Source organism: Nostoc sp. DSM 114161 (assembly GCF_052692665.1).
Genome location: NZ_CP195141.1, coordinates 1850489 through 1908159 on the forward strand (window position 1 = coordinate 1850489; position 57671 = coordinate 1908159).

The 57671-nt window shown below is 41.5% G+C and carries 46 protein-coding genes, 1 tRNA gene and 1 pseudogene (2 of these 48 running past the window's edge); 29 read left to right on the plus strand and 19 right to left on the minus strand.

The genetic code is table 11. The features are described 5' to 3' along the window. The 15 genes and pseudogenes from hpsA to NSTC745_RS07910 all read left to right on the plus strand — a co-directional run. Nucleotides 1–2056: the end of a hormogonium polysaccharide biosynthesis protein HpsA gene (hpsA, locus tag NSTC745_RS07840; protein WP_445636649.1), read on the plus strand. It extends 2897 nt beyond the left edge of the window; only the last 2056 of its 4953 coding nucleotides appear in the window; its start codon lies off the left edge, out of view; it ends in the stop codon at nucleotides 2054–2056. A 186-nt stretch (nucleotides 2057–2242) separates the two neighbouring features. Beyond that, nucleotides 2243–2950, plus strand: a complete 708-nt coding sequence (gene hpsB, locus NSTC745_RS07845; RefSeq protein WP_445636650.1) for a hormogonium polysaccharide secretion pseudopilin HpsB — start codon at nucleotides 2243–2245, stop codon at nucleotides 2948–2950. A gap of 60 nt (nucleotides 2951–3010) precedes the next feature. Further along, nucleotides 3011–3973, plus strand: coding sequence for a hormogonium polysaccharide secretion pseudopilin HpsC (gene hpsC, locus NSTC745_RS07850; protein ID WP_445636651.1), 963 nt, complete (start codon nucleotides 3011–3013; stop codon nucleotides 3971–3973). Nucleotides 3974–4011: 38 nt separating this feature from the next. Then, complete coding sequence (locus tag NSTC745_RS07855) at nucleotides 4012–4725, plus strand: pilus assembly FimT family protein (RefSeq protein WP_445636652.1); 714 nt, start codon at nucleotides 4012–4014, stop codon at nucleotides 4723–4725. 311 nt (nucleotides 4726–5036) lie between these two features. Further along, nucleotides 5037–6011 carry a hormogonium polysaccharide biosynthesis glycosyltransferase HpsE gene (hpsE, locus tag NSTC745_RS07860; RefSeq protein WP_445636653.1) on the plus strand — a complete coding sequence of 325 codons (975 nt, stop codon included), beginning with the start codon at nucleotides 5037–5039 and terminating at the stop codon, nucleotides 6009–6011. Nucleotides 6012–6016: 5 nt separating this feature from the next. Beyond that, nucleotides 6017–7009 (plus strand): hormogonium polysaccharide biosynthesis glycosyltransferase HpsE, encoded by a 993-nt coding sequence (gene hpsE, locus NSTC745_RS07865; RefSeq protein ID WP_445636654.1) that lies wholly within the window; start codon nucleotides 6017–6019, stop codon nucleotides 7007–7009. A 1-nt stretch (nucleotide 7010) separates the two neighbouring features. Beyond that, nucleotides 7011–8066, plus strand: coding sequence for a glycosyltransferase (locus tag NSTC745_RS07870; RefSeq protein WP_445636655.1), 1056 nt, complete (start codon nucleotides 7011–7013; stop codon nucleotides 8064–8066). Further along, nucleotides 8032–8688: a pilus assembly FimT family protein gene (locus tag NSTC745_RS07875; protein ID WP_445636656.1), complete on the plus strand. Its 657-nt coding sequence runs from the start codon at nucleotides 8032–8034 to the stop codon at nucleotides 8686–8688. Before NSTC745_RS07870 ends, NSTC745_RS07875 begins: the two co-directional genes overlap by 35 nt. A gap of 42 nt (nucleotides 8689–8730) precedes the next feature. Further along, nucleotides 8731–9381, plus strand: a pseudogene (locus NSTC745_RS07880) (TIGR04282 family arsenosugar biosynthesis glycosyltransferase). A gap of 367 nt (nucleotides 9382–9748) precedes the next feature. Next, entirely contained in the window at nucleotides 9749–10591 is an 843-nt protein-coding gene (hpsJ-B, locus tag NSTC745_RS07885; RefSeq protein WP_445636657.1) for a hormogonium polysaccharide biosynthesis protein HpsJ, read from the plus strand. 97 nt (nucleotides 10592–10688) lie between these two features. Next, entirely contained in the window at nucleotides 10689–11597 is a 909-nt protein-coding gene (locus NSTC745_RS07890; RefSeq protein WP_445636658.1) for a glycosyltransferase family 2 protein, read from the plus strand. Nucleotides 11598–12011: 414 nt separating this feature from the next. Continuing rightward, entirely contained in the window at nucleotides 12012–12725 is a 714-nt protein-coding gene (locus tag NSTC745_RS07895) for a DUF502 domain-containing protein (RefSeq protein WP_445636659.1), read from the plus strand. Nucleotides 12726–12847: 122 nt separating this feature from the next. Continuing rightward, nucleotides 12848–13489, plus strand: a complete 642-nt coding sequence (nusB, locus tag NSTC745_RS07900; RefSeq protein WP_096535152.1) for a transcription antitermination factor NusB — start codon at nucleotides 12848–12850, stop codon at nucleotides 13487–13489. 171 nt (nucleotides 13490–13660) lie between these two features. Beyond that, complete coding sequence (gene ftsY / locus NSTC745_RS07905) at nucleotides 13661–15286, plus strand: signal recognition particle-docking protein FtsY (protein WP_445636660.1); 1626 nt, start codon at nucleotides 13661–13663, stop codon at nucleotides 15284–15286. 716 nt (nucleotides 15287–16002) lie between these two features. Continuing rightward, nucleotides 16003–17394 (plus strand): PP2C family protein-serine/threonine phosphatase, encoded by a 1392-nt coding sequence (locus NSTC745_RS07910; RefSeq protein ID WP_445636661.1) that lies wholly within the window; start codon nucleotides 16003–16005, stop codon nucleotides 17392–17394. Between the two features lie 221 nt (nucleotides 17395–17615). On the opposite strand, the gene plsY is transcribed toward NSTC745_RS07910, so the two are convergent. The 4 genes from plsY to NSTC745_RS07930 all read right to left on the minus strand — a co-directional run bounded on the left by plsY (nucleotide 17616) and on the right by NSTC745_RS07930 (nucleotide 21271). Beyond that, a complete protein-coding gene (plsY, locus tag NSTC745_RS07915; RefSeq protein ID WP_445636662.1) occupies nucleotides 17616–18296 on the minus strand; it encodes a glycerol-3-phosphate 1-O-acyltransferase PlsY in 681 nt (226 codons plus the stop codon). A gap of 91 nt (nucleotides 18297–18387) precedes the next feature. Continuing rightward, nucleotides 18388–19656: a DUF3086 domain-containing protein gene (locus NSTC745_RS07920; protein ID WP_445636663.1), complete on the minus strand. Its 1269-nt coding sequence runs from the start codon at nucleotides 19654–19656 to the stop codon at nucleotides 18388–18390. Between the two features lie 190 nt (nucleotides 19657–19846). Then, nucleotides 19847–20263 (minus strand): DUF3119 family protein, encoded by a 417-nt coding sequence (locus tag NSTC745_RS07925; protein ID WP_445638555.1) that lies wholly within the window; start codon nucleotides 20261–20263, stop codon nucleotides 19847–19849. A gap of 210 nt (nucleotides 20264–20473) precedes the next feature. After that, nucleotides 20474–21271 (minus strand): MlaE family lipid ABC transporter permease subunit, encoded by a 798-nt coding sequence (locus tag NSTC745_RS07930; protein ID WP_445636664.1) that lies wholly within the window; start codon nucleotides 21269–21271, stop codon nucleotides 20474–20476. A 460-nt stretch (nucleotides 21272–21731) separates the two neighbouring features. Here NSTC745_RS07930 and NSTC745_RS07935 point away from each other — a divergent pair, with 460 nt between their 5' ends. The 4 genes from NSTC745_RS07935 to NSTC745_RS07950 all read left to right on the plus strand — a co-directional run bounded on the left by NSTC745_RS07935 (nucleotide 21732) and on the right by NSTC745_RS07950 (nucleotide 24599). Continuing rightward, nucleotides 21732–22028, plus strand: coding sequence for a hypothetical protein (locus NSTC745_RS07935; protein ID WP_445636665.1), 297 nt, complete (start codon nucleotides 21732–21734; stop codon nucleotides 22026–22028). A 533-nt stretch (nucleotides 22029–22561) separates the two neighbouring features. Continuing rightward, nucleotides 22562–23383, plus strand: a complete 822-nt coding sequence (sppA, locus tag NSTC745_RS07940) for a signal peptide peptidase SppA (protein WP_445636666.1) — start codon at nucleotides 22562–22564, stop codon at nucleotides 23381–23383. Between the two features lie 114 nt (nucleotides 23384–23497). Further along, nucleotides 23498–23899 carry a chorismate mutase gene (gene aroH / locus NSTC745_RS07945; RefSeq protein ID WP_445636667.1) on the plus strand — a complete coding sequence of 134 codons (402 nt, stop codon included), beginning with the start codon at nucleotides 23498–23500 and terminating at the stop codon, nucleotides 23897–23899. A 178-nt stretch (nucleotides 23900–24077) separates the two neighbouring features. Further along, nucleotides 24078–24599, plus strand: a complete 522-nt coding sequence (locus NSTC745_RS07950; RefSeq protein ID WP_445636668.1) for an opioid growth factor receptor-related protein — start codon at nucleotides 24078–24080, stop codon at nucleotides 24597–24599. Between the two features lie 495 nt (nucleotides 24600–25094). Here the strand turns inward: NSTC745_RS07950 and NSTC745_RS07955 are convergent, their stop codons facing one another. From NSTC745_RS07955 to crtR, 3 genes are all read right to left on the minus strand, one after another. After that, nucleotides 25095–25247 (minus strand): hypothetical protein, encoded by a 153-nt coding sequence (locus tag NSTC745_RS07955; protein WP_445636669.1) that lies wholly within the window; start codon nucleotides 25245–25247, stop codon nucleotides 25095–25097. 67 nt (nucleotides 25248–25314) lie between these two features. Then, on the minus strand, nucleotides 25315–25527 hold the full coding sequence (locus tag NSTC745_RS07960; protein WP_445636670.1) for a papain fold toxin domain-containing protein: 213 nt from the start codon (nucleotides 25525–25527) through the stop codon (nucleotides 25315–25317). Nucleotides 25528–25667: 140 nt separating this feature from the next. Then, nucleotides 25668–26558 (minus strand): beta-carotene hydroxylase, encoded by an 891-nt coding sequence (gene crtR / locus NSTC745_RS07965; RefSeq protein ID WP_445636671.1) that lies wholly within the window; start codon nucleotides 26556–26558, stop codon nucleotides 25668–25670. Nucleotides 26559–26981: 423 nt separating this feature from the next. Here crtR and pyk point away from each other — a divergent pair, with 423 nt between their 5' ends. Continuing rightward, nucleotides 26982–28748, plus strand: coding sequence for a pyruvate kinase (gene pyk, locus NSTC745_RS07970; RefSeq protein WP_445636672.1), 1767 nt, complete (start codon nucleotides 26982–26984; stop codon nucleotides 28746–28748). Nucleotides 28749–28907: 159 nt separating this feature from the next. Here pyk and NSTC745_RS07975 read toward each other — a convergent pair whose 3' ends face one another. From NSTC745_RS07975 to NSTC745_RS07990, 4 genes are all read right to left on the minus strand, one after another. Further along, on the minus strand, nucleotides 28908–30689 hold the full coding sequence (locus tag NSTC745_RS07975) for a M61 family metallopeptidase (protein ID WP_445636673.1): 1782 nt from the start codon (nucleotides 30687–30689) through the stop codon (nucleotides 28908–28910). A gap of 382 nt (nucleotides 30690–31071) precedes the next feature. Then, a tRNA-Gly gene (locus NSTC745_RS07980) sits at nucleotides 31072–31142 on the minus strand. A gap of 50 nt (nucleotides 31143–31192) precedes the next feature. After that, nucleotides 31193–32302 (minus strand): hypothetical protein, encoded by a 1110-nt coding sequence (locus NSTC745_RS07985; protein ID WP_445636674.1) that lies wholly within the window; start codon nucleotides 32300–32302, stop codon nucleotides 31193–31195. Nucleotides 32303–32401: 99 nt separating this feature from the next. Further along, nucleotides 32402–35965: a response regulator gene (locus NSTC745_RS07990; protein WP_445636675.1), complete on the minus strand. Its 3564-nt coding sequence runs from the start codon at nucleotides 35963–35965 to the stop codon at nucleotides 32402–32404. A gap of 1219 nt (nucleotides 35966–37184) precedes the next feature. Here NSTC745_RS07990 and NSTC745_RS07995 point away from each other — a divergent pair. Together NSTC745_RS07995 and NSTC745_RS08000 are read left to right on the plus strand one after the other, a co-directional pair. Beyond that, a complete protein-coding gene (locus tag NSTC745_RS07995; protein WP_445636676.1) occupies nucleotides 37185–37817 on the plus strand; it encodes a GNAT family N-acetyltransferase in 633 nt (210 codons plus the stop codon). A gap of 794 nt (nucleotides 37818–38611) precedes the next feature. Beyond that, nucleotides 38612–39166 carry a hypothetical protein gene (locus NSTC745_RS08000; protein WP_096535135.1) on the plus strand — a complete coding sequence of 185 codons (555 nt, stop codon included), beginning with the start codon at nucleotides 38612–38614 and terminating at the stop codon, nucleotides 39164–39166. A gap of 4 nt (nucleotides 39167–39170) precedes the next feature. Here NSTC745_RS08000 and NSTC745_RS08005 read toward each other — a convergent pair whose 3' ends face one another. The 4 genes from NSTC745_RS08005 to NSTC745_RS08020 form a co-directional block, all read right to left on the minus strand. Next, nucleotides 39171–40316, minus strand: coding sequence for a histidinol-phosphate transaminase (locus NSTC745_RS08005; RefSeq protein WP_445636677.1), 1146 nt, complete (start codon nucleotides 40314–40316; stop codon nucleotides 39171–39173). A 292-nt stretch (nucleotides 40317–40608) separates the two neighbouring features. Continuing rightward, entirely contained in the window at nucleotides 40609–41250 is a 642-nt protein-coding gene (locus NSTC745_RS08010) for a YqiA/YcfP family alpha/beta fold hydrolase (RefSeq protein WP_445636678.1), read from the minus strand. 82 nt (nucleotides 41251–41332) lie between these two features. Continuing rightward, nucleotides 41333–42709 (minus strand): glutathione-disulfide reductase, encoded by a 1377-nt coding sequence (gene gor / locus NSTC745_RS08015; RefSeq protein WP_445636679.1) that lies wholly within the window; start codon nucleotides 42707–42709, stop codon nucleotides 41333–41335. Nucleotides 42710–43001: 292 nt separating this feature from the next. Further along, nucleotides 43002–44411, minus strand: coding sequence for a FecR domain-containing protein (locus tag NSTC745_RS08020; protein WP_445636680.1), 1410 nt, complete (start codon nucleotides 44409–44411; stop codon nucleotides 43002–43004). Nucleotides 44412–45377: 966 nt separating this feature from the next. On the opposite strand from NSTC745_RS08020, the gene NSTC745_RS08025 reads away from it, so the two are divergent. Beyond that, nucleotides 45378–46823 carry a hypothetical protein gene (locus NSTC745_RS08025; protein WP_445636681.1) on the plus strand — a complete coding sequence of 482 codons (1446 nt, stop codon included), beginning with the start codon at nucleotides 45378–45380 and terminating at the stop codon, nucleotides 46821–46823. A 63-nt stretch (nucleotides 46824–46886) separates the two neighbouring features. On the opposite strand, the gene NSTC745_RS08030 is transcribed toward NSTC745_RS08025, so the two are convergent. After that, on the minus strand, nucleotides 46887–47708 hold the full coding sequence (locus NSTC745_RS08030) for a sulfurtransferase (protein ID WP_445636682.1): 822 nt from the start codon (nucleotides 47706–47708) through the stop codon (nucleotides 46887–46889). 53 nt (nucleotides 47709–47761) lie between these two features. Here NSTC745_RS08030 and NSTC745_RS08035 point away from each other — a divergent pair, with 53 nt between their 5' ends. The 4 genes from NSTC745_RS08035 to NSTC745_RS08050 all read left to right on the plus strand — a co-directional run bounded on the left by NSTC745_RS08035 (nucleotide 47762) and on the right by NSTC745_RS08050 (nucleotide 52812). Next, nucleotides 47762–48823, plus strand: coding sequence for a tRNA (5-methylaminomethyl-2-thiouridine)(34)-methyltransferase MnmD (locus NSTC745_RS08035; RefSeq protein ID WP_445636683.1), 1062 nt, complete (start codon nucleotides 47762–47764; stop codon nucleotides 48821–48823). Between the two features lie 573 nt (nucleotides 48824–49396). Further along, a complete protein-coding gene (locus tag NSTC745_RS08040; protein ID WP_445636684.1) occupies nucleotides 49397–50626 on the plus strand; it encodes an HD domain-containing phosphohydrolase in 1230 nt (409 codons plus the stop codon). 373 nt (nucleotides 50627–50999) lie between these two features. Then, nucleotides 51000–52349 carry a bifunctional UDP-N-acetylglucosamine diphosphorylase/glucosamine-1-phosphate N-acetyltransferase GlmU gene (gene glmU / locus NSTC745_RS08045; RefSeq protein ID WP_445636685.1) on the plus strand — a complete coding sequence of 450 codons (1350 nt, stop codon included), beginning with the start codon at nucleotides 51000–51002 and terminating at the stop codon, nucleotides 52347–52349. A gap of 40 nt (nucleotides 52350–52389) precedes the next feature. Beyond that, entirely contained in the window at nucleotides 52390–52812 is a 423-nt protein-coding gene (locus NSTC745_RS08050; protein ID WP_445636686.1) for a DUF29 family protein, read from the plus strand. Here the strand turns inward: NSTC745_RS08050 and NSTC745_RS08055 are convergent. From NSTC745_RS08055 to NSTC745_RS08065, 3 genes are all read right to left on the minus strand, one after another. Beyond that, nucleotides 52803–53756: an isoaspartyl peptidase/L-asparaginase gene (locus NSTC745_RS08055; protein WP_445636687.1), complete on the minus strand. Its 954-nt coding sequence runs from the start codon at nucleotides 53754–53756 to the stop codon at nucleotides 52803–52805. The two genes, NSTC745_RS08050 and NSTC745_RS08055, sit on opposite strands and share 10 nt — an antisense overlap. Before the next feature lie 237 nt (nucleotides 53757–53993). Then, nucleotides 53994–54167, minus strand: coding sequence for a DUF2256 domain-containing protein (locus tag NSTC745_RS08060; protein WP_096535123.1), 174 nt, complete (start codon nucleotides 54165–54167; stop codon nucleotides 53994–53996). Between the two features lie 370 nt (nucleotides 54168–54537). Continuing rightward, on the minus strand, nucleotides 54538–54696 hold the full coding sequence (locus tag NSTC745_RS08065) for a hypothetical protein (RefSeq protein WP_445636688.1): 159 nt from the start codon (nucleotides 54694–54696) through the stop codon (nucleotides 54538–54540). 598 nt (nucleotides 54697–55294) lie between these two features. Between NSTC745_RS08065 and NSTC745_RS08070 the strand changes: the two genes are divergently transcribed. Continuing rightward, on the plus strand, nucleotides 55295–57316 hold the full coding sequence (locus NSTC745_RS08070) for an ATP-binding protein (RefSeq protein ID WP_445636689.1): 2022 nt from the start codon (nucleotides 55295–55297) through the stop codon (nucleotides 57314–57316). Nucleotides 57317–57329: 13 nt separating this feature from the next. Next, nucleotides 57330–57671 carry the beginning of a PAS domain S-box protein gene (locus NSTC745_RS08075; protein WP_445636690.1) on the plus strand. Its footprint extends 3408 nt past the window's final position, so 342 of the gene's 3750 nt are visible here — the first part of the coding sequence; it begins with the start codon at nucleotides 57330–57332; its stop codon lies off the right edge, out of view.

Below are 57671 nucleotides of genomic sequence, written 5' to 3' on the forward strand. Positions count from 1 at the left end.
TGAAAGCGTCAGTGCTAGTGACTACAAGCTAGATCCAGAACGGCGACCCAACGCCATTATGTTAATTAATGGCAGTAACTTGAGTCGTATGAATAATTACAGAGCAGAGGAAAAAGGCTTAATTTTAGCAACTGAGCTACCAGTGTATGTCAAAGGCAATTTTAATCTGCACAGTAAGCAAGAATTCAAAACTCCCGATCTTCTAGTTACACCCACCGACGACGCGAGTAACATAGCTTACGATAATAAATTTTACAGTCGTGCTGCAGGAAATCGCGATTCTGACTTTGCTTGTCGGCCTAATGACCCTAGACTACCTAATTGCACAACAGGCGAAACTTGGCGACCAGCATCAGTGATTGCCGATGCTGTTACCTTATTGTCTGGTAGCTTTCGCGAAGGCTTCCGCAATGAGGGTGATTACGACTTACGAAATAATCAGGGAAGTGACCCTAACGTTGTACTTAAAAGATTAAAAGCTGGTTTCTGGAATAACAACTTCGTCACTTCATCTAAATTCTTCCCTGACTCTGGTGGTGATGCCTACTACAGGGGGACTCCCACTGGTACTGACTCAATAAACAATAACAGTTCTTACTTTAACAACTTTGTCACACCCATTCAGCGCCGAGGTACTTTCCCTGAGTATGTGATGGAAATGTGCTTCAAAGTAGTAGTTTCTGAATGTGGAGTAACTGATTGGTATATTGGTTTGGATAATGATGATGACCAAACGAATGATACAGATGTAACTAATGGTTTGACGCTAGCGTATATCCAAAAAAAATCTAGTGACACTGACGTACTAAATGCTCCAAGAAGTAGACTATTAGCTGGTACTACTGCTCAACCGGCAAGAGCTGGTTTTGAAAAATTTGCCCGCCGAGTTGCCTACAAACGAAATAATCTTGGCCAGCTGGTTGATACCTCTAATGCTCCCATAAACTTTGCCTCTGCTACTCCCATCGTACTTGGTATAAAAACAGATGCAGTATCAGGAACTAAAGTAGTAAACCATTTTCGTAACGGAGAGCTACCAGAAGTAGCAAATAATGCCCTATGGTTTACAGCCACAAACAATACTAACTATAGCTCACCACCAGGGTTCGGACTCGATACTATGAAATACAACTACACTAATGGTGGTAGTGAGACTTATCGTCTTTTCTTTAGATATCCCCGAATACCACTCGCATCACCTAACGCATATTCTGAGAAAGATTTTCCTGGAGACACGACACCATTCACCACGACACCATTCACAAGAAATGAGTATTTTCAACCACTACTAGAACCTGTATTGCAATCACAGGTAACAACCGCAGCACCTCAACACGATCAAAGTTATGCCAGTTTAGCTAGTTCATCTAGCGTAGTTAAAAATACTAGATGGCTACTTAGGGCAAGTGAAACAACTTTTAATCTAGCAGTTGCAGCTGGTGATACTCCTGTTCGTGTGGGTTCGAGTACTTACGAAATTAATGGAGGCTTGCATAACTTTGTGCGCTTCTTAGAAAACTGGAATGGAGTTAATGCCAATATTAGCGGTTCGTTCATCCAATTTAAACGCAGTATCTATGCTACCGCACCATTCCAAGTTCTTATCAGACCAGGATCGGCAACTGTCGCTGCAACCCCTTCTGACATTTCTGATTCAACTTCTGTCAATGCTGCCAATATTAACAGTATCTTTATGAGAGCTCTGAATGTTGATAGGCCAGGTTACACATCAGATGTTACTTATGTAGGTACTGCTCCTGCTGGGGAAGCACCTTATTATATGGCTCCTAACCGTAACTGGGGTTTTGATGTAGCCTTACTAGCGCAAAATCCAGACTTGTTTGCCCAGCGCTTTGTAGTTCCAGCGGCAGATCCTCCAAATGAATACTACAGAGAAGTAGGTCGAGATGACCTCTGGGTGCAAACTCTGTTATGTGCTGTCCAAACTCAAACAACGGATGGTTTTGATACTCCTGACACTACCTACTTTGGCAGTGGTTTAAGATTTGCGCTACCTGCTAGCGAACGTCCGGGCGACCGTCAGTGCAAGCTATAAGCATCCTCAAGTGTCTGAATGGCTCTTTTTGCAGCACTTCTGAGGTGAATAGAGCGCATTAAAAGCCCTTAGCCTCCTGCCCTTTCCCTACCTTTCCCTAACCTTTGCATAAAAGGGGAGGGGTCAGCAGTGCATTACACTCGATCGCCAATTGCTCCAAGACATAGCCCAATTGAGGAACTGACTATGAACCCACACCAACTACAAGAATCATCTAGCCAGTCTGGTTTTACGATCGTTGAATCCCTGGTGGCAATCCTCGTGGTTAGCATTTTGCTGGTAGCGATCGCACCTGTCCTAGTAATTTCAACTGCAACTCGCGTCCAAGCTAGACGGGTGGAACTAGCAACAGAAGCAGCCCAAGCCTTCATTGATGCTATTAAGTCTAAAACAATTTCCGAAGCTCAAGTATCAACTACTACTTCCCTCACTGCTGCAACCACAGCTGCACCTCGAACAGTATCAGATGCAGCTACCAGTGGTGACTATTTACTCAGTAGTACTGCTGTTCCCACAGCGATAACTAGTTTGTATTGCTTTCACAAGGATGGCAAAATCACTCTCCCAAGTGACTGTACAACGTACAAAACAACCAGCCCAGTTCAGTTTTACATTCAAGCTTTTGGTAATAATGTTGGAACTATCAGTACAACTACTGCTCAAATTGATAACGGTCAAAGCTATCGTTTGGGAGTTCGGGTATATCGTTCAGATGCCTTCATCGATTCTGGTAGCTTGAAAAAAAGTAGTGATAGCGGTGGAAAAAAAGCAGCAACATTCAGTGGGGGACTAGGCGATCGCAAAGCACCACTAATAGAAATTACAACTGAAATTGTCAGAGGTCAACCTTCCTATAACGCTTTGTGCGAGCGTCTTGGTGGTTGTCAAGATTAACCCAGCAAATATAAATAATTTCATGACTCAGTATCACTCACTAAGGAGAAACGTAGCAAGATGAATATACTGAGGTGGCTGTTAAATACTCAGCTCAAACTCTCTCAGAAGCAGAACAAAAATAGTGGCTTCACCCTCATCGAATTACTGGTAGCTATGCTCATTGCGTTCCTAGTAATTACCCCGTTACTAGGTTTTATGATTGGCGTTTTAAACACCGATCGTCAGGAACAAGCTAAAGCTAACTCTGAGCAAGAAATCAAAGCAGCGCTTGATTATATCGCTCGCGATCTCCAACAAGCACTGTATATATACGATGATACAGGAATCGCAGCTATTAATTCCCAAATTCCCACAGTAACAAATGGGGTTCCAATTTTAGTCTTTTGGAAACGAGAATTGACTAAAGATGCTCTTGAGACTAAAAATGGCGGCACAGTTCTATTTCGAGACGATTCTTTTGTGTATTCATTGGTAGCTTACTATTTAATTAAAGACACTAATTCTAATTGGTCTCAAGCTGCTCGCATTGCCAGATGGCAAATTAAAGATGGTGTTCTAAATAGTACTGGTAGGACTGATTGTCCTGGATTTACTACTGAAAAATATAGCTTATGTCCAGATAAAGGTTTTAAACAATTTGACTTGTCAGACAAAGGCAAAACATTACAAGAAAAAATGAATAGTTGGACAAATAGTTTGGGAACTGGAGTAACTTATAATCAAAGTCCCGTAGTTCTTGTTGATTTTATAGATCAAACAACAACAGGAGCACCAGCGGCAGTTTGCTCTACCGGCTTTAGACAAATTCCAGCAAGCATTACCATAACAGGTTTCTACACCTGTGTAAATTCAGTTGGCACAGATAACAGAAGTACTGTTGAAGTTTATTTAAGGGGTAACGCACAAGCTCGTCTAATAGAAAATGATGAAACGAAAATACGTTACACCCAGAGCAAAGCTAGTTATTTTCCAAGTGCGAACATTAAGGTACAAGGACGCAGTTTTATATTTAACAAATAGCTTGTATCTTTGACAAAGATTAATAAAAGCAGGATAGTATGCGGAATATTACTACTTTGAAATTATTAGATTACTTTCAGTTACATAGCTCTACAACAAAACTAAAGCAGCAATATTTAGCAAACAAAGACAATCAACAAGATGCTGGTTTTACCCTAATAGAATTAATTGTAGTAGTGCTGTTGGCAGGAATTTTAGCCGCGATCGCAGCTCCTGGTTGGCTTGCCTTTGTCAACCGACAGCAACTTAATAAAGCTAATGACGCTGTTTCAGCTGCCCTACAGGAAGCACAACGAGAAGCCCTAAAGAAAAAACTTAGCTATAGCGTGAGCTTTCAGAAAAACAGTACAACCCAAAATGTAGAGGTTGCTATTTATCCTACAAAAAAGGCTGATGGTAGTAACTTGGCTTTTGCTGAAATCAGCACATGGAAATCTTTAGGGGCAGATGTGGGAGTTAGCTCTGATAAATTTTTGCTAGGTACAAATCTCAGTAATGAAAATACTGCTGGTTCATCTGTATCTTACACTTTAGGTACATCAGCAAAAATGACCTTCGACTACATGGGGACTCTATCAGATGCAAACTTTGGAACAGTTACACCCCCTGCAACAGAGCCACCTGGGATTAAAATAGTAGTAGCTGTACCAAATCCTCAAAATCCTTCATCAGCTGGTAATTTAAAGCGATGTATCATTGTGAAAACTCTTTTAGGCTCAATGGTCACAAAAAAAGACTCCGACTGTAATTAAGTAATTTTCATAGTCTGGATTTATAAAAATACGAAATAATACTGAACATAAAACTGCACATTGATAGCAAAATTGAAGCATCAGGTGTAGTTTTTTTATTAGATAAATTTGATTTCTTTTTTAGTGATCACAAATTAAGGATTCGCTGAACAAATAATTAGCTAAACATAAATAATTTAAAGTTTGTAGTGGAAGCTTTAGTCTTGATAATCCTGAACCAACAATAAACCGCTCACTACAGACTAGGATTTTATGTAATGTTTAATTATACCTACCTACCTATCAAAATCTCAAAATAGAACTTTCACAAAATGACTGATTGTTTAGATTTTACTGTAGCTATCCCAACTTACAACGGTGAAAGTCGTTTGCCTGAACTACTAGAGCGACTAAAAAATCAACTTCACACGGAAAATTTATCTTGGGAAATTATAGTTGTAGATAATAACAGCACTGATAACACAGCTAAAATTGTTCAAGCCTATCAAGAAAGTTGGCAATATCCTTACCCTTTGAAGTATTGCTTTGAAGCAAAGCAAGGTGCGGCTTATGCACGAAAAAAAGCTGTGGCAGAAGCTAAAGGTAGATTGATAGGTTTTCTAGATGATGATAATTACCCAATATCAAACTGGGTAGCAGCAGCTTATAATTTTGCGAAAAAATATCCAAAAGCAGGAGCTTATGGTAGCCAAATTCATCCTGATTGGGAAGTAGAACCACCAGAAAATTTCCAGCGAATTGCTCCATTTTTAGCAATTACGGAACGAGGAAATATACCGCTGCTGTATGAAGCAAAAAATAGATTACTACCTCCTTCTGCTGGACTGGTTGTCCGTAAACAAGCTTGGTTAGAAAGTGTGCCAGATAAGTGTATTTTAACTGGCAGAGTTAAAGGTAATATGCTTACCAGTGAAGATTTAGAAATGTTGTCTCACATTCAAAAAGCAGGATGGGAAATTTGGTATAACCCAGAAATGGAAATTTCTCACAAAATACCAAGCTCTAGATTACAAAAAGACTATTTAATTCCATTCTTCCGAGGTATTGGACTTAGCCGTTATGTAACTAGAATGGTAAATATACAACCTTGGTATAGACCGATCGCTTTTTTAGCTTACACGCTCAACGATCTGCGTAAAATCACTTTACATTTACTTAAATATCGAACTAAGTTAAAACAGGATTTGGTGGCTGCTTGCGAAATGCAACTTTTTTTAAGTAGCTTAATGAGTCCGTTTTATCTTTGGAAAAATGGTTATTTGAAAAATAAATTATCAGAATATTAGGTATTATGACTGAATTAGTAGTTGAGAAATTAGATGTTACTGTAGCTATTCCTACATATAACGGGGCAACCCGTTTACCTAGTATTTTAGATAAGCTGTTAACTCAGACAGGAGTAGAAAACCTCAAATGGGAGCTTCTTATCATTGATAATAATAGTTCTGATAATACATCTGAGGTAATCCAAAATTACCAAAAACTATATAATGGAAACTGTCATTTAAGATATTCCTTTGAAAAAGAACAAGGAGCTGCTTTTGCACGATTGCGAGCAGTACGTGAAGCTAGAGGCGAGCTAATTGCATTTTTAGATGATGATAATTTACCTGCGCCTGATTGGTTAGCAGAAGGATATGCTTTTGGGTTGCAATATCCTCAAGCAGGTGTTTGGAGTGGACAAATTCATGGTAATTTTGAAGTAAAGCCGCCAGAAAATTTTGAAAAAATTCAAGCTTTTCTAGCTATTAGAGAACATGGTTCAAATCCACATTTATTTGATGCAGATAATTTAAGGCTTCCTCCTGGTGCAGCACTTATTGTCCGCAAACAAGCCTGGTGTGAAAATGTACCACAACGACCTATTTTGAGTGGAAAAGTACCTGGTCTTTTGGTGCAAGGTGAAGACTATGAACCATTACTTTTTATACATAATGCAGGGTGGGAAATTTGGTATAATCCTACCATGCATACTTACCATCAAATACCAAAGTGGAGATTTGAAAGAGATTACTTACTAAATCTGGCACGCGGCTGTGGCTTGTGTATTTTCCAACTCCGGTTGATAAATACTAAAAATTGGCAAAAACCAATAGTGTTTGTGAAAACTGTTTTAGGAAATTTACGACGAGTCTTACAGTACCTCGTTCAATATAAAGGACAATTAAAAAATAATGTAATTGCACTTTTTGAGATTCAGTTTTACTTGGCTAGTATGATAAGCCCTTTTTATTATTTTAAATGTAATTTAGGGAAACTATTCAAAAACAAAGCAGCCATATAAAATGATTAATGCTAGCAAAAAATTACCAAAAATTTCTGTAATTATACCTGCTTATAATAGCGAAAAAACTATTATACATACAATTAATTCTGTTTTAAATCAAACTTTTACTGATTTTGAATTAATAGTAATTAATGATGGTTCGCAAGATTCTACTCTAGATATTGTTACAGAAATTAAAGACCCACGAATTAAAGTATTTTCTTATGCAAATGCAGGTGGAAACGTCAGTCGTAACAGAGGGCTAAATCTTGCAGGTGGAGAATTTGTAAGTTTCCTTGATGCTGACGATCTTTGGACACCTAATAAACTTGAATTTCAATTAAAAGCTCTCGAAGAAAACTTGACTGCTAAAGTTGCTTACAGTTGGACTGATTATATTAATGCGAATGGTGAATTTATCCTTTCAGGTAAGCGCATTAATGTAAATGGAGATGTTTATGAAAGTTTATTGGTAAGTAACTTTTTGGAGAATGGCTCTAATCCCTTAATTTGTAGAACAGCTTTAATGACATTAGGTGGCTTTGATGAATCTCTAGCTGCGGCTCAGGATTGGGATATGTGGCTGCGATTAGCATCTAAATTTGAATTCGTATGTGTACCATCTGTGCAAATATTATACCGAATTAGCGCTAATTCAGTTTCTTCCAATCTTGTCAGGCAAGAAAAAGCTTGCTTACAGTTGCTTGAGAAAGCATATCAAGAAAGACCCTCAGCACTTAATCAAACTTGGAATACAAGTATTACAAATTTATATAAATATCTTACCTGCAAAGCTTTACAAAAACCATTGAATCGGCAAAAAGGTTTAATTGCGGCTAAATTTTTATGGAGGTATTTTATTAATGATTCTTTAAGATTTCAGAATATAAATTTTAGCTCAAAATTATTATTAAAAATTGTCATAATTCTGATGCTGCCCGCCTTAATTAACAGTATTACTAATCAGCGTCAATTAAAAAGTCAAAAAACTGAAATATTGTTAAACAACTGGGTGGTTGAAAAAAAACAAGAAAGTAACAATGAATACCCAGGTGCATTTACCATCTCTAGTTAATGCAAAAAATGTTTTTAATAATCGCTCTAGTGGGGGTTTTACTGTACTTGAAACTTTAGTAATTGTTCTATTAATTGGTTTATTAGCCGCGCTGGGAATACCAAACTGGATGACTTTTGTAGCTACGCGCCAGCTTAACAGCGCTCAAAACCAACTTTACTATGCGATACGCCAGGCTCAAAGAGAAGCCATTAAGCAAAAATTGTCTTGGCAAGCTAGTTTGCGTATACAAGATGGTGCTGTGCAATGGAGTGTTCATCAAGCACAAACAGACCAATTCATTAGTGATGCTGTTAAAAACAATAGCAATCTATGGCACAATCTTGAGTCAAGCGTTCGTATTGATGAAGAGGAAAATAATAAAGGAAAAAAAGAGACAACTTTACGAAAAGAGACTTCACAGCAAGTGTGGCGAGTTGTATTTAACTACCAAGGTTGTCCTGTCTATGAAGTTGGAGATGAGTGTATTAACACATCATTAAGAACACTTGGACAAATAACCTTATATAGCCAAAATGCTGGAAAAGCTAGGCGTTGCGTGTATGTCTCTACGATTTTAGGGGCTATAAAAACAGGAAAAGATCATCCTAGAGCCAACGACAACGATAAGTATTGCTATTAAAATATTCTTAGTTTATCTAAATAAGGCTAAATAAGGTATTGCGTGCTGAACTTTCCAGCAAGCCCAAAACAAAAACAACGCTTAATTATTTTCACTCGCTATCCTGAACCAGGGAAGACGAAAACCCGACTGATACCTGTTTTAGGATCTGTTGGTACTGCTAATCTTCAACGCCAAATGACTGAACATACAATATTGCAGGTTAAACAATTGCAAAAAGACATTGACATATCTGTAGAAATGTGGTTTTCAGTGGCGATTTACAACTTATGCAAAAATGGCTGGCGTTGGATTTAGTTTACCAGCCTCAAGGCGGAGGGAATCTAGGGTTCGCGGATGGCACGATCGCTCCTCCAGGCTTTTCAATTTTGTCGAGAAAAAGCAATTCATTATCATCGGTACAGATTGTCCTGGATTTAATGCCCAAATTCTAGCGATCGCCTTTGATAAGCTACGCACCTTTGACCTCGTACTCGGCCCACCAATTGATGGTGGATATTACTTAATTGGTTTGCGGCAACTTATTCCAGAATTATTCGCTAATATCGAGTGGGGAAGTGCTCAAGTATTCTAGAGAACTGTGGAGATTGTTCAGAAACTTAATTTATTTATGTGGATTTGGTTTGTTTAGCCGACGTTGACCGACCAAAGGATCTGTCAATTTGGGAACAGGACTTTGTAGGAGAAGGATGAGGTAGGAAGAAGACACGGCGACGCGGTAAAGAAGTTAAAGTTTTAGGTATTACTTCGTTGAAATTGCCATACCTGCCTAAATTAGTAGTTCCGTTTCGTTGAGTGTCTAGATTACCGACTTATTGTAGAAGTCGAGAACCTGAATTTTCAGCCCTGCATAAGCTTCGTATCTTCAAACACTAGGAATTTCCTGAAGACACGGGACATAACAAATGTTACTGTGGCCTAGTTGAAAACCAAGAGACCAGAGAGTTCCCAATTATTGAATCTAGTTTGTGTTTCTATAGAACAGTTACGGTCATGGGCACAATATTCGAGTAACTTGAAATATGAAAATCATTCGTATTTACTGCAAGTTTGAAAAACTATGGTTAACCGTTTTACTTCCGTGAGTACTGCCCTCACTGTTAAGGTAGTTGGAATAATCTGCATTTTGTCATTTTTTGTTGACTTTTTGATTCTCCTGTTGCCCTTTCAACCAACCGATCGCGGATGGCAAATAAATTTGGCAACAGCGCTAGTGGATCGGGGAATTGTTCCTTTGGTAGGCTTGGGGCTTTTGTTCGCTGGCCATTGGATTGATAGCGCTGATGCAGGAAGCGATCGGCCTCAAGGTGTTGATTTAAGATTTCCAGCTCTAATTCTCTCAAGTATTTTAGGCTTAATGTTCTTACTGATTTTTCCTCTGCATCTGAATAATGTGAATCAAGCCAAAACTCAAACAGTTAACCGAATCATCCAAGAAGCAGATCAGGCAGAAAATCAACTCAACAATCGCTTATCACAATTGCAAGCACAACTAAATACCGAACAAGGAAAAGCTCAGCTAGAACAGCTGCGGAGTCAAACCAAAGCTCAGTTTACCGAACTACTCAGCGATGAGCAAAGATACAAGCAAGCACTTGAAAGCGCCCAAGTTCCTCCAGCTATAAAGGATTTACTAAAAAAGGCTAAAACAGATCCCCAAGCACTTGACAAAGCCATCCAACAACAAACAGATATTCAGACCCTGAGAACTCAACAATTGAGCCAAATTCGCCAACGCAGGGATGAAACTGAGAAACAAGCAAAAGATAGTGCATGGAAATCTGGATTGCGGATTGGTATTAGCAGTTTGCTGTTGTCTATTGGTTACATTATCATCGGCTGGACAGGCCTAAGAAGCAGGGGTGCTTTACAAGGTGGTAAACCCAAAGCTACTGCACGCTAATTTTTTCGGGGGTGGGGAGTGGGGAGTAGGGCAAGAATAACTAATGACTGCCAACTCCTAACTCCTAACTTTTAACTTTTAACTATAAAACCTGGGAATGTTCTCAATTTACATACTGACATATAACGAAGAACTAGATATTGCTGCTTGTATCGAATCGGCGATGCTATCTGATGACATCATTGTTGTAGACTCATGCAGTAGCGATCGCACTCTAGAAATCGCTAATCGCTATCCCATCCGCATTGTTCAACACGCCTTTGAAAGCCACGGACGCCAACGCACCTGGATGTTAGAGTCTATTCCCCCAAAGCATGAATGGGTTTACATTCTGGAAGCTGATGAACGGATGACACCGGAACTGTTTGCTGAATGTGAAAAGGCAAGTCAGAGTCCAGACTACATCGGTTACTATGTCGCTGAACGCGTCATGTTCATGAATCGTTGGATTCGCTACAGCACGCAGTATCCCCGTTACCAAATGCGCCTGTTTCGTCACGGTAAGGTTTGGTTTACTGACTATGGCCACACTGAACGAGAAGTTTGTGACGGTGCAACTGGCTTTTTAAAAGAAACATACCCCCACTACACTTGTAGTAAAGGCTTAAGTCGCTGGATTGAAAAACATAACCGTTATTCCACTGATGAAGCTCAAGAAACTTTATATCAATTAGAACAAGGAAAGATAAACTGGCAAGATTTATTTTTTGGCAAGTCAGAAGTCGAAAGACGCCGGGCGCTGAAAGATTTGTCTTTGCGTCTACCTGCTAGACCTTTGTTACGCTTTATATATATGTATTTTTTCTTGGGCGGTTGCTTAGACGGAAGCGCCGGTCTAGCTTGGTGTACATTGCAAGCATTTTATGAATACTTGATTTTGCTCAAAGTTTGGGAAATGAAGTATTTACCAAAACCTGACTTAAATGCAACAGCAACTCTGGTTCAGGAAAGTACACAACACGTGCAGTGCGCGACTTCAGAAACCACAGGCGCTGATGCAGCGTAAAGCCTGAAACTGCTGCGTTGGGCAAAACCCTTGCCATAGGCATCGCATTTATCAGAATTGGCAACTGAATAGCCATTTGTAGGGGCGCACAGCTAGCTGTGCGCCCCTACGCGTGCTTTATTTATAATAAGTTAATATTTTTAACAGAGCTTTTTCAGAAAAGCTACTCCCGTGAATCTGCCAGCAGATCGCAAGGCAAAATAATTCTTCAGCTTACCTCATCGTGCTTTCACAATCATGAGCAACTTTTCATTCAACGCGGTAAATTAGTAATAACTTGAGAGACTTGTAACAATCATTTACAAGTTTTACAAAGAAAAGTAACATCTTCTCAGAATAGCCAGTCGCTATTCGGTGAGTTGATATCTGTGTGTATGCTTGTAGGAAAATAGCTTAAAACAGGAGAATCGGCGCTTGGTAATCGATCGCCTAAAGCAGGACTTAAAAAATGACCTGATTGCTGGTTTGTTGGTAGTAATTCCCCTAGCAACTACCATCTGGCTAACAATTACCATTGCTACTTGGGTAATCAACTTTCTCACGCAAATTCCCAAACAACTCAATCCCTTTGACGGGTTACACCCAATCCTAGTAAATATATTGAACTTGTTAGTTGGACTAGCCGTACCATTGCTGAGTATTCTCGTGATTGGATTGATGGCTAGGAATATTGCTGGGCGTTGGTTGTTAGATTTTGGCGAGCGTTTATTACAGGCAATTCCTCTAGCGGGACAGGTATATAAAACACTCAAGCAACTTTTAGAAACAATACTAAAAGATTCCAATGGCAAGTTTCGGCGTGTAGTTTTAGTAGAGTATCCCCGCCGAGGAATTTGGGCGATCGCTTTTGTAACTGGTGCAATCAGCGGTGATATCCAAGCTCAAATGTCTCGTCCGATGCTGAGTGTTTTTATTCCCACCACCCCAAATCCGACTACTGGATGGTATGCAGCGGTTCCTGAGGATGAGGTGGTGAACCTCTCCATGTCCATTGAAGATGCTTTTAAAATAGTTGTGTCAGGTGGAATTGTTGCTCCGAATACGCCGTTGATTTTACCCAAAGAGTCCACACTGGAAATGAAACACGACCAAATCAGACAGCAAGTTATTCACGTAGAAGAAACTTAAACTCTATCTGGCAAAGTCACAAGCAAATGCGTAATTTTGTTGTTTGACTGTGCCAAAATTGATAGACTTATAAGCTTGTCACGCCTGGTTAATCAATCAAAGCACAATCACCCCTCACTTTTATGCAACCTCGTAAACCCCAGCAAATTGCTCGTGAATTGGCACTTTTAAGCCTTAGCCAGCTGCCAGTCAGCCCAAAAAAATTAGATAAATTGGAAGACGAGCAATTAGTATCAAAGTTGGTGCTAGGAGCAGTACGCACCTTGACTTCAGAAGTGCAAGATACCCTAAATAACGCCGCAGGTGAACTGCAACGCAGTAACGATCGCCTTTTGAGCAGCCAAACTCGCGCCTCCGATCTGAATACTGCTAGAACAATGCTGCAAGAGGCGATCGCATCTACCCAGACAGCAATTAATCAGTTGGGTACCGCTGTTGATTTTCCAGAATTGATTCAGCTAGCTAATCAAGACAAGGGAGTTCGCAATTACGCTAAAGAGCTTGTAATTACAGTCAATGAAAATCGACAAATTTTAGATGAACTCATATCCAATGCTCTGGTAGATTGGCAAGTAACTCGCCTCGCTCAAATTGACCGGGATATCTTGCAAATCGCTGTAGCAGAAATGAAATTCTTAGGAGTTCCAGACAGCATCGCCATTAACGAAGCAGTAGAGCTAGCGAAACGGTACAGTGGAGACGAAGGCCATCGGTTTATTAACGGTGTTTTACGCCGAGTTAGCGAGCAGAAGAAAAGTGCATAGTGTTTTATACTTAGTTTCCGAAGTCAGCGGAATGAGGGAGTAGGGAGTAGGAATTAGAAAATCAATATTTAGGAGTACTTTCACAGTACCCAATGCCCTATGCCCTATGCCCCTATGCCCAAGTTAAATTAAACTCATAATTCGTAACTTATAACAACTAATATTGCTGCAATGGTTTTTAACTGGTTCCGCCGTCAATATAATGATTCCTCTGACACCTCCTCTGACCAGAAGCAGGAAGAAACTCCTGTACAAGAACCCCAACCAGAGACAGCCGAAACTTCGTCAGATACAACAGCAGACTTGTTAGCGTTTGCTAAAGCTGCCTACAAAAATATCCAACAAAAACAACAATCTCAGGCAGTAGAAACTCCTCCTGATTCAGCAGCTACCCCAGCACCATCAGAAGTAGTTGAAGCTATTGAAACCACAAGTTCTCAGGTAGAAACTGTAGAAACTCAAGTAACTGAGGAACCTGGTGTCACAAGCCCAGAAACAACCACAGAAGAATCTACTACAGAAGAAAGTACAGAAGATTCTTTAGTGGCTGCAATTGCAGATGAGCCAGATGTCCTAACCTCAGAATTAACTACAAGTGAACCACAGACACCACCCGTCGAACCGCTAACTACGCCAGAGGCAACACAGCCAACAGCACCATCCTTCTTAGAACGTGCGGCGGCGGAACGGCAAGCAAAGCTAGAACAACTCATAGCCAGTGCTATTGAAGTTCCTGAACCAGAGGTAGTACAGACAGCATCAAAGACAGAAGAGGAAATCCCCGAACTGGTATTTGATGATGGATTTGTCTGGTCAGCGGAAGTCTTAGCAGCTCAAGGTAGACGCGCCCAAGACGTTTCTATAGAAGAAATTACCTGGTTGAAAAAGCTGCGGCAAGGTTTAGACAAAACTCGCCGTAACATTCTCAACCAACTAAAAGCGATCGTTGGTCAAGGACCGCTTAACCAAGCTGCGGTATCAGAAATAGAGTCGTTGCTGCTGCAAGCTGATGTGGGGGTAGAGGCGACAGATTTGATTATTGATGCCCTACAGAAAAAATTGCTCCAAGAAGTTACTCCACCAGAAGAAGCGATCGCTTATTTGAAAAAAATCCTCCGGGATATGCTGGATGCACCAAGCAAAACATCCCACAAATCTAGCTTTACCCCGGAAAAAGAAACTTTAAATATTTGGTTAATTACTGGAGTAAACGGCGCAGGGAAAACCACGACTATTGGCAAAATTGCCCACTTGGGACAAAAATCTGGTTATAAATGCTTGATTGGGGCAGCAGATACTTTCCGCGCCGCTGCTGTAGAACAAGTCAAGGTTTGGGGTAGTAGAAGCGGTGTAGAAGTCATTGCCAATCCCGGAAAGAATACAGATCCAGCAGCAGTTGTATTTGATGCGATCGCTGCCGCCGAAGCACGTCAAACTGAATTACTTCTGGTAGATACTGCTGGCCGACTGCAAAACAAGAAAAATTTAATGGACGAACTCAGTAAAATTCGGCGAATTATCGACAAAAAAGCCCCAAACGCAAAAGTAGAATCACTGTTGGTTCTAGATGCCACTTTAGGTCAAAATGGACTGCGGCAAGCCGAAGTTTTCTCCCAAGCTGCCCAACTGAGTGGCGTTGTCTTAACCAAGCTTGATGGCACTGCCAAAGGCGGTGTTGCCCTTGCTGTTGTGCAACAACTGGGTTTGCCTATTCGCTTTATTGGTGCCGGCGAAGGAATCGAAGACCTCCGCCCATTTTCTAGCTACGAGTTTGTTGAAGCCCTGTTAAGCGGTTAGTAATTCATTAAGGGAAAATTAACAGCTTGAGGGGATACGGGATATGGAGAGTTTTAAATTCTGCAAAGTTGGCTTTGCGGATGACTACTTTAAAAGTTGAGGTGAGAAATTTTGGTTGACAAATTGATACATTTAGGAGTCACTTAATCTGGTATTATCGCTTGAATTAACCACAAACAAAATACTGTAAACAGCTTAAGTCCTAAAATCATCAGCTTCTGTGAGTAAAATGCCTCGACACTCTCAAGCCTGTTCCTACCTAATACTTACGAAAGTATCCACCAATATTTTCTGGAGTAAATCTCAAAATTTAAAGTGTTTGGTCGTTAGTCATCGATCGTTATAAAGAAATGATAAAGGACAAAACCAACACCTTCTCTAAAGACCTAAGTAATTATTCTTTTATTAAAGTATTTTTACGACTTCAGAGATATGCTTTGACAATGAAGTTATGAAAAAATGAAAAACTTCGTCAACTATCATCCAAAATAAGTAGTTTAAAAGGTCATATTTTGATTCAAAATGGAGAATTTGAACTGAGTAATATTCAATCAAGAATGTAATAAGCAAATAAAATACTTATAAAAGTTACCTGTTACGTCTTTATACTCTTGCTAAAATGACAGGTCTTGTCTAAATATGGTTTAGCAATATCAAAGCCACAAAATTTATAAGTAATCTCAAACCTACCAAAATATAAAAGTGTAATAAAACCTGTGCCTGTGTCTCAACTGCCCTCTCAACCCACTGACAACAATAGTAGTGCCACGACTGATGTCACACCAGTCGTGGCGCTCAAAGAACTCGTGGCAAGGTTGCACCGGGAACAGAATAAAATTCAAGATTTACTCAGTTCTTTAGGATTCGCACTTAGAAGCTTCAATAATTTGAATCAGTTTTTGGAACTGATTCCGCTGATGGCAACAAGAGTCACAGATGCCGATGGCAGTGCCTTGTTTCTTTACAAACCGAATGGTCAAGTCAGGTTAGAGCAACTACACTGGCAAGATAGCCACCAGCGTAAGAATATCCGCAAGGCGCTAGAAATAGCTAGCAGTCAAATTACACTTGTGCCCAATGCTGGCCCTTTAGCAAGTGCTACAGGGATTTTGGATGACCAAATGCATCGGTATTTGGGACCAGATGTGCAAATCTTTGGTACTGCAATTTTGGTAAAGCATACAGAAAGGGGTTGGCTGTATGTTTTGAGCCGCGATCCAGAATATAGCTGGACAGAAACTAGGCAAAAGTTAGTTAGATTAGTGGCAGATCAAACAGCAGTAGCGATCGAAAACGATGAACTAGCTGTAGAACTGAGAAAAAAAGAACGTTTAGACCAAGAACTAGAAATTGGTGCAGAAATTCAACGGCGTCTTCTGCCACGGCAATGTCCCACAATTCCTGGTGCAGTCTTAGCGGCACGCTGTAAACCTGCCAATCGCGTGGGTGGAGACTATTACGACTTTATTGCCACCAATAATAATCAAATTCAGCTAAACGCTAAAAATGGGGCAGGAAGTGGTCGCTGGGGTTTGGTGATTGGAGATGTTATGGGTAAAGGCGTTCCCGCTGGGCTGATTATGACGATGATGCGGGGAATGCTGCGAGGGGAGGTATTACACGGTAATTCTCCAGCCGGAATTCTGCAAAACTTAAATCGAGTTATGTATGCGGATTTGGAAAATTCTCATCGCTTTGTAACGCTTTTTTACTCAGAATATAATCCCCATAATCGAATTTTGTCTTATAGCAATGCGGCACACAATCCTCCTTTGTGGTGGCACGCCGCGACAAAAACTGTTAGCCGTTTAGACACTTTAGGAATGCTGATTGGTTTAGATGCTAACAGTCAATATGAAGATGCCCAGGCACAGCTCGAACCTGGAGACACAATTATTTACTATACAGATGGGCTGACCGATGCTGCTGCTGCTAGCGGCGATCGCTTTGACGAAGAAAACTTTATTGCTGATTTCAATACGGCTTGTAAATACTGCAATGGGCCACAGGAAATTGTCGATTATTTATTTGACCAAGTTCAGAAATTTATCGGTGCTGATAAGCAAAATACGGATGATATGACACTGGTTGTGTTGCAAATTCTTTAGTTATAGCAGGCAATAGGCAACAGGCAAAGAAAGTCTATTAGTTCGGGGTTTTACGATCGGCTTATGTCCTAAACTATGCTTCAACTGTTACGATTGCTCACTATTAAAATATATAGTAGCAATCGGGTAGATTAAGACATAAACTGAGGATAAAATCTTTGCACCAAGGCAATTTTAACCCTATTGCCTGTTGCCTATTATGTGTCTTAGCAGTTGGCTAATTATGCAGTTTGTTTTGGTTCTGCGGTTAAATTTTGTCCAATTTTAGGCTCAGTACCAGCAATTAGTCGTTCGATATTACTGCGATGGCGGAAAATCACATACAATCCTCCGGCAATCCCAAACAGAATATATGGTAAAGGTTGATGCAAAAGCAACATAAAAATAGAAACAGCGATCGCCCCTGCAATTGAACTCAAAGAAACAATCCGCGATATCGCCACAACAACAGCAAATACCCCTGCTGTTGCTAAACCTACCTGCCAATTCATTGCCAACAAAATCCCCAAGCTGGTAGCAACGGATTTCCCGCCACTGAAGCCCAAAAAAATTGATTTACTATGTCCAAGGATGGCAGCTAAAGCAACTAAAGTTAGTATCCACGGTTGCCATAATTTTACATCTACCGTTGGGGGGATAATATTTTGAATAGCGGCAAAATTGAACAACCAATACACAAGAGCGATCGCTAATACTCCCTTCAAGGAATCAAGCATTAAAACAAATGCTCCTGGCCCTTTCCCCAAGGTTCTCAGCACATTTGTTGCCCCAGTGGAACCCGAACCAACTTCTCGAATATCAATACCTTTTAACTGCTTGACAGCAATGTACCCGGTGGGAAAAGAACCCAGCAGGTAAGCTACAACTACAGTTACCCCGCACAGAGTCAACCAGATAGCCATAATAACAATTCAAAATTCAAAATTCAAAATTCAAAAACTCTTTCCCAATGCCCAATGCTCAATGCCCAATGCCCCATGCCCGATGACTAAATTAAAAGTCATCATCATAGTTTCTCACTGTTTTGGGGTCGGGGGCAAAGGCCAACCACAAAGGAAATTGTAGTAGGGACAAACTGATTTGATCTTCTGAATCATCAATAATAATTAGAGGCAGTTGATTAGCTTTTACTAATCGGTCTGCTTTCTGAGCTACAGCTTCCGGCGCCTCAAATAATACCACGCCTCGGTCTGGGCCGAAATCTGGGCGACCGATTCCCAGACAGTCTTGCAAGCCACGACGCCATTCACCTAATCGCTCCGGTGTATTAGCTAAAACTAAAGTACGGACGCGATCGCCATACAGCTTGTGTAATATCGAAATTGCAGCTGAGGCAATTAGGATATTTTGCAAGCGACTACCCATCGTCCGCAAAGCACCTCGTCCTCCTTGGCTGAAAAACCAGTTAGAAACTCTTTCTGCGTGGACTGGCTCAAACGTCCGGCGCAATTGCCAAGCAGGGCCATAATAATCCGGCTTATTTCGGTATTGGTCAATTAGACGGCGAATTTGCTTTGTAGTATCTTGAAACTGTTGTTGGGCAAATTGCGGTATTCCCGGCTGAGGTTCAGCTGGTTTAACCTCTTTGACATCGGGTTTTTCTCTTTCTACCATAGTTGGCGTCAGTTGCAGTTGCTCAGCAGCAGCAGCCAAATCCTGTAAGCTACCCGTGAGATAATCTTTAAAACCCTGCACTCGAATTGCCAAGTCTTGAGACGTTCCTGCAAAAGTGGTTCGCATCTCATTACGGATACGTTCTTGACGGCGTTCTAGCTGTTCTATGGAAATTTGCAGGGTTTGTTTGCGTTGTTCTAACTGCACCAGCGACTCTTGTACGAGTCGTCCCAGAGAAGTTTGAGTTTCACTCAATTGTCCCTGAAGAATTTTGTACGAAGCTTGCAGGTTGGCTATTTCTTCTTTCAATGCTGCTTCGATATTCTGCAACTCTACCACTCGCTGCTCTGTTGCAACGTATAATAAACTGTTTTCTGAGTTTGATGTGTATGACCCCAGTGCGGCAGTTTCCGGTTCCAATTGCTGTGCAGATTCGCCATTGGAATTTTCTGTTGGCTCAACTGTAGAATTTACCTCTGCTGCATTAGAGATAGTTGAATCAATTGTGTGGTCTTCTGATGAGCTAATAGGTGGTGTTTCTACTAGCGAATCAACAGATGGGTTTGTTGGATTTTCAACTCCATTGCTTTGTTCTTCTGTCAACCATTCATCTGTTGGTTCTGGGGTTTGAGATGCCTCTGGGTTCATAAACAATACTGTAATTCCTATGATGCGAATAAATAACTTTCAGAAATATTACAATTAACAAGCTTTAAAAGTTCTAAGTTTTGAGAGGTACTCAATTTTGGGCTTTGAGTATAGATTAGAACTATTTGCCATTTGTGGATAAATTTGAGCGGCAGCTTCGCTCAACTCTTGGGCGAGTAAAGACTCAGCACTAAATACGCGGACAACGTTCTTCCAAGCAAGTTTTCAAGGTGTTGGGGTCAAATAAAATCGGTAAAAAGTGAATGCTTTTAACTTCTTTAAAGTAAAACAAGATGGGGACTTTATTCCAGAAAATACGCCAATTTTGCCATTCCTGGTACGGAAAACGTCGAATCAATTTTTCGCCTCTGTAAAGATCTAAATCGGTTGCGGTAAATTGTAAGCGCAGCGTTAAGGTCTGAAACATCAGAAATAAGGCAAATAGCATTATAGTAAAGCCTATCCACCTTTGTACCAATATTAGTGGAATAGCAGCGATCGCCAACACCACAGGTATATTGTAACTAGGCTTGAGTTCCACAGTTGCAGTGGAGTTAGCGGCAAATGAACTGGTCACGGTCTTAAATCCTGCTTTGTTAGTACCTATCTCTCTTATTTTAGGAGTGAGGAGTTAGCATTTAGCAGTTAAGAATGAGGAGTGAAGAGTGAGAAGTAAGGAGTTTTAACTCATATAGCGGTTGAAAAAACGTAGTTAATGACATAAACTGCTCCTAAAACCCCAACTTGATGAGACTTTCTTTGCCTGTTCCCTGCCATCGCTGATAACTCCTCACTCTCAACTCTTAACTCTTAATTCTTAGAATCCTTGGACGAATGCACTGCCAGTTCCCTGAAACATTAACCAAGAAAGAAAGAAGTTGCTAACAAAGATAATTAGCAAGGCAGTTACAACAGCAGTTGTGGTTGACTGTCCTACACCTTTAGCTCCTCCTGTTGTTGTCAAGCCCCAACTGCAACCAATTACAGCGATTAGAATACCAAAGCAGCACGCTTTGATCGTGGCGCTACAGATATCCCAAACACCAAGAAAGTTGCGGGCTGAGTCTAGAAAGACTGTATCGGATAGGTTGTAAATATTTGTCGCAACTATAAACCCCCCTAACATCCCTGTCACCAAAGACAGCAAGGTTAAAATTGGTAACATGAACAAACAAGCAAGGACGCGGGGGACAACCAGATAATCGATTGGATCTGTTCTGAGCATCAACATAGCATCGATTTGTTCTGTTACCCGCATAGTACCTATTTCTGCTGCAAATGCAGAACCCACTCGCCCCGCTAAAATCACTGCTGTTAACACGGGAGAAAGTTCTCGTGTCAAAGCTACGGAAAGCACTCCCCCAATAATGTTTCCTGCGCCAAAATTGATAAATTCTCGTGCTACCTGAATGGTAAATACCGCGCCGACGAAAATAGCCGTTAATAAAGCAATAAATAGGGAATCTGGCCCAACTGCCGCCATTTGCTCTATGGTGTTGCGCCGATGGATTTTACCCCTTACTAGGTGAACTAGCACTTGCCCACCCAAAAAAATCGCTGCCAGCAACCGCTGACTCCACTCTTCTAAACTGGATTTGGATGTAGTCTGGTTCAATGTTCTGTAGCTAACTCGGTAACTGCCTTAAGAATAGCGGAAGTGATGGGGAATGGGGAATGGGGAAAGGGAAAAGGGAAAAGGGAAAAGGGGAAAGATTAAATTTATTCCTTTTCCCTTTAACCTTTTCCCCTGCCCAATGCCCTGTTTGCCCCATGCCCAAACAAACCCTGAACATTAACTTACTTTAAAGATGTTCTCAGAAAATAAAGCTGGTATTAGACGTGTTGCTTAGAAATGAATAGCTGCTAACTTTGGCTGTAACCTTGACTAGACAGGTGTTTTGTAAATGTAAGTAGTTTTTAAAATCTCTTGCATGTGGTGTGACTGGTATCAGTTTATTTTAATGAAAACTTAAGATTTTTGACAGATTGCCTGCTCGCAAGCGATCGCACGTATTGTAGAAAATGACAAACCTGTATCTAGCTACTGTCATCTTTACTCACGGAGTTTGTGTTCAATGACCATTTTCACTAACTTTCTCCGCTCCTTAGTACTAACGCTCGTTTTTAGTTTTGTCGCTCCTATTTTTCTCGTTGGCGCAGGATTGCTGTTTTTGTTCCTGATCGGTCACTTCCCTGGCTTACAAGAGTTAACTGAGGCGATCGCTACTGGGATTGTCCATTTTCTCGCCACTTTTGGCAGTGGTTCTCCTCTACACGGATTATTTGTAATCAGTTTGACCTGTAGTTTTGTCGGCACACTGTTTGACATTTACGTTTGTTATCGGTGTCAAATTTTACGAATCGATTCTTAAGTAGTGAAAATAGCTTTGATTCAAATACTCATAGGTATACAAAACTAAAAAGCCATCTTTTCTAAAATAAAAGTCTTATGGGCGCATCCTCGATAGCGATCGGTTTTGCTCAACGAATTTTTTATTAGTTAAAATTACTGCCAAAGTTATTGATTAAATACTTCTCAGTTATTAGTTATTCATTACTAATAACTACTGCGTATGTGCGGCCATAACAAACGGATTCTTCAGGGCTAAAAAGATATAACACTGAATATTTCGGAATTTTCAAGCTGGGAAAATAGCTAAAATAGTCTTTATTAACGATCGCACTGGACGCTAGACTAGAGTTTGGTATTTTATATTAACCACAATCTACAACAACTCCATCAGCATCCAGCGAAAATGCCACATAAAAGTCTCTGCAAAATATAAAAAATTTCTTAAAATTATCAAGAAAATAGTGCCTGCTGATGTTTTTTAACAGAACAAAGGAGGTCGTTTGGCGGCTGGGCATCTTATATTAAGTTTATTACGAGGTATGTTGACAACTCATGGTTTGGCCGTTTAAGCCCAAGTTTAAGAAACAAATTGCGCGGATTGAAATTACTGGTGCGATCGCCGGTGCTACTCGCAAACGCGTCTTAGAAGCCCTGAAAACTGTAGAAGAAAAAAAGTTTCCGGCTTTATTACTGCGTATCGATAGCCCTGGCGGTACAGTCGGAGATTCTCAAGAAATCTACAGTGCCCTCAAGCGTTTGCGCGAAAAAATTAAAATCGTTGCCAGCTTTGGCAATATCTCCGCTTCTGGAGGTGTCTACATCGGTATGGGAGCCGAACACATCATGGCTAACCCAGGTACTATTACAGGTAGTATTGGTGTGATTCTGCGTGGGAATAATTTGGAACGCTTATTAGAAAAAATTGGCGTTTCTTTCAAGGTAATTAAGTCCGGCCCTTACAAAGATATTTTGGCTTTTGACCGAGAACTGACTCAACCAGAAGCACACATTCTCCAAGAATTGATTGACACGAGTTATCAGCAGTTTGTCCAAACAGTAGCCGATGCCCGTTCTTTGGCAGTAGAAACCGTCAGAAGTTTCGCTGATGGACGGATTTTTACTGGACAGCAAGCCCTAGAATTAGGTATTGTAGACCGCCTGGGTACAGAAGAAGATGCCCGTCGTTGGACAGCAGAACTAGTCGGCCTCGATCCAGAAAAAACTCTCTGCCATACCCTAGAAGAACGTAAACCTTTATTGAGTCGCGTTTTACCAGGGAGTCGCCAAGTTTCATCTGGAATTCGATCTGGAATTGATTGGCTTGAATTTGAAATGTCTACTAGTGGGTTACCCTTGTGGTTGTATCGACCCTAACATCAGTTAGGAGTTAAGAGTCAGAAGTTGAGAGTTTTAACTCCTAACTCCTAACTCCTAACTCCTAACTCCTAACTTTTATGTTTTAAGGAGGATTTTGGCGTGGAGTGGCAAATGCGGGCTATTCGCGGGGCAACAACAGTTGCCGAAAATACTGTTGAAGCAATGCGAGAAGTGGTTACAGAATTACTGGATGAACTAGAAAACCGGAATCAATTCCAGCCGAGTGACATTATTAGTGTCACTTTTTCAGTGACACGGGATTTAGATGCTATTTTTCCGGCTGCGATCGCCAGATCGCGTCCAGGCTGGGATAATGTGGCAATGTTAGATGTCCAACAAATGCACGTTGAAGGCAGTTTACAGCGCTGTATCCGCTTCTTAATCCACGCCAACCTGCCAGCTTCCGCCTCAATTCATCATATTTATTTACGCAATGCCGCTAGCTTGCGTCCCGACTGGAGCTTGCCACAGCCTTTACAAACATCACAGCAAGCAGTTAAGTCAAAAGTGTAAAATCTTTAGACAAATTTTATCTAAAAAAGAAAATTGATAAACTATTACAGTGGTAACTGGGCTGCTCAACGTGGTGTGATTGATGGGAAAATATTACTAACTTCTCGTCATGATTTGCGATTTTTGCTAAGGCGATCGCACTCAAAATTGAGATATTGAGTTATCGAGGTAGTTGGTAATGATTGTCCCATTCTACTTAGGGGAACAACCAGACTCAGAAGGTCGGACGATTACCGAAATATGGGCTTGGGATTTTGAAGAATTGGAGTACGTCCACGATTACATTCAGTGGTTGTTTCCTTTAACTGAGCCAAGCGCATTTAATTCTCATGCTCCCATTGTTGATGAGCAAGTAATTCAATCATTTCATAGCAACCCACGCCTACGTCAAAATTTGCTGCGTTCCTTCACAGTCATGCTTCAGTTTTATGGTTTGCAACGCCAGCAAAGTGAGGACGGAAAAATAATTATCAGCAAGTCAGAAGACTATGCCAACCGCAAAGGCGAATGGGTTTGTATGTTTAACCACAATTATCTTCGCATCACCCGGATTTTAAAGTGCTTGATGACTTTGGGATTAGAAAATGAAGCCCAAGGGTTTTATGAATCCTTGCGGCAAATTTACCAAGAAAATAGCAATGAGATTGGTTCTGAAACATTTCGTTATTGGACAATTGCAGTTAAAGGGAATGAGTTGTAATAAATCGACTAACCACGCTTCAGGGGTTTCTGGTTCATAAATCAAATCTAATACTTTTTGTTCAACTTAGTCAGCCAGTTCAATAATCTCTGCAAGGCGTTGCCGTACTTGTTAAGCAATATCAGGTTGCCATTGACGTAGTTTTGTATCGAGTTATTGAACTAAAGCATCCATTTCAAATTTACACAACAAGATGTAGTATTTGCTTGTATGTTATTATATCTGCCATCAAGCTTTCTCTCAGATACTAGTCTCACTAATTGCCTTTTAAAACAGATATTTTCACTCTTGAGTTACTGAAATCAGTTTCAAATTATTAGTTACATTCTGTTTAAATTCAATCGAATCTTCTGTTTTAGTGAATTCGTCGAATAATTTGAAAAACTGGTCTAATGCAGTCTATTCGTCTTGCGAGAAAAATAGAATAATCTGATCCCACGTTTGATTGGAAGTTAAATTAAATTTCTGCTGAATCCAAGTTTGAAATTCCGAAAATTATTGTTCTTGTTTTGTTTGAGGAATCCCCATTTGGCGACGGGCAAAGCAGTAAACTGCTAAAAAAGTGCGGAGATTGGATATGGAAGTTCGTCCTAAATACATAGCAGGACGTTTGCGAATATTAGAAATTAAGTCATACAAATCAACCATATGTCCCTCTTACTTAAAATTCCGTTTCAGTAATTTGGAAATTGCCCCCTAAATCTTGGGCAGGGCACTATAGGTTATTAATCCAGTCTACCTTGGGAATTCCTTCAGGGTGAATGTTGTCAAATATGAGTTCTTCTGCATCAATTTCAACAGCGATCGCTTCATGCCGTCCGTTAATAGAGATGTTTTGTTGGAGGCGTTCATGGTAGATGTTGCAGAAAGGATCTTCTGTACTACCTGTGAACAGGCTAATCTGTTTACCAGAAATGTTTTGAGCCATTAAAAACTGACGCAAGGCAATGGCGCAAGGAACACATTCAAAAATATGGAACTATGCAGCGATCGCACTCAGTTGATTTTGAAGGCTTGCGTTGGTCATGATGTACTTTTGTCACGTAGCGATCGCTTTATCTAACAACTCTATTCTTTATGATGATGAAATCTGATTCCCAAAAAAATGTCATAAAGAAATTCAAAAAAGTCTTTTTTCTGTAATAAGCCAGAAGTTTGATAACAACCTTTTTCATCTAAAAGAGGCTTCATTAGGTAATAGGTAGGCTGGTAATTATACCAAGGTATAGAAGGCCACAAATGATGAATTAAATGGTAGTTTTGGCCTAATATCAAAATATTAAGAATAGAGTTGGGATAGACACGGGCATTTTTCCAGCGATCGCGCTCTATAAAAGGACGATGAGGCAAATAGTCAAAAAATAACCCTAGCGTTATCCCGACTACAAAAGCAGGGACAAACCAAAAATTCAGAATGTAACCTAAAAAATTGTATTGAACTGAAATATATACAATTGAAGCGATAATTAAACGGCTAATGAACCATTCTAATAGCTCATATTTACGCCACAGTCGGCGTTGAAAGAAAAATACTTCATGAGATAAAAATCGAAATGCAATTAACCACAAAGGGCCGCCTGTAGAGACATAATGATCCGGGTCGTCTTTGGGGTGGTTCACATGGCCGTGATGTTGCAAATGTACCCGCGTAAACACTGGAAAAGCAAAGGCTAACATCAATGCACTGCCATGTCCTAAAATTGCATTAATTATTCGATTGCGATGAGCAGATTGATGACAGGCATCGTGAATTACTGTCCCAGCACAATGCAAGGCAATAGTGTTAATACCAAAACACAGCCAATGCGGCCATTCCCAAAGCCAGTAACCAAAGTTAGATAAAATTAACATTCCCACAGCAGCTGAAAACAGCAGTTGTGTGGGATTGAAATCACCAGGAGGCGCTAAAAATTCCTTGGGTGGTATTGTTAATGGCTTTTGTGCCTCCGACGCGAGCATTATTAACATCAACTCCTTGTTTTTTTATTAAACATTACGAATATACGACAAAGATTAGGAAATAGTAAAGATTTGTAAATTTTTATATACCAAGATTTATCCAGACCTTAGCCTATGGGCAGATGAATAACGCTATGATTCCAGACGAGGCTTAGTCTTTGCTCATGAGTGGGGTGTGAAAGAAGATGAGGGGGATGAAGGGAGATGGGAGATGAACGGAGACAAGGGAGAGGGGGAGACAAGGGAGACAAATTGCTACCTTGTCCCCCTTGTCTACCTTGCCCCATGCCCCATGCCCCATGCCCAATGCCCATTTCTCCTATAACCCTACTTTAACTGCTGAAATCTTATAGCAGTGACCAGAAAGGAGATGCCATTTAAAGTTACGATGACTTCCCAGATAGCTCCCTAAATTCAGCCCCTATGCAATTAAGAGATTCTCTACGCCGGACAAAAATTGTCGCTACTATTGGTCCCGCCACAAGCAGTCCTGAAATGCTCAAGGCGATTATTGAAGCGGGAGCAACGACACTGCGGCTAAACTTCTCCCACGGCACTCATGCAGATCATCAGCGTAATATTCGCTTAATTAGACAAACTGCTTTTGAACTTAATCAACCAGTGGCTATTCTCCAAGACTTGCAGGGCCCAAAAATTCGCTTGGGGAAGTTTGACAATGGAGCTATAGTTGTAGCAAAAGGCGATCGCTTCACCTTAACAAATCGTCCGGTTATCGGTACCCAGGAAATTAGCTGCGTCACCTATGATTATTTAGCTCAAGAAGTCCCGGTTGGTGCAAAAATCCTCCTTGATGATGGACGAGTGGAAATGGTGGTGGAGGAAATTAACCGTGACAAAGGTGATTTGCACTGCCGCGTTACCGTCGCTGGTAAACTTTCTAACAACAAAGGCGTAAACTTTCCTGGAGTTTACTTATCAATTAAAGCAATGACCGACAAAGACCGAGAGGATCTGATGTTTGGTCTAGATCAGGGTGTAGACTGGGTAGCACTTTCCTTTGTCCGCAATCCCCAGGATTTGATGGAAATTAAAGAGCTAATTTCCAGTACGGGTAAGCAAGTGCCGGTGATTGCCAAAATTGAAAAACACGAGGCCATTGAACAAATGGAAGCGGTTTTGGCTTTGTGTGATGGTGTGATGGTCGCCAGAGGCGATTTAGGCGTGGAACTACCAGCAGAAGATGTCCCCGTGTTGCAAAAGCGGCTGATTGCCACAGCAAACCGCTTAGGGATTCCCATCATCACTGCCACTCAGATGTTAGACAGCATGGTAAGTAATCCCCGTCCCACTCGTGCCGAAGTATCAGATGTCGCAAATGCAATTTTAGACGGCACGGACGCGGTTATGCTTTCTAATGAAACTGCTGTAGGTAATTACCCAGTAGAAGCCGTGGCCACAATGGCACGCATCGCCGAGCGCATCGAGCAAGAGGAGGCGCACTCAGTAGTACGTCAACTACGAGATACCAGACGCTCTATTCCCAATGCTATTAGTCAAGCTGTGAGTCAAATTGCAGAACAACTGGGAGCAGCAGCAATTATGACTTTAACCCAGACTGGGGCAACAGCTCGTAATGTCTCGAAATTTCGTCCTCATACACCGGTTTTAGCAGTAACACCCCATGTGAACGTGGCGCGACAACTACAAATGGTATGGGGAGTAAAACCGCTGCTAGTACTGGGATTGCCTTCCACAGGTCAAACATTCCAAGCTGCAATCAACGTGGCTCAGGAACTAAAGTTACTGTCTGAGGGAGATTTAGTAGTGATGACTGCTGGGACACTCCAAGGAGTTTCTGGTTCCACAGATTTGATTAAAGTTGAAGTGGTAACGGCAATACTAGGTAATGGAATTGGACTAGGCCAAGGTTCGGTCAGCGGTCGCGCACGGGTGGCAAATACTGGCATGGATGTTAGTAACTTTAATCCCGGAGATATTTTGGTTGCTTCTCGCACCAATGCTGATTTTGTGGAAGCAATTCGCAAAGCTGCTGGGATTATTACGGAAGACGAAAGTCTTACAAGCCACGCAGCAGTCATCGGCTTGCGTCTTGGTGTGCCAGTGATTGTTGGCGTGAAGCAGGCGACGCAAGCAATTCGAGACGGCGCAATTATAACGCTGGATTTACAACGGGGTTTGATCTACTCTGGGGCGGTGAAAACGTCTTAGTAATAGGGAATGGGGCATGGAGCATGGGGCATTGGGCATAGGAAGAGGACAAGGGGACAAAAGGAGATGGGGGAGTGTGGGGAGTGGGGGGGAAGAGAATTTGTGCCTCCCTCTGTTCCCACACCTTCCACACCTCCTGCTTGCCCAATGCCCAATGCCCTAAACACTCGCGATCGCTACCCCAAGCCATGCGGCAAAGTTTTGCTGCTGTGTTGAGTCGGGAGAATCAACAGGTTTCACTTGATACTTAGTAGGATTTGGCGATCCTAGCGTAATGGAATAAGTACGCAGTTCGTCTTGGTGGAAAACTGCGACCTCAATCTTATCGTTTGGTTGGTAATCTTTGAGGCGATCGCTTAAACTATTTGCCGTTAACTTAATTCCATCAATTGCCAATAACTCATCACCTGCATCAATTCCCCCAGCTTGTGCAGGTGAACCCGCTTCAACAAACTTAATAATCTCTCGTCCATTTTCAGTATTTATTCTTACACCCAAGTAAGGTTCTTCCTGCTGTTCTGCTACTAACTGTAAACCAAAGGGTTCTAAATACTGATTAAATGGCAAATCTTCAGTGGTATGAATGTAGCGCTCAAAGAAATCTGCTAAATCAATTCCAGCCACAGATTCTATAACTTCTTGCAACTGTTCTTGGGTATAGCCAATTTCAGCTTCTCCAAATTGCTGCCACATTTTCAGCATTACGTCATCGAGGGAACGCTGATTGCTGTGAGTTGAGCGAATCAGTAAATCCAGCAATAACGATACCATTTCTCCTTTTAAATAATAGGAAATTTGGGAATTACCGCTATTGGCATCTGGACGATAGAGTTTTATCCAAGCATCAAAACTCGACTCGGAAAGAGGCTGTACTTTCCGCCCTGGTGTAGTTTGATATCTGGTAATTTCTTTACTTAAATGATTCAGATAGGACTTAGCATCATAAATTCCTGCCCGCAAAGGAATTAACAAATCGTAGTAACTAGTAGTCCCTTCACAAAACCACAAGCATGGAGTGTAATTTTCCTGGTCATAGTCAAAAACTTCTAATGCTTTTGGGCGAATTCGCTTGACATTCCACAAGTGAAAGAACTCATGTGCTACTAATTGCAGAAAGCGATCGTACTTTTCTGGAACGCGAAACCCAAAACGCTGATAAATTAAAGAGCAAGAGTTTTTATGCTCCAAACCCCCAAAAGCTTGGCTAAATAAATGTAACAAAAATACATATCGTTCATAGGGCAAACCGCCGAACATCTGTGCTTCTACCTGAATAATTTTTTGGATATCAGCAATCATCTGCTGCACTTGATAATTACCTTCTCCCCAAATTGCCAATTCATGGGGTTTTCCCAAAACCTCAAATTGATACAATTCGTGACGACCAATTTCAAATGGACTATCGACAAGAGTATCAAAATCGCTAGCCAAAAAAGTATTCTTTTCCTCGCCAATGGCTGGTAAAGCAGTAGTTACCTGCCATTCCGGCTGTGGTGGTACGATGGTGACACGAATCGGTTGTTTTTCCCAGCCAGATATTCTAAAAAATATTGCTGCACCGTTGAAATAACCGTGGGTAGCATCCAAGTGATTTGTCCGTACCGATAGCTCATTGGCAAAAATCCGGTAACGTATAGTTAATTCTGAAACGCCTACTTTATCTATCTGCCAGTGGTTTTTACTAATTTTCCGCCAAGGCAAAGGCTTATCCTCTGCAAAAGCCACAAAATCCTGTAAGTTCTTGGCGTATTCCCGAACTAAGTATGAACCTGGCGTCCATACTGGCAGTTTTAAATCAAGAATCGGCCAGGGATAATTCACAAGGCGTAAAGTCACCTCAAACAGATGAGTTTCTGGTTGGGGCATTGCCACCAAGTAATGAATCGTTGGTGCAATTTCCTGGATGTGGGTATTGGGTCGAGATGCAGTTGCTTCAGTCATCTTGTGTGCTGAGTTAATATTAATGAGATTTTTAGATTTGTCTCAATAATGACAAATTTATTTTTTAAATTTTGACTTCTATTCTTGGACCTGCTGGGAAAATAGCTCAATAAAAACGAAGATTAAGCACGAACTTCTCAAGTATGCCTAAAACTTCAGTCACCAAGATGATTATAAAACTCGATTTTGAGATTGTTAAAAAAGAGGTATTGCAAAGTGAGCCGTGCTGAGTGTGAATCTAGTTATTTCATGGCTTAGAACAATTAACACTCCTAACCTAACGCAAGCTTAACTTGTTGGTTAGTTTTTATACGCATCCAGGGAAACAAAGCTCTAAATAGGAGCTAATCCTATTGAACCAAAAGCTTTTGTGTATCCTTTAAGCGGGCGGCGGGAATCGAACCCGCATTAATAGCTTGGAAGGCTATAGTTTTACCACTAAACTACGCCCGCAAATTTCCAACTTATTAATTATAACACAGTTATAAACAAAATTCAAACATTTAGTTGGAATTGGCAGACTGAATTTTGATCCGGACATACAGATTGCTCAAATCTGGCTTTGTACCATCGTTATTTTGGGCAGGAAGAAAGTTTTCTGTTTTAAAAATTTCGTTAAGGACTTGCTGATATGTGCTTTTTTCGCTTTCCAGGGTTGCTGGTTGTATTTTTAGCACTACGGCTTGTTGAAAGTTGCCATTGCGATCGATTACTAAGCTAGCCAAGAGTTGTGCTGGCTGAAGTCCAGAATTTTGCGAGAGAAAACTGGGATCGAATTGTTTTGTATTGCTACCTCGATATACAGCGATCGCATCTGGCAAAGTATCCTGTATAAATTCTCCTGATTTTATCAAGTTACTAACTTCATCTCTAAGTAAAGGAGCCACTATCGCTACCGAGGCTCCCTGAGTAGAAGTCGGTGAAGCTTGTGGGGTAGGAGTTGGCACAGTTCCCCTCGGTGGAGTTGGTGAAGCTTGTGGGGTAGGAGTTGGCACAGTTCCCCTCGGTGGAGTTGGTGAAGCTTGTGGGGTAGGAGTTGGCACAGTTCCCCTCGGTGGAGTTGGCAAAGTTGTGGGAAGGCTTGATGGTAGCGCTGTTCCCTTGCCGAATTTTAAATCTTGACGGCGGTTCCAAGGAAGATTAGCTACTTGTACTTTAGGTGTAGGTGTCGCCGTGGGTGTAGGTATCGGTTTGGCAACTTTTTGCTGCCCAGAGGGTTGACTATTAGTTTGAGAGGTGTCAGTTTTACTCTTGGGCTGAAGCTTATTAGTGGAATTTATTGCAGCAGAATCTCGATCTTTTAGCGTAGTTCTTGCTGCTACAGACTTTTGAGTTGAAGAAAATCGCCTTGGTGAAACTGTTTTAGTTACTGATTGTGATTTGCTTGTTGGTTTACTTGCAGGAGCAACATCTATCAATTCAATGGGTATAGCAGATTGGCTTTCCTGAGGAAACCATAGACTAAAAGTATTTGATGAGCGCAACAACAAGAACACTAACAAGTGCAGAAAGACTGAGCCGGCAGCAACAGAAATCCACAAGCCTGGTGGATCGGTATGTCGCCTCCAGACTTTGGCTGGAATTGGAGTTTTGTCTGCAACCGATGGTTCCATATTATCTTTGAAACTGGTTCTGATTAGGCACTTTTACTAATTTGTATGCTTTAACCAGTTATCAGTGTTCACTCCGTGATTTAGAATCCAGTCTAAATTTTAGCGATTAATCATTACCTCTGATGTAACGGCGAAGGTCAGAACTGTTTCATCTACTCCTTTAAGTTCTAGGGGACTACCTTTAGTAATTTCTTCTTCTTGCAAATAATCTGCCACAGCAGCAGAAACCAAGATAGTACCGGGAACAGCAGCAGATTGTAGCCTAGCAGCAATATTTACGCTTGGCCCAATAGCAGTATAGTCAGCACGTTCAGCGCTGCCAAACATTCCCACAACTGCCGTACCTTGGTGAATACCACAACGAAACTGGACGCCAGCTTGTCTGTCACCATCAAACACACCTTGGTCTCGCCAACGCTGGTTTAATTGATCCAGAGAACGGTGCATTCCTCTTGCTGTATTTATGGCACGACGTACCTGTTCGTTGGGAGTGAGTTCTTCCGGCGCCCCATATAAAGCTAAGATGGCGTCTCCCATAAATTTATCTACAGTGCCGCCATTAGCAAACACAACCTTGGTCATAGCTTCTAAATATTCATTGAGTAGCTCTGCTACTCGCCGCGATCTAAGGGTGTTTGCTAGCTGTGTGAAACCCACAATATCACTAAACAAAACTGTAATTAAGCGTGGTTCTGGGCGCAAATCTAAAGCCAAATCTCCCGCAGCAGCTTTTTGTACCAACACAGCCGGCAAAAAGCGCTTTAGTACCGATTCTGTGAGATATGTATTTAACTCCAAGATTCGCCTTTCGTTTTCTTTCAACGCTAAAAGATTGCGAACTTCCGCCAAAAGTTCCCTGTCATTGAACGGTTTTGCTAAATAAGCATCAGCACCATGTTCTGTACCTTCAATGCGAGTTTCTTCGTCAACTTTGGCTGTGAGCAAAATTATTGGTATTCCTTTAAGCTTCTCCTCGCTGCGGATCATCTGAATCATTTCAAGTCCGCTCACCAAGGGCATCATTAAATCAGTAAGAATCAAGCTGGGTATAATTTCTTTAGCTAGGCGATATCCTTCATAACCGTTACGAGATGTCTGTACTTGATAGCCATTGCGACGCAGTATATCAGATACATAACTTCGCAAATCGGGGTTGTCGTCCACAACTAGAATACAGTGCCCAGTGCCCAGTGGTGATTCTTGAGTATCAGAAGTGGGTGATAAGTTTTTTGTAATATTTTCAATATTATCTGCTGTTTGCTCTAGCAGTTCTAAATCAGCCAATTCTACACTAGCGCGGCTTGTGTTTAGTTCAACAGGACTTTCTAGCACTTGCTGTGTGGGTAAGTGAGCAGTACCAGTAACTAGCGATAATTTAAAGGTAGTACCTTCACCATATACTGAATCCACACTGACTTGACCGCTATGTAATTCTACTAATTCTTTAACTAAAGCCAAACCCAAACCACTGCCTTCATAGGAACGGTTTGCTGAACCTTCAGCTTGGCGGAAGCGCTCAAATAAATGGGGAATTTGTTCTTTAACAATGCCAATTCCAGTGTCTTGTACTTCCAAGATGCAGCGATCGCCTTCAGATTTTAGCCTGACACCGATCGTGCCACCTTCGGGAGTAAACTTCATGGCGTTTGATAGCAGGTTGTAAACGACCTTATCAAATTTTTCCATATCCAAGTACACCGTAGGACATTCATCTAACTGTGTAGTAAGTTGCAGTCCCTTTTTCTCGCAGTAGGGGCGAAAAGACTCAACAATTTGGCTGACAAATTCGACTAAATCGCAAGGACGGAAACTAGGCTGCATTCTTCCTGCATCTAGGCGTTGTAAATCCAGCAGTTGATTTACCAGTCGCAGCAAACGCCGGGAGTTACGTAGGGCGATCGCACTTTGGGAATAAGATAACCCCTCACCAGCCCCCACCGCTGACTCTAAAGGCCCCTGAATCAAGGTGATGGGAGTGCGAAATTCATGGGAGATATTTTGAAAAAATTCTGTTTTTTGTTTGTCTAATTCCAGTAACCGTTCGGCTTGTTGGCGAGTTTTTTCATATAGACGTGATTGCTGCACGGCGATCGCGGCTTGAGCTGCTACTGCTTTAGCTAGGTCGATATCAGATGGTAGCCACTGGCGTATTTTATTACTTTGACATAAAGTAATACTACCGATACATTTGCCATCAGCCAATAATGGCACGACCATTAGCGATCGCGCTGGCATTTTCAAAGATAAATCAAAACCCTGTATTCCTCTGGGGGAATGGTTTAAATCAGCAATTACTATTGGTTCATGTGTCTGTAAAATTTCTTGTAAAATTGGATTCTCTTTTATAGAGGTTTGAGAATTAGGTAATTCCGTTAATACGCGATTATTGTTACTTATATTGTGGTCTGGAGCTAGCGATCCGTGGGTTGGGTTGTGGCTAGCGAAATTTTCTGTATGTTGAAAACTGTCATACAAACCCACAGACTGGACAAACTCATCTTCCTCCGTCCACAGAGATAGAACACAGCCATTAACTTGTAAAGCTTGTCCCAGTTGCTGAGTAATAGCTGCAAATATATCTTCAGGGTCTAGGCTAGAGCGAATCGCGCTAGTAATGGTATTAATCAAACTCTCTCGCTTAGCCAGGGCACGTACTTGTTCGTAAGCATAAGCTTGGGATAAAGCTAAGGCTGCTTGATCCGCCACCATCAATACTAGCTGCACTTCATCGTCTCCCCACGAGCGGGGTAGAGAACACTGGTGCAGTGCTAGGACTGCCATCAGTTCTTGTTGACAAATTAGTGGGACAACTAAACTAGAACAAATGTCAGCGGCAGCAAAAGCTTCTCCACGTTGGCGCAGATCTGGGGTACCACCCTGAATCCGCTCATCATCTGTCACATCATGAATTACTTGAACTTCACGGGTTTCCCAAACCGTGTGAGCCAGCAAAGAAGAGGGGGAGATGGGGAGATGGGGAGATGGGGAGGCAATAGGAAAATTGCTCTGCTTGTCTCCATGTCCTTGTATCACAGTGTCCTCATCACTTTTTTCTTCCGGAGGCTTTTGATAAATAAATCCTTTATCTGCCAACTGTTCATCTTGGAAGGGACGCAACAGACAGACATCCACCTCCAACATCTGACCCACTGAATCAACAATTGCCTGCAAAATTTGCCGATAGTCTAATGCACTGCGAATCGTATTTGTAACCGTATTCAGCAGTGATTCTCGCCTGAGTGTGCGTGTAAGTTCGCGGGTACGGGCTTTGAGGACATTGTGGGTATCTAAAGCTTGGCGTACAACTCCTTTAAGTTCCTCTGCTTCCCACGGTTTAGTGACATATTTGAAAACCTTACCAGCGTTGATTGCTTCCACCAGGTCTTCGACATCGGTGTAGCCAGTTAAAATAATCCGGATAATATCTGGGTATTGAGTCGCTGTCAGGCTCAAAAATTCTGTACCGCTCATCATCGGCATCCGCTGGTCAGAGATGATCACCGCGACCTCTCCCTCTTGAGCCAGCAAATCAAGTGCCGCAGGGCCAGAGGTTGCTCTTAGCACCTTATAGTCACGATAGAAAGTGCGGTAGAGCAAATCAAGGTTGTCTGGTTCATCATCAACAACCAAAATTTTAGGCTTACTGTTTGCTTGGGATTTCATGCACCGCTTTCCTGCTGCAACGGCAGTCGGATAAAGAATAATCTGATGGGGTGAGGATTTTTCGGAGTCAGGTAAGAGCAGAGCATTTCGACCAATAAGGCTGTTTGGCTACATGACTGCTGAGTGTGGGAGCGTTTACTCACAGTGATTTATCTCAATGGCTGATATCGATTACTGTTTGCTCTAGTACAGAGTAATTGATTTTATAGTCTGTTTTAGTGTTACAGAGTCCATACTTGCTTGCCAAATTTTCTTTCACCTCCAGTGAGCAATCTCTGATACTACATACAGCACTCATAGCTAGCTGAAAAATCCAGATGAAGCTGCATATTAAGTTTTCCCCGCGTAGCAGTTGTACTAACACTTGCAGGTAAATTTTATTTATGGTAGTCATGGTAGAGCCAATAATATTAAAACAATAAGATTTAAAGCCAAAGTATACTATTAGACAAATGCCTGTTTCCAATTTAGCAATCAGAACTATCATTAAGACAAGTGCTGGTGGTTAAGAAGTTGAGAATTAAGGATCTACTCGCCAAGCAGAGGAGTATTAGGTGCTGGCGCAAAGAAAACATGGGCACACTCTGAGATGAATATGAGATGAATAGAAGCCTAAGATGAGGCTTGCTGACATTCAGAACTTCTCCTAAGGGTGATGCTGCACGTAGCTCCCGAAGGGAAGGATACACGGAGATAGTATTGGATCGTTTCTTTGTGTCTTATATAGATATCTCTTGTTCTTCGATCTTCCCCAGTCCCCAATCCCCAATCCCTAGTTCCTTTTCATATATGAATGATGTATTTAATTAAAAATTTTGTAGCCGCTGCCAACAGACAAGCTATGCTGTTCTTCTGTCTATTCACACAAACCTCTAGGTTTTTACAGATGGCTTTGCGATCGCCAGACTAATCTCTTCCCCAAGCAATCAGGAATTTATGTAAATCCCTTGAACTTAAGATTTTCAGTTTACGAAACTTTAACTCCTAAGGCGCTTCCAACAATGCGGGCTATAAAACTTTAACAACTTTTACACTTTGTCGAATCCATGACCAAACATGAATTCGCAGTCTCAAGTTAGTTCAATTTGCTGGGCAACTAACTCCGAAGTCTTTATTGACTTTAAGAGGATGTTTTAAAATTGTTCAATTTGCTGGGCAACTAACTCCGAAGTCTTTATTGACTTTAAGAGGATGTTTTAAAATTTTTGAAAAATTTTCTTTGAATAAAATCAATACTAAAGTAGCCTTGAAATATCGGTTTTTTCACCCTTACCACCAACAGCCAATCGATCCAGCTTCCCACCATTTCCAAATTCGCATGGCTACACCTGCTGATTTAGTTAGTGTTGCCCAAATTATTGCTGAAAGCTTTCACTCACAAAAAGGTATTTGGGGATGGACTTTTCCGTTGTTACGTCTGGGCATTTACGAAGACTTAAGACATCGCATTGTATCACCTGCGCCTCGTCATGTTTGTTTAGTTGCTCTCGATTATACTACTAGTGCTGCTTGTAACTTAGTGGGTACTGTAGAACTGGGTGTACGTTACAGCGATTCGTGGAGTCAGGTTGGCTTGGGTTTTCCTTACCTATCCAATTTAGCGGTTCACCCAAATTACCGTAGGTATGGCGTGGCGTCAGGGTTACTCAATCGCTGTGAAAAAATTTCTCAAGAATGGGGGTTTAAAGACTTATATCTCCACGTTCTAGAAAATAACCACCAAGCAAGGCAGCTTTATTTCAAGCTGGGATATCGGGTACATAAAGTCGAATCGAATTGGAATACATTTTTGCTTAGACGTTCGAGCCAGATGTTATTGCACAAAGACCTAAGCGGTGAGCCGATGATTTGAATTTTCTCTTGGCATCTGTAAATTTTAATGTTGCGCTCGCTTTGAACAAATTCTGTTAGAGATTCTTTAGGAAGCCGTCTTGAACGCTCGATTTTTCGTTTTTAGGGAATGGATAGCAGTATCCAACGAAAAACTGAGATTATGCTCAAAAGCAAAATTAATAATGCTTTTTAAAGTTTCTCTTAACAAAATCTACAATTCAATTAAATAAATTAAATTAATATATAACTTGTATAAATAGGCGAAATATTGCTCCAAAACTAGATAAAAGCGAAATTATAGAAACTTGCAAGCATCCTTTTTGATATTAATATAGAGGTTTTGACAATTATTTTAAAGATACTTGTATTGATAGTTTTATCAGAATTACAAATAGTAGTTTTAATAAAACTACTATTTATAAAACTAGAGGTATTGATAAAAATTTACTGTTTGTATTTTTTGATTTTAATTAATAAAATTTAAATAATGTTTCCTGTAAAGAATATAGATTATAATAGAGATGTTTGTAGATCGAATTGTAAAAAATTTTCAATTCCTCATAATAACTTTGTAATTAAGATATTCATCTTTATAAAAACTTTAAAAAATACTATTAGAATTTGGAGACAAATCTACTGCTATCTCATAAAATATGATCACTCAATTAGCGAACAATGCCTATTTATTCATATCTTAGATAAATTGACCGCAAGACTGTTGATGATAAAAAAATGAAAAGTCTCATTTGATATAACAGCTAGTTCCTTATTGAAGTGCATACTACTACTAAATCCTTTGAAAGTTTAAAAAACATGGATAGCGAACAGCATCGCCGCTATCAGCCCGCTATGGTATCAACTTATTACCCTGAAACTAGTTTCCCCGACTATCTTGTCATGCCAGATGGAACTGAGCAAACACAAGGCTCGGACATCCTTACACGTTTACACAGTGGAGAAGTTTTCATCGTCAATAGTCGCAGGCGAAACGGATTAATACTGTTTAAACGTTACCATGCAGAGTTTGCCGGGCCTGGGGCTGCTGTGGGTGGAGACTACGATTTTGATTGCCAAGGCGCACTGCCAATCGGTAATCTGTCTTTGTTAACTCCGGAATCTAATGAAGAACGTCAGAAAGCTTACTTGATTAGGCGACAGTGGATTCGATTGATCAAACAAATTACAGAAAATCCAGTGCCTGGTCAGCGAGTCCAAAAAATTCTCGATCAATTTGAACAATACTTTCCACCGGAAATAGTGTCTCTTCTTCCGGATGTAGCCTTTGCTCTTTTAGTAGGTGTGCTGCCACAAACAGTGGGAATGGTACGCCGTTTGGGCAGTGAAGATGACGGTAGATTTATTGAGTGATTTGTTAAGATTCCAAATTTGCCAAAGCGGCTTGTACTCGGTTAATAGTACGGGCATTTTCCTCGCTCGTCCCGACAGTAATTCGTAATCCGCCGCTAATATGTCGCACAAGTGTGCCCAGTGTCCTAAGTTTATGATGCAAACTTTTTAAAGTAGCGTCTTGTGAGTGTGAACTATTTGGTTTGAGACGCACGTAAATAAAGTTTGCATTACTAGTCGTGATTTGTAGTTCTGGTTGCTGGGATAAAGCTTCAATGAGTTTGGCTCTTTCGCTTAATATTTGTGCAATTGACTCAAGTAAGAGTGGGCGATTTTGTAAAGCGATTAATGCTGCTGCGATGGAAAAGCTGGGAAGATTGTAAGGTAAGCGGATTTTTTCTAAAATGCCGATCGCTTCTGGATGAGCAACGCAATAGCCGACGCGAAGAGATGCCAATCGGAAAGCTTTAGAAAAAGTGCGTAAAATCACCCAATTAGGGCGCTGTGGTAATTCACCAACTAGACTAGTTTGGCTAAATTCAAAGTACGCTTCATCAATCACTACCAAAATATGCTCAGGCAAACTCTTTAACCATACCAACTCTGCCGTAGTTAAACTGTTGGCAGTTGGCGAATTCGGATGCACCACGAAAACTACTCGAATGGGAGGGTTTTGAGTTTCTTCAATGGCAGACTGGGCGGCTTTTAAGTCAATTTCAAAATTGGTTTCATTTCTACCCACCGCCACCACAGGAATACCCAAAGTTTGTGCCAAAATTCCGTACATTGAAAAAGTGGGATTGGCAACAAGAATTGAACCTTCTCCTCCTAGACAAGTAGCGATTAATAAAGAACGGATTAGTTCATCTGAACCATTGCCGACAGAAATATTAGCAGCATTAAACAAAGATGGTAACAGAGCAGACTCATTAACATACTCGGCGATCGCACTTTTAAGTGCCTCATGTCCGCCATCAGGGTAACGATTTGTTTCAATTTCTTGCTGATATGTCCAGGCTAACTTTTCTTTTAGTTGAGGCGGTAACTCATAAGGACTTTCATTTGTATCGAGGCGATCGAACTGCGTCGGAACTGATGCAGCCGTATCGCTGCTAGGGTGGGGTTTGTAGGCTGTAAATTTTGCTAAATCTGGTCGGATGAAGGGAAGCATATCAATTTTGGATTTTAGATTTTGGATTTTAGATTTTAAATCAATACTGTTCGCAAAAGACTTAATTTCACCCAATCTTTCTTAACGGTAGGTGAATCTAGCCTCTTTGGATCTAGGAGTTAAGTAGTACTTACTGAAAAATATAGAATCCTTATTTGACTTTGAACTTACTTATATAGTGAGCCAATGGGGAATAGGCAATAGGTAACAGATAAAGATTTATTGCTTCTTGCCTTGAGATGTAGAATCTGATTGCTATGTAGGTTATGTGTAAGTTTTATATTTTACAACTTCAAGGTAACTGGCAAAAGAGGCGAATTGCTTGCCACATTTCTTCCATAACATTACCTAAAGCGTGGTCGCTGTCCAGTTCGACTAACTCCACCCAAGGACGCGATCGCCCAAAGTCACGACTAGCTTCAACGGGGATGACTTCATCGTTCTTTCCATGCAAAATTAGCGTGGGAATGGGACGTTGCAAAAGTTCTTCTTGGTATTGCGCTGCATCTGTAACGAAATTGTAATTTAACGGAAGCGAGCGCTTTTCCTCATAGTGATATACCATGAGATATTTTTCTTGCTGCCAACGCTGTATTTCCTCATCTGTTAATTTCGGTAACCAATGGGATAAAAAACCGAAAGCTGGTGCTAGCAAGACTAAGCGCTGTATTTGTAAATATTGCTGTGCTGAGTGGATAGCAGTTAAACCACCTAAACTTGAGCCAATAATCGTTACTGATGTAGAATCCTTGGGTAATTCTGCCGCAACTTGAGTGATTTGACGAGCGATCGTCAAGTGGGAAAAATCCCCAGCATTTAAATCAGGAATTTTCAGTTCTGTCTGAATTTCGGTAAAGTGATCGCTAAAGTACCGCGCTTTAGCAGATTTCGGACTCGAAGCAAAGCCGTGTAAATAGATATACTGGGTTGACATTCAAGTTTTACCATAGGGTTGTCATTGGTCATCGATCGTCGATCCAAGACTAATGACTAATGACTAATGACTAATGACTTAGTTATCGCATTGTGACAAATTCTTCAGCTGCCGAGGGATGTATGCCAACAGTAGCGTCAAAGTCTTTTTTGGTTGCACCCATGTTTACAGCGATCGCTACACCTTGAACGATCTCAGCAGCATTCTCACCCACCATGTGAGCGCCAAGCACTTTATCAGTGTTGCTATCAACTACTAATTTCATCATTGTCTTCTCTTGCTTGCCAGTCAAACTGTGGTACATTGGGCGGAAGCGAGCGCGATAAATTTTTACGGCCTCACCAAGTTTCTCCCTAGCTTCAGCTTCTGTCCAGCCTACTGTTGAGGCTTCCGGGTTAGAAAATACGGCTGTAGGCACATTTTGGTGATTGAAGGCTCGGCGGTTATTCCCAAATTCGCTATCAGCAAAGGCGCGACCTTCACCAATTGCTACGGGAGTTAAATTAATTCGGTCGGTGACATCGCCAACAGCAAAGATATTCGGTTGACTAGTTTGGCTATATTCATTGACTGCGATCGCATTTGTGCTGCTGTATCCCGGCCCTTCTATGGAACTGGGGACAACATCAACCCCAACATTTTCTAAACCTAGTCCATCTACATTTGGAATCCGGCCAGTGGCTATTAAAAACACATCAGCAATTACTGGTTCTCGATCTTCCCCTGATAAAGTCAGCTTCACCCCTTCTGGCACGCGTTCAACTTTTTCTACAACACGATTGTTAATCAGCTGAATTCCGTGCTGCTTCATACCTTCTTGAATATCTGTGCGGATGTCCTCATCAAACCCCTTCAAAATCTTTTCACCTCTGGTAATCTGCGTCACTTCAGAACCCAAACCGCGCATAATACACGCAAATTCTGTGCCAATGTAACCAGAGCCAATAATGGCAATGTGTTTTGGTTGTTCTTTGAGATGAAATATTTCGTTAGAAGTAATGCCATGTTCCATCCCTGGCAAATCTGGTTTGATGGGACGCCCACCAACAGCAATTAAAATTTTGTCAGCTGTAATTTTGCGTCCATCAACTTCTACGGTGTGTGGATCTACCAATGTGGCGCGACCGAGAATTAGTTCTACTCCTGCCTTTTCTAAAAAGCTGATATGTAGTTCGGAGAGTCGGCGAACTTCTTTATCTATAGATGTAATAAAATGTTCCCAGTCCAATTGGGCATCGCCCACTTTCCAGCCATAGCCTGCGGCATCACTGAAGAGTGCCGGAAAGTGAGAGCCATAGACCATAAGTTTTTTGGGAACGCAACCGCGAATTACACAAGTTCCGCCAACTAAATCATATTCGGCGATCGCCACTTTTGCTCCGAAGCTAGCCGCCCGTTTGGAAGCCGCCAAACCACCAGAACCCGCGCCAATTACAAACAGGTCGTAATCAAAAGCCATAAATTTTTCTATCTCTCTAGCAACAAGTGAGTTCTTGAGAACTTACACACAATGCGATCGAACTATATAAGGATATCCGGTAAACCCTGTGTAAGTCTTGTCCTAGATTTAATCTAGCGTTAGCAGATACTCTCTGTTCGTAGGGAATATTACTTTTTGCTTTGATAATGTAGAGGCAGTAGCTAACACTTATTATAATTCTCCAGCTAGCTTTAAGTATATATACTCATCGTAAGTTAGAAAATTTACACAATATTGCTGAATTATCAAAGCATTAGCTAACAAAGCAAGTTCAGGTTGTCTCCGGATTATCTACGGGTTCTGTAGTTGGGTTTGTTGGATTATCTACGGGTTCTGTAGTTGGGTTTGTTGGATTACCTACGGGTTCTGTAGTTGGGTTTGTTGGATTACCTACGGGTTCTGTAGTTGGGTTTGTTGGATTATCTACGGGTTCTGTAGTTGGGGTTGTTGGATTACCTACGGGTTCTGTAGTTGGGGTTGTTGGATTACCTACGGGTTCTGTAGTTGGGGTTGTTGGATTACCTACAGGTTCTGTAGTTGGGGTTGTTGGATTACCTACAGGTTCTGTAGTTGGGGTTGTTGGATTACCTACAGGTTCTGTAGTTGGGGTTGTTGGATTACCTACGGGTTCTGTAGTTGGGGTTGTTGGATTACCTACGGGTTCTGTAGTTGGGGTTGTTGGGTTAGGATTAGGGGTTGGCTGAACAGAGGGACTTTGAGGTGTGGTTGTGGTTGGGGTTGGACTAGAATTAACTGGAACATTATTTCTTTGGGTACTTGTGTTGTTTCTTCTAGTACCTTGCTCAGTATTTGAGAGGATTTGTCCTGTTTCCTCAAAGGAGTTTACTGGAGAGTCTTCTGGTATAGGATCTACTGAAGAATTATTTGTAACAGCGTCGTTGGTTGCAGAATTAGCAGGGCTACTAGTTAACTCTAAGAAAGATGGGTTTTCTACTACTCCGTTACCTGTTAATGGCGATTGTGCTTGTAAAGCCGCAGTAGTTTCAGCTTGAACGCTGGCGATCGCTGGGTCAGCACTAGGTGTAGCATTTTGCCTATTTAAATCCAGCCCTCGAACCAAATCGCTCGTTTGATAAAAATTTCTCAGGTCAAAATCGTATAAACCCTGAAATTTACCATTAACTATAACCATTAGCTGTCCTGCTTGCAGCACTTGAGTTTCAGAAGCTTCTTTGTTAGAAACTTCAATGCCGCTATTTGTCAGCGCACCTACAACTGTAGTATCTGTTTGTTGGTCGTAGCGTACAAATAATGCTGAACCACGAATTGCTGCTGCTGCACTTGGAGTTTGTATACGTGTTTGTCCTCTTCCTGGTGGTATAAGCAACAACGCGGTTCCGTTAGACAGTCTAAAACTGCGAGTTTTGGGTAAAAATTGAAAGATTGCCTGTTCCCCTACTCTTGCCAATGAGCCATCGTTAAACCGCAAGTCTGCTAGAGAAGCTCGACCAGTTGACAACCCATCCCCAGGAATCATTGCATCGGATTTTTGTGCAGGACGCTTCTTGAGTTTGTTTTTGGGTATTAATTGTACCAAGTTACGGAGATTCTGAATCTCGGCTCGTGTTAGAGGAGTTACAGCACTTGCCCGATCCGGCAAAGGCAGTACCACAATTCCCCATAAACCAATTACTAACAGTGGCAAGGATCTATTAAACATAATCTGATAACTTTTCAAATTCAGGTAATATCAAATACATTAATGCTTTAGCATACGGCTAATTATTATAACCAGCTGTTTCAGGCAAATTTATTGGCAATTTAGCCTACATTTAATCAATAAAATAAACAACTGATAAATATGTGTTTAGTTTATTTAAGTTTCGATTCTAAAACACACGTTTCATGCGATAAAGACTAGATCTAGTTTCAAGACTGGCGTTCAATATCAATAAATTAGATGAACAATGAGTTAAACGATATCTTGGGAAAGTATTGAATATTGGGCTACATTAGCCAACAGCCCATTCACAAAGAGTAACAAATATCTAAAATCGCTTTTGGTAAACGTGAATTTTGTGGCACACAGCACTGGTGAATACAACACCAACAAGCTTTCAAATTTGCTTTGAAAAATAATTATTTCTCATTATTTCAACCAACGAGAAGTTGTTAGATAGCTATTATGAGCTAAATTCCCAGCCACACTTCATTGGCGTTCTTCTATTACTCTCATATTTGCTAGATTCTCTTCAAGCTAAGAGAGACTCTGATTAGCATTAAATTTGTTGAAAATTCCTGTTAATGGTACAGTAAGTAATCTGTAGAAACTAGAACTTTCAACGTGATAGAAGAACGATAAGTTAGGTTAGCACAATGAAAATTAGCTGTTTGTAGTCATGATTTTTCATGAGTAAGAGTTTTAAGGATGTTTACATTTTGTAATCTAGTTCTGTTTGTTACCGTCTGTATTATTAAACAATAATTTAGGGAAACTTGTATCAGAACACGATAATTATGGCAAAAAAATCTGGGAGTAAATCAGAAAAACAGTAATTTGACTTGGTAGATATCAGTATATACCTAAAAAGCTGAGTTACATACACTCAATTGTCTTTTTGAGTAGGAACTTATGATACAGCTTCTAGGTCTATGTTCGCCAAACGCCCTCAACGCAATCTAACAGATGCGATTCAAGAACTGCAAAAATTTGTTTTTTTGGATTTTGTTAGCTTCCACAGCTGGTAGCTGGTTTTGCATCAGAGTAGATGCGGCAGAATCTCCAAATCATGATTTGGCATTAATGGGTCGCATCCATTCTTCCCTAACTTCTCCAAAAGAGAAATTGCCACCGCAGCATTGGGTACTGGATAGTGGGTATCGGCCAAGAAATTCTTTTAAGAGTTCCTTGGACTATGAATCGCGATTTAAATCTCCCCAACCCGCAGTTCCCAATTCAAAAATTGCATCTTTAACAAGTACGCAGGTAACTTCTCAGCCATGTCAGGTTTTAGAACAAGACACAATTAACTTTTTGTGCAACCACTCCAGTCAGCCCCAGACTTTGGATTTTCAGAAGCCGTTGAATTTGGTACAGAGAACATCAGAAATTACACAAGCACAACCAACACCAAACCCACAACCTGGGGATCGAGACGAGCCGCCACAGCTAGAATCTCAGCCAAGTAATTTGCCTACATCTCCTCCAGACTCAACAGAGCAATTGTTGAATCTACCTGAGATAAATCGTTCTCAAAAACTAGAAAGGCTAAGAAAACTGCTGCAACAGCCAAAACAGGCGCCTGAGTCTGATATCGATCGCGAATTGGGATTACGAGTGCGGTTACGACCCTTAGAACAACAGCCACTCCCACCGCAACCTGTAGCTAAATTTAAACCCATCGGCTATTTACAGGCGCGTGTCGGTTACTTCCAGACGACTAATATTTTTTCCTCAAAAAACGATCCCACAGAAGATGGTTTAATTATTTCTGGACTGACACTAGCCTCTGCATATTTTCCTATAGGATCTAAAACTTATTTAAACGGCTCCATTGATGGCAATATAATTCGTTATCTAGAACAATCGCAATTTCATTACAACCAGCTAAGATTTAATCTCAGTCTTTACCAGCAGCTATCGCGGCGGATGTATGGAGAAATTAGTTTCAGCAATCACCAGTTATTTTATGCCAACAACAGCGATCGCCCCAATAGCTTCAAAGCAGGCGATCGCTTTTTAAACGAAAACTCCGTACAACTCTCTTTCGGACGGCGAGATCCCTTAAGCTCAAAATTAGTACTAGATAGCTTCTACGAATTGAGTGTCAGTTTTGCCGACCCTCAAAGTCGCAGTCGCATCATCAATTCTTTTTGGTTATCTCTAAACTATTACTTGCAAAAGCCTCTCCAAGTTGGTATTGACTACCAAGGCAACTTTTCTGACTTTACACAGCGCGATCGAGAAGATCAATTTCATCGACTATTCGCACACTTAAATTACCGAATATCTGATATTAGCAGCGTGAATGTCCAGACTGGTGTCACTTTGGGTAGTTCAACCGCCCAAAACATTGATTTTGATGGCTGGTTCTTCAATATTAATTACAATTTGCAGCTAGGTCGGTTTTGAAAAAAGTGAAGAGAGTTAGGAGTTAGGAGTTATAATTCTTAACTTATAACTCCCCACTCCTAACTATAAATAAGAAATCCAATCACTCCAGCTACCAGCATAAAGTTTACCTTTGTCGATCCCTGCTAATTCTAGAGAAAGTAAATTCACACAAGCGGTAACGCCAGAACCGCAATAAACTAAAATTTCTTGGGCTGTTTCTAGGTTCTCCCAGCGACGGCGTTGTTCTGTTTCAGGAAGTACGGAACCTGAAGAATCTGTAACTTCTTGCCAAGGATAGTTAACCGCACCAGGAATATGTCCGGCAATTTTATCGATTGGTTCTCGTTCGCCTCGGTAGCGATCGCTTTCTCTCGAATCTACCAACACCACATCTGGTCTATCTTTGCGGCTTTTTACCGCTGTAATATCTACAACTTTTTCTGTTTGTACTTCAGGTACAAATTTCGCCATTCGCGGCCCAGGAATAACATCTGTAACAGGATAGGCAGCTTTTTGCCATGCGCTAAAGCCTCCATCGAGTACTGCGACTTGTTCGTGTCCTAAATAGCGCAACAGCCACCACAAACGAGCTGCAAAGGCAAAGCGCGAATCATCATAAGCTACAACCAGAGTTTTTTGATAATTTATCCCAATCGCTGCAAATTTGTTAGCGATATCATTAGGGTTAGGTAAAGGATGTCTCCCACCATGCTTACCCACTGGACTGGAAAGATCCTGATTCAAATCTAAGTAATATGAACCCTTAATATGACTTGTTTGATACTGTTGTTTCCCTAGTTGTGGATCGGCTAGAGAAAAGCGACAATCCACAATGATTACTTGCGGATCTTCTAGATGTTCAAATAACCAAGCTGGGGAAACAACAAATTGGGAATTGAGCATGGGGTGTGGGGAAATGGGAGATGAGGAGCAGAGGAAGAAATGACTAATGACTAATGACTAACTTAGAAAATTTTACACCTAAGCTTACGGCAGATGGTTCCTTCACTTTTGTTTCTCAAGAGTTTGGTGAATCTTTTCACAGCCATTATGGTGCTAAGCAGGAGAGTTTTTTCAAGTTTGTAGAACCAACTCAACTGACTAAAGCAGCGCAAAAACCAGTTTTGCGGCTGTTAGATGTTTGTTATGGTTTAGGATACAACACCGCTGCTGCTTTGCAAACAATTTGGGGAGTGAATCCTAATTGTAATGTTGAAGTAATTGGTTTAGAACTGAATCCAGCAGTACCACAAGCTGCGATCGCTCATAATTTGTTCGATAACTGGAATTGCAACTACATTGAAATTTTGTCCCAACTAGCTTTTGAGCATCAAGTACAAACACCTTGTCTGAAAGCAAAATTACTCATTGGCGATGCAAGATCGGCGATCGCAATAGTACGGGAGTCAAATTTCTTGGCAGATGCAATTTTCCTCGATCCATTTTCACCTCCACAGTGTCCCCAATTATGGACTGTGGAATTTATTAAACAACTGTCATTGTGCTTACACGAAGATGGTTTATTAGCTACCTATTCTTGTGCTGCTGCTGTACGCACAGCACTTTTGTCTGCTGGCTTGGCTATCGGTTCTACGCCACCGATGGGTAGGCGATCGCCTGGTACTTTAGCAGCACGGATAAAAGGATGGAAAGCAGAGGAGCAGGAAGCAGGGGGTAGAGGAGATGGGGGAGAGAGGGGGGATGGGGGAGTGTGGGGAGTGTGGGAAGAGAGGGGGGAAAAATTTCTTCACCATCCTCCCACACCTCCCACACCTCCCACACCTCCCACCCTCCTTACTTGCCCCTCTTCTTCCCCCCTTTGTCAAGTTGAGAAGGAACATTTACTAACTCGTGCTGCCATTCCCTACCGCGATCCTCAATTGAGCGATTCCAGTGAAGTTATACTCAAGCGGCGACAACAAGAGCAACAAGCTTCTTCCCTGGAACCTACTTCCCATTGGCGCAAAAGGTGGCTATCGGCAACGCAAGGTAGGGATTTTTTCGGAACAAGTTTGTAGTTGGCTAGCGATGTCTACAACTGGCTAAGGCTAGATGAATAAACCTCTTGCCCTCAGTAGTTGATTCCAGAAAACTTAGATACTTGCCCCAAAAATTCTGATTTCGTTTTTTAATACTAAGCAACGAGTTTTTTCAACCCAAATAACTTAAACTATAATAAGTAGCTAATGTTACATCTTTCTTAACAGTATTTAACTATTGCTATAACTGAGTAAGTAAAAATGTGTATATTTGTATATTTAATGATTACCATCATCACTACCAACTACAACCTGAGATTTTGCTGGAAAGCATTAAATCACAAGCTTTTTTGACGCTGGTACGTAAGAAATCTCCGTAAAAAACCTGATTTAACATTGGTACTAATTTATGATACTGGAATTAAAAGCAAAAAATTTGACCACAAAATACTTTTTATTCGTAACATAAAAAATACATACAGTGAAAAATCCCGTTCGGCAGTTCCACATCACACATAACCTCTATGGAAAGCCTAACTCAAATACAATCAAATACTAAATTTTTTTTCAAATCTGACACTGTTAACTTGCGGAAATAATTGGAGTGCCTTTGTGACAAAATGGAAACCCAACCATAGAGGCTTTAGAGAAGAAATTGTTAATGGGTCAAACCCCCTAAGCAAAGTGAAAAGTATCGGTTCAAATCATGCCGTAGGATCGCAAAATATAGAGGGTTATTCTTTAGGCTTATCTCAAGAAGATTTGATGCTTGAAGATGGCCAAGCAGTGTCTTCTTGGATGAAAAATGATGTTAATTTAGATCGAGATTCATTGGTCTCTAAAACACTACAAGCCAAAGGTTCCAAAGTGAATGGGTTTGATTTAGATCCACCAAAGGTTTTAGTGGTTGATGACCATGCGGCCAGTCGCATGACTGCTGTTGCCTTGCTGGGGATGGAAGGATACGACGTGATTGAGGCCGACAGCGGTTCTATTGTTGTGGGATTGGTAACGCAAAAGCAACCAGATCTGATTTTGCTGGATGTGATGATGCCGGGGATGGATGGATTTGAAGTCTGTCAATTACTTAAACAGGATGAACAAACCAGACTAATACCAGTAATTTTTATTACAGCATTAAATGACAGGCGATCGCGCATTCGAGGTATTGAAGTTGGCGGAGATGATTTTCTCACCAAGCCTTTTGACCGTGTGGAACTGGCAGCGCGTGTCAAGTCCTTGGTACGGCAAAAGCGTCTCAACGAAGACTTAGATCATGCCGAACAAGTACTGTTTTCCATTGCCATGTCTATTGAAAGCCGCGATCCCAACACAGGGGGTCATTGCGAACGACTGGTAAAACTGGGACAAGCTTTTGGTGAATACCTCAATCTCTCACGCTATCAAATTCGGGATTTGATGTGGGGAGGTTATCTCCACGATATCGGCAAGGTGGGTATTCCCGATGCAGTTCTGCTGAAAAAAGGCCAACTCACCCCCGAAGATTGGCAGATTATGAGGCAGCATGTTTTAATCGGAGAAAAAATCTGCCAGCCACTACGCAGTATGCGGGGTGTAATTCCCATTATTCGCCATCACCACGAACGGTGGGATGGCTCAGGCTATCCCGATCGACTTAAAGGGGATGATATCCCATACTTGGCGCAAGTATTTCAGTTAATTGATATTTATGATGCTCTAACCAGCGAACGACCTTACAAAGTAGCTATGACCAGAGAAGAAGCACTTTCAACTATGCTAAAAGAGGCTGATTCCGGCTGGCGCAATCCCAAATTAGCGCAGCAGTTTGCTGAGTTTATTCTCTCTTGTGACGAAGAATAGACGAAGTAGAAACTAAGAAGTCACCATCTCTAGCTACCTCGATGGCTCTCACGTTTATTAGTACTAATATACTATAAAATTTTGCTAGCAGGCAACAGGTTCTTTTGACTTTTGTCCTTGAGAATGCTGAATTATTACACTAATTAAAAAAAAGAATGGGACAGATACATAAGCTAAAACCCTTATGAGATCTAGTTTTCTTAATGCGTGAATTTTGAATACTTCGGCTACGCTCAGTACAAGTTTTGAATTTTGAATTGGTATTACTCCTTTGCCCATTTCAGTGTTCTATGATTAGCTGGTATGATTTGAGCCTACATCTTGAAGTACCAACAGCATTGATCGCAATTTTACTGATAGCTGATAGCTAATTATGGTAATTGTAGCAATTTTAGCAGCCGGACGCGGCACACGGATGAAATCAAGCTTACCCAAAGTTTTACATTCTTTGGGTGGGCGATCGCTACTAGAGAGAGTTATTGAAAGTGTAGAACCTCTTTCACCCTCACGACGAATCGCGATCGTTGGGTATCAGTCTGAGGAAGTGAAAGCTGCTTTGGGTTCAATCCCCAACTTGGAGTTTGTGGAACAAACTGTGCAATTGGGAACAGGTCATGCCATCCAGCAATTACTTCCCTATTTACAAGATTACACTGGAGATTTGCTCGTACTGAACGGCGATTTACCGTTGATACGTAGCGAAACCCTTCAGGCGATGTTACAAACTCACGCCCAAAATCAAAACGCCGCCACTATTCTCACCTCACACCTACCCGACCCCACAGGCTACGGGCGCGTTTTTTGTAACGATGAAAATATCATCGAGCAAATGGTCGAACACAAGGATTGTACCCCCGCTCAAAGAGAAAATCACCGGATTAACGCCGGGGTTTATTGCTTTCGCTGGGAAAATTTAGCTAAGGTACTTCCTCACCTAGAAGCAAACAACGCCCAAAAAGAATATTATCTTACGGATGCCGTGACTCAGGTCGGACAAGTAATGGCTGTGGATGTGAAAGATTATCAAGAAATTCTCGGCATCAACGATCGCCTACAACTGGCAACAGCCTACGAGATTTTGCAAAGACGAGTCAAGGAAAAATGGATGCTAGCAGGTGTCACCCTCATCGACCCTACAAGCATCACCATTGATGAAACAGTGGAGTTACAGCCAGATGTAATTATTGAACCCCAAACTCATCTGCGGGGAAGTACGGTAGTTAAAACCGGAAGCCACATTGGGCCGGGAAGTTTAATTGAAAATAGCCAGTTGGCTGAAAATGTCACAGTCCAGTATTCAGTGGTAACAGATAGCACTGTGCAAGCAGGTAGCCGAATTGGCCCCTACGCTCATTTGCGCGGTCAAGTACAAGTGGGTGCTGGTTGTCGTGTGGGGAATTTTGTGGAATTGAAAAATACGCAGTTAGGCGATCGCACGAATGCAGCACATTTGTCCTATTTAGGCGATAGCGTTATCGGCGAACGGGTGAATATTGGTGCTGGTACAATTACTGCCAATTACGATGGCGTTAAAAAACACCCCACTAAAATAGGCGATCGCACTAAAACTGGTGCCAATAGCGTTTTAGTAGCTCCAGTTACCTTGGGTGATGATGTTTACGTAGCTGCTGGTTCCACAATCACAGAAGATGTTCCTGATGATGCTTTGGCGATCGGCCGTAGTCGTCAGGTAGTCAAACTAGGTTGGCGTCGCAAAAGCTAATAAAGCGATAATTAAATCATCACATTAGCTGATTTAACTAATGGAAGAACTGCTAGAACTTAGGCAACTTCTAGAACAAGGTAAAATCCATGAGGCGCTGGTGTTGGTGGATGAGTTAGAAGAAATGAGCCTGAGCGACAAAATCAATAAAATTGATAGTTATGGCGTAATTCTGCTCATCCATTTAATTAAACAAAAGGCTGAAAAACGTTCTACTCGCTCTTGGGATATTTCTATAGAAAATACGGTGCGGGAAATTAACAAAATAAACAAGCGCCGCAAATCTGGTGGTGTGTACTTGAATCAGGCAGAATTAATGGATATTCTGCAACAAGGATATCAAGTCGCACTCAAAAGAGCAGCGCTAGAAGCTTTTGAAGGGCGTTATGAAGCCGAAGAATTAGCCGCAATGGTTGACCAACAAGGCATTTTATCCGAAGCGCTGAAATTAATTCAGCAATAGCTTATTAGTTCATTGCCAGTCCACTCTAAGGTATCGCCAATATTTTCACCATTGTGGTAGGCGGCGAGTAAGATTTCGCTGGTTTTACCCCAAGCGATCGCCCCACTAGCATCTAAGGCGATCGCTCCTAAATCCCGTTTATTCTGGTAGGCTTCCCCAAAGGATCGCTGCATCGCATCCTTGAGAGCCATCCCATCTGTGACACGCACCACAATCTTGGCTGCTAAACACTCATCAATAATATCTTCCCCAATACCCGTACAACTAACTCCAGCTTCTTTAGTAGCATAATTACCTGCTGGCATAGCAGAATCACTTACCCTGCCGATGCGCTCAAAGCCCTTACCGCCAGTGGAAGTACCAGCCGCCAGTTTACCAGATGCATCTAAAGCTACTACGCCGATGGTACCCCGTCCAGCATTACTCGTTTCTACTAGTTCGGGTTCTGCGATCACGTTAGCCATCGTGCTTTTAAAATTATCCTGGCGTTCTTGTATCCACTCTTGCAATCGTAAATCAGTTAAAGCGTTGTAGCTGGGAATTTGCATTTCCCGCGCTAATTCAGCCGATCCGAAATCCGACAGCACTCGGTCTGGCGAGCTTTGTAAAAATTGTGCCAAATCAATCGGATTTTTCACCCGCGAGACATTAATGACACCACTAAATCGTCCTAATGCGCCATCCATTAAGGAAGCACTCATCCGGATTTGGCCATCAGATTGCAGTACCGAACCAGTACCAGCATTAAAGCGGGGGTTATCTTCCAGCATTTGGCAACCCTGTACTACCGCCTCAGAAGCAGTGATTCCGCACAATAGCAGAGAATAGACTTGTTCTATTACTATATGGAGCGATCGACGTACCGCTTCCAATCCTCCTTTACCCTGGAGAGAACTACCAGCCCCGCCATGAATAATTAATTTAGGTTGCACCTGTGACTTCATCGATCCTTTGCGCTATTTGCGTCTGTGTTGCAGTTAATTTGATTGGGGATTGGGGATTGGGGCATAGGGCATAGGGGATGGGGCATTGGGGGGGGTGGGAGGTGTGGGAGGTGTGGGAGGTGTGGGAGGATGGTGAAGAAATTTTTCCCCCCTCTTTCCCCACACTCCCCCATCCCCCCTCTCTTCCCACACTTCCCTATCTCCTCTGCTCCCTGCTCCCCTGCATCTCCCCAATCCCTAGTCCCCAGTCCCCAATTCTTTATTCGCTTCAGAACGGCGACGACGGCAACGTTCTGAACAGTACTTCACATCTTCCCAGCAATCTTGCCACTTTTTACGCCATGTAAAAGGACGTTGACATACCGGACAGATTTTTGTGGGTAGGTCAGATTTAGAACGAACACGTCCCATATAAATACTGTGTAGATGAGAATTTGATTTCTGAGAGGGATGGAAAATAATTATAACCAGTTTGCTACGAAGGAAGGATACGTCAGCGAAATAAATGTTATGTCAATCTCTCCGAAGAATTATTTTTGGATTATACTGGTGCGGTGGGGGCCAGTATTGAGATTAAGTACCGTAGTCCGGTTATTTACAGACTGAATAGATGACATCGCCTGTATTGCGAGCGATTACTAATAGATTTGTATAGCCTATGCTCTGAATCAGATTTTGAAACCAAGGTTGATATTGAGCATGAAAACGACTGTATGTACTACTATCACCAGCATATAAAAGTTGAGGTTTTCGTTCTAAAAGATAGAAAATTAGCAGCAATCTAGTAATACTGAAGATATTTAGCAACTTCGCTTACAGGACGATAATTGCTAAAACGAACTTCTCCAGAAACTTTGTCAGAAATACTGGGAAAAAATTTCTTTTCATAATAATTTTGTAGATAATTTTCCCACTGTGGCGGAATTGATTTCTGATTCAATTCTGAAATCTTTGATGCAAATCCGCCATTGGGGTAACTACCATCCGATGTTCAGCGATCTATCCTTTTGGCAAACCAAAACAGAATAACTACTTAGTGTATTTAGCGTCAGGAAGTTTACTAAGAATTTATAAAGTTTTTGCTCCTGTAACTAGTAAATATGCCTCTAATAGCTGATTTAAATTTGGCGAAGCAAGAAAGCGATCGCTAAACTCTAAGCGAATTACACCAATGAAGGAACTATTTATTACAGAGTTTAAAGGTATTCCCTGCCCATTAACATGGCTGTTATGCTGTCAATCTTTCTGGGAAAACTAGCCTTGTTAGCAAATTATTATATTTCCTAAATTTATGGAAATTCTTAAAATATCTGCCTTAGAAAACTTAATGGCAGGGCAGACGCATAAAATTAATCACTTCGTTGTTTTAATTGCTGGAAACTTGCAACACACTCAAGATGATACCAATTTGAAAAAAGAATGCCACAGATACAGACGCTCAAACCCTTGCGATATTTAGTTTTCTCAATTTTTAATTTTGTTAGAGCAGCTATTCGCCGTGTCCGCCAGCGTCATTTTGAATTGGTATAAGGTGTTTTATGTCAGCAATTAGCTTGAGAAAGATTCTTAATAAAGAAGAGTTGCCATCTATCCTTCAGGACTTAGTATATAAACTCAACATCGCAATTGATATTGAATTGGTAGACGGTACGAAACTAATTAGTATTGGCGAGCAAATATTAAAAAATCGATATCCAATTGAGGTTTCAGGGGAGATCCTGGGTTGGGTTGTTGGCGACGAACAGGCAACTTTAGTGGCTAGTTTGGTCTCATTTTGGGCAAAACAAGAGAGTGAGAAGAAAATACTTGCTAAAGAATTGCTAGAAAGATACCAGGAAATTGATTTATTTGAAGATATTTCGACTCAGTTGACAACGAGTTTAGATAGGCGACAGATTGCCCAACTCGTGCTTCAAGAAATGAGCCAATTGATTGAATCGTCAGCAGGGATGATTTTACTTCTCAATCCCGAAGGCGCTGACTTTGAAACCATTGCCGAATTTGGAGTGTTTTTTGGGGATAAACAACCGAAACCGGGTCAGGGAATTATCGGCAGTATTGTGCAATCAGGGCGGGCGGAACTCATCAATAACGTGCAAGCTGATTGTCGATTATGGGGAGAGAAAAACATCAACGCATTGATTTGTGTACCTTTAAGAGCAAAAGAGCGGGTGATAGGAGCGATCGCCATTGGCACAGACAAAACTGACTCCTACAAGGCTGAACACCTGAAACTTGTAAGTATCTTTGCCTCTCAAACAGCGATCGCCATCGAAAAAGCTTTGCTTTACGAACAAAGCACCCAAGCAGCCATCGAAGCAAAAGCCCAGACAAAAAAACTTCAACAAGCTCTTCAAGACTTACAGCTGGCACAAACTCAGTTAATCCAAAGCGAAAAAATGTCTTCTTTAGGGCAACTGATTGCTGGAGTCGCCCACGAAATTAACAACCCGGTGAACTTTATTTGCGGCAATTTAAGATATGTTGCAGAGTACGCCCAAGACTTATTACATCTGCTGCAAGATTATCAGAAATTTGTACCTGTGGCTCCTCCAGATCTGCAATCAGAGCTAGACAATATCGATCTGGAATTTATCATGCAGGATCTTCCCAAGCTGCTGGATTCGATGAAACTGGGTAGCGATCGCATTGTGGAAATTGTCCAATCCTTAAAAAACTTCTCCCGCCATGACGAAGCCCAAATCAAAGCTGTCAACATCCACGATGGTATCGACGGGACGCTGATGATTCTTCGCCATCGTTTGAAAGCCTCTGGTCACCGTCGGGCAATTGAAATCGTTAAAGACTATGCCAAACTTCCCCTGATTGAATGCCACCCAGGACAGTTAAATCAAGTTTTTATGAACATCTTGGCAAATGCCATTGATGCTTTGGAAGAGTCATTAGTCGTTAATCATTGGTCATTGGCATCCAACGAATCGCAAATTGACAAACGACAAATGACCAATGACAGAGGACAAATGACATTCCCGACCATCACCATTCGCACCCAAGCCTTAGACAACCAATGGGTTGTAATTCGTATTGCCGACAACGGCCCTGGTATGAAGGAAAGCCTCATCCAACGCATTTACGATCCTTTCTTCACTACTAAAGAGATTGGCAAGGGAACTGGGTTAGGTATGGCAATCAGCCGCCAAATTGTCGTAGACAGACACGGGGGAATTCTCAAATGTCGTTCTCAATTGGGCGAGGGTACAGAATTCTGGATTCAAATTCCGGTGAACTATTCAGTGGTAGAAGCTTCGCTAGGGCAAAGTCAGACAAATTCTGCTTCATCTACTTCCACAAAGGAACTATCCCCCACTGCCGATACTGAGGGCTTCATTCCATCAACAATACCAATGCTCAAACCAGCGGATTTGCTCATCCGCCATACTCAACTTATCCAGCGACTTTCCCAACATAGTTCAGACCTTGGTAATGCACCACCCGATCGAATTTACCAGCTGTTCCAACGCCACCCAATTTCCCTAAAGCTTTATGCCACCTTGTTGTCTTGGTTCTGTTGCGATAATCCCACCCACCTAAATGACTGAGGAAACCTCAACCATGTCTAGCCAAGTTGATGAATACTACCGTCAGCTATTTGAAAAATGTCCGGTTGGTTTGGTACTGTGTCGGCTCGATGGGACACTGATTGACATGAATCCTGCCTATGCGGCGATCGCAGGGCGGACTGTCCCAGAAACCCTGAATTTTAATTACTGGGAGATGACGCGCCAAGATTATGCCGCCAAGTCAGCGACCCTAGAAAGCCTAGAACAGACTGGTCGCTACGAACCTTGCGATCGAGAGTACATCCACAAAGACGGGCATTTAGTTCCAGTCAGGCTTTCGGGAGTGTTGGTAGAGAAAGATGGCGATCGCCTAATTTTCTCAACTGTGGAGGAC

Excerpts from the sequence above, each read along its gene's own strand:
- hpsJ-B (WP_445636657.1), top strand. The coding sequence starts at position 9,749 with ATGGTTAACCGTTTTACTTCCGTGAGTACTGCCCTCACTGTTAAGGTA.
- pyk (WP_445636672.1), top strand. The coding sequence starts at position 26,982 with ATGCAATTAAGAGATTCTCTACGCCGGACAAAAATTGTCGCTACTATT.
- NSTC745_RS08005 (WP_445636677.1), bottom strand. The coding sequence starts at position 40,316 with ATGCTTCCCTTCATCCGACCAGATTTAGCAAAATTTACAGCCTACAAA.
- NSTC745_RS07960 (WP_445636670.1), bottom strand. The coding sequence starts at position 25,527 with ATGGCTCAAAACATTTCTGGTAAACAGATTAGCCTGTTCACAGGTAGT.
- NSTC745_RS07990 (WP_445636675.1), bottom strand. The coding sequence starts at position 35,965 with ATGAAATCCCAAGCAAACAGTAAGCCTAAAATTTTGGTTGTTGATGAT.
- NSTC745_RS08010 (WP_445636678.1), bottom strand. The coding sequence starts at position 41,250 with ATGTCAACCCAGTATATCTATTTACACGGCTTTGCTTCGAGTCCGAAA.
- NSTC745_RS08025 (WP_445636681.1), top strand. The coding sequence starts at position 45,378 with ATGCGATTCAAGAACTGCAAAAATTTGTTTTTTTGGATTTTGTTAGCT.
- glmU (WP_445636685.1), top strand. The coding sequence starts at position 51,000 with ATGGTAATTGTAGCAATTTTAGCAGCCGGACGCGGCACACGGATGAAA.
- NSTC745_RS08060 (WP_096535123.1), bottom strand. The coding sequence starts at position 54,167 with ATGGGACGTGTTCGTTCTAAATCTGACCTACCCACAAAAATCTGTCCG.
- NSTC745_RS08020 (WP_445636680.1), bottom strand. The coding sequence starts at position 44,411 with ATGTTTAATAGATCCTTGCCACTGTTAGTAATTGGTTTATGGGGAATT.
- NSTC745_RS07955 (WP_445636669.1), bottom strand. The coding sequence starts at position 25,247 with ATGGTTGATTTGTATGACTTAATTTCTAATATTCGCAAACGTCCTGCT.
- NSTC745_RS07985 (WP_445636674.1), bottom strand. The coding sequence starts at position 32,302 with ATGGAACCATCGGTTGCAGACAAAACTCCAATTCCAGCCAAAGTCTGG.
- NSTC745_RS07950 (WP_445636668.1), top strand. The coding sequence starts at position 24,078 with ATGATTGTCCCATTCTACTTAGGGGAACAACCAGACTCAGAAGGTCGG.
- NSTC745_RS07975 (WP_445636673.1), bottom strand. The coding sequence starts at position 30,689 with ATGACTGAAGCAACTGCATCTCGACCCAATACCCACATCCAGGAAATT.
- NSTC745_RS07920 (WP_445636663.1), bottom strand. The coding sequence starts at position 19,656 with ATGAACCCAGAGGCATCTCAAACCCCAGAACCAACAGATGAATGGTTG.
- hpsC (WP_445636651.1), top strand. The coding sequence starts at position 3,011 with ATGAATATACTGAGGTGGCTGTTAAATACTCAGCTCAAACTCTCTCAG.
- NSTC745_RS07870 (WP_445636655.1), top strand. The coding sequence starts at position 7,011 with ATGATTAATGCTAGCAAAAAATTACCAAAAATTTCTGTAATTATACCT.
- crtR (WP_445636671.1), bottom strand. The coding sequence starts at position 26,558 with ATGCTCGCGTCGGAGGCACAAAAGCCATTAACAATACCACCCAAGGAA.
- hpsE (WP_445636653.1), top strand. The coding sequence starts at position 5,037 with ATGACTGATTGTTTAGATTTTACTGTAGCTATCCCAACTTACAACGGT.
- NSTC745_RS08035 (WP_445636683.1), top strand. The coding sequence starts at position 47,762 with ATGACTAACTTAGAAAATTTTACACCTAAGCTTACGGCAGATGGTTCC.
- hpsE (WP_445636654.1), top strand. The coding sequence starts at position 6,017 with ATGACTGAATTAGTAGTTGAGAAATTAGATGTTACTGTAGCTATTCCT.
- sppA (WP_445636666.1), top strand. The coding sequence starts at position 22,562 with ATGGTTTGGCCGTTTAAGCCCAAGTTTAAGAAACAAATTGCGCGGATT.
- plsY (WP_445636662.1), bottom strand. The coding sequence starts at position 18,296 with ATGGCTATCTGGTTGACTCTGTGCGGGGTAACTGTAGTTGTAGCTTAC.
- NSTC745_RS07935 (WP_445636665.1), top strand. The coding sequence starts at position 21,732 with ATGACCATTTTCACTAACTTTCTCCGCTCCTTAGTACTAACGCTCGTT.
- NSTC745_RS07890 (WP_445636658.1), top strand. The coding sequence starts at position 10,689 with ATGTTCTCAATTTACATACTGACATATAACGAAGAACTAGATATTGCT.
- ftsY (WP_445636660.1), top strand. The coding sequence starts at position 13,661 with ATGGTTTTTAACTGGTTCCGCCGTCAATATAATGATTCCTCTGACACC.
- NSTC745_RS08030 (WP_445636682.1), bottom strand. The coding sequence starts at position 47,708 with ATGCTCAATTCCCAATTTGTTGTTTCCCCAGCTTGGTTATTTGAACAT.
- NSTC745_RS08055 (WP_445636687.1), bottom strand. The coding sequence starts at position 53,756 with ATGAAGTCACAGGTGCAACCTAAATTAATTATTCATGGCGGGGCTGGT.
- aroH (WP_445636667.1), top strand. The coding sequence starts at position 23,498 with ATGCGGGCTATTCGCGGGGCAACAACAGTTGCCGAAAATACTGTTGAA.
- NSTC745_RS07875 (WP_445636656.1), top strand. The coding sequence starts at position 8,032 with ATGAATACCCAGGTGCATTTACCATCTCTAGTTAATGCAAAAAATGTT.
- gor (WP_445636679.1), bottom strand. The coding sequence starts at position 42,709 with ATGGCTTTTGATTACGACCTGTTTGTAATTGGCGCGGGTTCTGGTGGT.
- NSTC745_RS07855 (WP_445636652.1), top strand. The coding sequence starts at position 4,012 with ATGCGGAATATTACTACTTTGAAATTATTAGATTACTTTCAGTTACAT.
- nusB (WP_096535152.1), top strand. The coding sequence starts at position 12,848 with ATGCAACCTCGTAAACCCCAGCAAATTGCTCGTGAATTGGCACTTTTA.
- NSTC745_RS08050 (WP_445636686.1), top strand. The coding sequence starts at position 52,390 with ATGGAAGAACTGCTAGAACTTAGGCAACTTCTAGAACAAGGTAAAATC.
- NSTC745_RS08000 (WP_096535135.1), top strand. The coding sequence starts at position 38,612 with ATGGATAGCGAACAGCATCGCCGCTATCAGCCCGCTATGGTATCAACT.
- hpsB (WP_445636650.1), top strand. The coding sequence starts at position 2,243 with ATGAACCCACACCAACTACAAGAATCATCTAGCCAGTCTGGTTTTACG.
- NSTC745_RS08070 (WP_445636689.1), top strand. The coding sequence starts at position 55,295 with ATGTCAGCAATTAGCTTGAGAAAGATTCTTAATAAAGAAGAGTTGCCA.